The sequence below is a fragment of the Pseudoduganella sp. GW821-FHT11H04 genome (assembly GCF_058807935.1).
This window is the reverse complement of the sequence record NZ_JBXARE010000018.1, coordinates 56134-102070: the sequence shown is the minus strand read 5'-3', so window position 1 is coordinate 102070 and position 45937 is coordinate 56134. Positions and strand designations below refer to the sequence as shown.

Here is a 45937-nt window from a genome sequence, read left to right as displayed (position 1 = left end):
GACACGGGCTCATGCGCGTAGCGCATGAGCCCGTGTCCGTTTGCTCGACCTGACCCCGACTTTTATTGTGCGAGGAGGTTCAGGATGCCGTCGAGGCCGACGTAGTTGAGGGCTACGCTGGCTTGTTCGCGTACCACTGGCTTGGCGCGGAAGGCGACTGACAGGCCGGAGATGGACATCATCTTGAGGTCATTGGCGCCGTCACCCATGACGATGGCTTGCTCGGTGCGGATGCCCATCGAGGCGCAGACGTGTTCAACCGTCTTGCGCTTGACGTCGGCGTCGACGATTTCGCCGATGACCTTGCCGGTCAGCTTGCCGTCGACGATTTCGAGTTCGTTGGCGCGGGTGTAGTCCAGGCCAAGTCGCGGTTTCAGGCGGTCGGTGAAGAAGGTGAAGCCGCCGGAGACCAGCAGGGTTTTCAGGCCGGCAGCCTGCACGGCTTTCAGCATTTCTTCGGCGCCCATCGAAAGGCGCAGGCGTTCTTCGTAGACGCGTTCCAGTGCCGATGCTTCCAATCCTTCCAGCAGCGCTACGCGGCGCTTCAGGCTTTCCGAGAAATCGAGTTCGCCGCGCATGGCGGCCTCGGTGATTTCCGACACCTGCGGCTTGAGGCCCTGCATGTCGGCGATTTCGTCGATGCACTCGATGGTGATCAGGGTCGAATCCATATCCATCGCCACCAGCTTGAATTCGTCCAGGCGGCGCACGCCCATCATGTAGGTGGCGTCGAGCTGGGCGGCTTCGGCTGCGATCTCGATGGTCTGGCGCAGCGCCGGCGTGTAGCTGATGCCTTCGCAGCGCAGTGCGTTGTCGGAGATCGTCACTACGCGCTGCGGTGCGGTCAGGGCGGCGATGCGCTGCAGGCGGGCGGCGCATTCACCGACGCCTTGCAGCACAAGGTTCATGGTCATGTCGTTGTTCATGTCAGTTGTTTGATGGCGGTCTTGATCTGGTTCACGCGGGCCGCCAGGTCAGGCATATTCGCTGTGATCTTAAGCTTGTCCTGTCCATTCAGCTTGATGTGGCGCTGGTTCTGGATCAGGTTGATGATGCGCATCGGGTCGATCGGGGGCTGTGGCATGAATTGCAGGTTGGCCGCTTCCGAGTGGGCATCGATTTTCACGATGCCGACGGTCTTGGCGGCGATGCGCAAGCGGTGGGTTTCCACCAGGGCCTTGGCAGGGTCGGGCAGTTTGCCGAAGCGGTCGATCAGTTCCTCTTGCAGGTCGTCGATTGCGTTCTGGGTTTCGCAGTTGGCCAGGCGTTTGTAGATCGACAGGCGTTCGTGCACGTCGCCGCAGAAGTCCGCGGGTAGCAGGGCCGGCGTGTGCAGGTTGATTTCGGTGGTGGTGGACAGCGGTGCGGCCAGGTCGGGCTCTTTGCCTGCTTTCAGGGCGCGCACGGCTTCGTTCAGCATGTCCGTGTAGAGCTGGAAGCCCACTTCCAGCATTTCGCCGGACTGGTTTTCGCCCAGCACCTCGCCGGCGCCGCGGATTTCCAGGTCGTGCATCGCGAGGTAGAAGCCGGAGCCCAGTTCTTCCATCTGCTGGATCGCGTCGAGGCGGCGCTGCGCTTGTTTTGTCAGCCCCTGGACGTCGGTCACCAGCAGGTAGGCGTAGGCCTGGTGGTGGGAACGGCCGACGCGGCCGCGCAGCTGGTGCAGCTGGGCCAGGCCGAACTTGTCGGCGCGGTGCATGATGATGGTGTTCGCGGTCGGCACGTCGATACCGGTTTCGATAATCGTGGTGCACAGCAGGATGTTGTAGCGCTGCGCCACGAAGTCGCGCATGACTTTTTCCAGGTCGCGTTCGTGCATCTGGCCGTGGGCGACGGCGATGCGCGCTTCCGGCAGCATTTCGGTTAGCTTGGCCAGGCGGTTCTGGATGGTCTCGACTTCGTTATGCAGGAAGTAGACTTGGCCGCCGCGTTTCAGTTCACGCAGCACGGCTTCGCGGATGATGGAGTCGTTTTCGCTGCGCACGAAGGTCTTGATGGCCAGGCGCTTTTGCGGCGCTGTGGCGATCACGGAGAAGTCGCGCAGGCCTTCCAGCGCCATGCCGAGGGTACGCGGGATTGGCGTTGCGGTCAGGGTCAGCACGTCCACTTCGGCGCGCAGGGATTTCAGCGCTTCCTTCTGGCGTACGCCGAAACGGTGTTCTTCGTCGATGATGACCAGGCCGAGGCGGTCGAACTTGACGTCGTCCGACAGCAGCTTGTGGGTGCCGATCACGATGTCCAGCGTGCCGTCCTGCATGCCTTTCATGGCGCTGGCAATCTCTTTGCCGGTGCGGAAGCGCGACATTTCGGCGATGCGTACCGGCCAGTCGGCGAAGCGGTCGGCAAAAGTTTGCGCGTGCTGTTCGGCCAGTAGGGTAGTTGGGGCCAGGATGGCGACCTGCTTGCCGCCCATGACGGCGATGAAGGCGGCGCGCAGCGCGACTTCGGTCTTGCCGAAACCAACGTCGCCGCACACCAGGCGGTCCATCGGTTTGCCCGAGGTCATATCCTTGAGAACGTTGGAGATTGCCTCTGCCTGGTCGGGCGTTTCGTCGAAGCCGAAGCTGTCGGCGAAGCGTTCGTAATCATGCGAGGAGTATTCAAACGAGTGGCCCTGGCGTGCGGCACGGCGGGCGTACAGGTTGAGCAGCTCGGCGGCGGTGTCGCGTACCTGTTCGGCGGCCTTGCGCTTGGCTTTGTCCCATTGGCCGGAGCCGAGGGTGTGCAGCGGCGCGTCGTCCGGGGAGGCGCCGGAGTAGCGCGAGATTACGTGCAGCTGCGATACGGGCACATACAGCTTACTCTCCTTGGCGTATTCCAGGTGTAGGAATTCGGTTTCGCCTTCGCCCAGGTCCATGCTGACCAGGCCCATATAGCGGCCGATGCCGTGGTTGATGTGCACCACCGGGTCGCCGATCTTGAGCTCGGACAGGTCGCGCACCATCGATTCAACCTGGGTGACAGCTTCCTGTTTTTTTCGTCCGGCGCGGCGGCCGGTGCCGGCATACAGTTCGGTTTCAGTTATAAAGGCCAGGCCTTCGTCCAGTTCGAAGCCGGCGTGCAGCGGGGCTACGCCCAGCACCACCTTGGCGTCGCTGGCGAGGAAACCGTCGAAGCCTTCGATCAGGGCCGGCGATAAGTCGAATTCGGCGAAGTACTGTTGCAGGGTTTCGCGGCGGCCGTTGGTCTCGGCGCAGATCATCACGCGGCGGCCCGACTGCATCAGGTAGGCGCGCAGGTTGGTCAGCGGATCGTCGAGGTGGCGGTTGACTGCGATGTTCGGGATCGGCGCCGACAGCTCGGACGATGGCAGAGACATGTCGCGCGAGATGGCGATGCGCGGATGCGGCTTGGCCAGCACGAAGAATTGTTCGTCACCGAGGAAGATGTCCTGCGGCGGCAGGATAGGGCGCTCGCGGTCGGCCTTCAGGAATTTGTAGCGCGATTCGGTGTCGGCCCAGAAGCGCTTGATGGCGCCATCGATGTCGCCCACCATCGCAACGCTGGCTTCTGCCGGCAGGTAGTCGAAGAAGGTCGCGGTTTCGTCGAAGAACAGCGGCAGGTAGTACTCGATGCCGGCGGAGGCGATGCCGCTGCTGATGTCTTTGTAGACCACGGAGCGCGACGGGTCGCCTTCAAACGTTTCGCGCCAGCGGCTGCGGAAGGCGGTGCGCGAGACCTCGTCCATCGGGAATTCGCGGCCCGGCAGCAGGCGCACTTCCTTGACCGGATAGAGCGAGCGCTGGGTGTCGGCGTCGAAAGTGCGGATGGTTTCGATGGTGTCGCCGAACAGGTCCAGGCGGTAAGGCAGGGCGGAACCCATCGGGAACAGGTCGATCAGACCGCCGCGCACCGAATATTCGCCGGGCGACATGACCTGGGCCACATGTGTATATCCGGCCAGGGTCAGTTGCGACTTGAGCTTCGCTTCGTCCAGCAATTCACCCTGCTTGAAGAAGAAGGTGTAGGCGGCCAGGAAGGAGGGCGGCGCCATGCGCACCAGGGCAGTAGTGGCCGGGATGATCGCCACGTCGCATTGGCCGGTCTGGATTTCGTGCAGGGTGGCCAAACGCTCCGACACCAGGTCCTGGTGGGGAGAAAATGCGTCGTAAGGCAGGGTTTCCCAGTCCGGCAGCAGGTGGCAACGCAACCCTCCGTTGGCGAACCATGGGATTTCAGCGAGCAGGCGCTGACCATCGCTTGCCTGGGCCACGACCACGGCCAGCATCTGGCCGCGCGCCTTCAGTTCAAGTGCAGTTTGCGCCAGCGCGTAGGCGTCGCCGGAACCGAACAGGTTGGGCAGCGCGAAGCGGTTGCCGGGCTTGGGTAGGGCTTTTTTTAAGTCGAAAGGCATGCAAGGGTGACGCTTACGAAGGTGACTCTAATGTGCTGGCCCCACATTATAGTGCAAGCCCTTATTCGTAGGCGCCCAGCTGTTTTTGTTCCCCCGGTGTAAAGAGGCTGCCCCGCAATTGCTGGATGGCGGCTGGGTTGCCGGCCAAATTGGCGCTGGCGGCGTGGTAGGCGGCGACCCGGCGCAGCCATTCAGCCTGTTCCTGGTCGAGTTGCGCCAGGCGGCTGGCGGCTTGCGGGTCGGTGGCGCTGGCTCGAAGGCGGAAAATGTCGTCTTCGCTGGCTCCGGCAGCCCGGGCGTGGGCCACTTGCTCCTCCAGTTTCAGTACCCGCATGGGCGCTTCCCGTTCTTCGCGTAATTCGGGTGGGAGACGGCGGTCTGCCTCTGCTAAGACGTTTTCGCGCTGGGCCGGCGTCAGTGTCTTGTCTCCGGCCGCTTCCAGGCGGGTGATGGCGTCCTGGTCGCGGCCATCCGTGTCGCTGAACAGGCCTGCGCTTTCGGCAGGGGTGAAATAGCGCTGGCGCAGGGCCTGCATGGCGAGCAGGCGGCCGCGGGCTGCCGCTGCGAGGGAGGCGCCATGGGCGGCTACGGTCTGGCTGCCTTCCGCGTCGGCCAGGGCGCGCTTATAGGAGAGGTATTGCCCGAGGAGACGCCGAGCCGCGGCGGCGGCGGCGGGCTTCATGCGGCGCGAAAGCTCCTGTTCGACCCCGGCGCGAATCGCCGGCAGTTCGGCTTCGCCCAGCGCCGAAAGATAGTAATCGAACAAGTGCCGCAATTCGGCGTCTATGCGCAATTCGTCACCGACGGCCTGGAGCGGGCCGTCGGGCCGGGTGCCGGCCATGGACGGCACGAAGGGCGCCGGCGCCGGCGCCGCGGTCGGAATAGGTGCCGTGCGGCCGGCATCCGGGCGCTGCGGGGGCGGGCTCTCCGTGCCAATCGCCCACAGCGCAACTGCGGACGTTGCGGCCAGGAGTACTCCCCACAGCGCCCGCGCGCTCACAGGCCCATCCCCTGCAACCGGTTGGCGTGCTGGCGGAACAGCGTGACCGGACTGGTTTCGAACAGGTGTGTGATGCCGACCATCTGGTTGATTTCGTCGAGGTGGTTCATGCGGTAGTCGTCGCGGATCACACGCCCCAGATGGCTCGAGCAACTGGCGACCAGGCCGTCATTCTTTGCGCCGCCAAAGGCCAGGGATGTGACCGCGAGGAAGGGATCGGCAGGGTCGAAGAAATTGGTGTACGACTTTGCGCCGCTCCAGGAGAAGTAGTACACGCCATTGACCTGGTATGCACCTTCGCCGCAGGCGCTGGCTGGCAAGCCCTCGGGATGGGCGGCGTTGAAGGCTGCCGTACCGGCCGTGCTGAGCGAACGGGCTGCTGTATAGGCGTTTTGCGGGAGTGTCGGGCTGCCGTTGATCAGGTCCAGGAAGCCGCCTAGCGCATTGCCGACGCTGTACACCACATCTGGCGCCGCGCCAACGAGAACGTCGGCCACTTTCGAACCCTTATTGACGCCGCCGATGCTCGTCACCGATGCAATCAGGTCAGGCCGCACTGAAGCGACGTAGCGCGAGGTCGGGCCGCCGTGGCTATGGCCGATCAGGTGCACCTTTTCAGCCCCGGTGGCGGCAAGGATCTGGCGCACCTGGAACAGCAGCTGTTCACCCCTTACCTCGGTACTGTTGGCCGCAGATACCGATGTCACGTAGACCTGGGCGCCGCCGCTGCGCAGGGCGCCGGGTATGCCGTAGAAGTATTCGAGCGGGCCGAGGTGGTCAAAGCCGAACAGTCCGTGAACCAGGACGATGGGATAACGTGTTTGGGTGTAGCCGGTTGCGGAAGCGGAAAGCGAGGTGAATGTGATGAACAGGACCGATAGCAGCTGCCAGACAAGCTTCTTCATGGGGCCTCCGTGCTGATTGGTTGTTGGAGAGTCCAATTTAGCATTCGCTGCGCGGCGCGCGGCAAGATTGCCGAAATAGCACGGTGGCTTCCTTCAGTGTCAAAACGCTTTGTTGTTTTGAGGGCTTGCGGCGCGCTTATGCTGTTGACGCTGGGTAAAGAACATTCGATATTCGTCGCGTAAGGGCACAATCTCGCTAAATCTATCAAGATTGGCAAAGTTGTCTCAGAAGAAAGGGGTGACGCCATGTTCAAGAACCTCCTGATCAAGTGGAAGCTGGCCGTGCTGGTCACGGTGATGATGCTGGCGTTGGCGATCCTGGGCGTCTCGGGCTACCGCGGCATTGCCACCGTGGGCGAGTCGGTCAAAGAAATCGGCGTTGTGCGCCTGCCTTCCATCTACGGTTTGCTGGTGCTGAGCGAAGGCCAGACGGCGGTGGATAAAGCGACGCTGCAGGCGGCTATCTACGAAAACGACACGAAAGCGCAGGACAAATTCGCCCAGGTGGCAAAGTCGCGCGATGCCGCGTGGGCCAAAGCGCAGGCAGGCTGGAAAAAGTATGAGCCTTTGCCTCAGACGCCGGAGGAGGCGGTGCTGTGGAAGCAGTTTGTCGGCGAGTGGGATGCGTGGAAAGCGGCCGATGCCAAACTTGGTGGCACCGTGACTGCGCTGGCGGCAAATAGCGATGAGGCGAAGCAGAAAGAGTTGTTCGGCCAGTTTTACGAGCAATACCACGCGTCCGAGCCTTTGTTCGCCAAAGCGGAGCGGACGCTGAACCAAATAATTGACCTGAACGACCGCATTGCCACGGATTCGATCCAGTCCGGCACGGCGGCTGTGGTTTCGTCCGAGCGTGTGATGATGGCCACGGCGGCCATCTCAATGGCGCTGGCGATCATCGTCGCCTGGTATATCGCGATGGCGATCACGCGTCCTATCGAATCGGCCGTTAAGGTGGCGCAGACTGTGGCGGCGGGTGATCTGACCAGCAATATCATTGTAGAGACGCACGAGGAAACCGGACAGCTGCTGCAGGCGCTGAGGGATATGAACGATAGCCTGATCCGTGTGGTGGGCCAGGTGCGCAAGGGCACGGAAACCATGGCCAGCGCTACCCGGGAAATCGCGACCGGCAATATGGACCTGTCCAGCCGCACCGAGGAGCAGGCAAGCTCGCTGGAAGAAACCGCGTCATCGATGGAGGAGCTGACTTCCACCGTGCGGCATAACTCGGACAATGCCTTGCAGGCGAACCAGCTGGCCAAGACCGCGTCTTCTGTTGCGGCAAAGGGCGGCGAAGTCGTGGCCCGCGTGGTGGAAACCATGGATTCGATCAATGAGTCGTCCAGCAAGATCGTGGACATTATCAGTGTGATCGACGGGATCGCGTTCCAGACCAATATCCTGGCCCTGAATGCCGCGGTTGAAGCGGCGCGGGCGGGCGAGCAGGGGCGCGGGTTTGCGGTGGTGGCTTCCGAAGTGCGCAACCTGGCGCAGCGCTCTGCGGCGGCAGCCAAGGAGATCAAGCAGCTGATTGGGGATTCTGTCGAGAAGGTTGGGGCGGGCAGCAAGCTTGTGGGCGAGGCGGGTGCGACCATGGGCGAGGTAGTGAGCAGCGTGCAGCGCGTGACGGACATCATTGAGGAAATCAGCCTGGCGACCCAGGAGCAGAGTTCGGGGATTGACCAGATCAATATGGCGATCAGCCAGATGGATCATGTGACGCAGCAGAATGCGGCGCTGGTCGAAGAGGCTGCGGCTGCGTCCGCGGCGCTTGAGGAGCAGGCTGCGCGGCTCATGGAAGTGGTGAGCGTGTTCAAGCTGGATGCGGCATCGATGGCAGCGCTGGGTGTTGGTGAGGCGCCGGTGCGGCGCCCTGTGGCGCCATCACGGGCGCTGGCGGTGGCGCTGCCCGCGCGTGGTGCAGAACAGCGCGCGGCGCGGCGGGCGGCGACGCCAGCGGGCAAGCCTGACGACGATTGGGAAGAGTTTTAGCCTGGGCAGAGGAGCAGGACGGCCGTGATGTTATCGCGGCTGCCATCCTGCTTTGCCTGCTCGACCAGCGCAGCGCAGGTTGCCGGCAGGTTGTCCGGCGTGGCAGTGGAAAGCAGCGCGGCGAGCGCGTCGTGTTCGGTCGCGCCGTACAGGCCATCACTGCACAGCAAGTACAAGTCACCTGGCGCAATCGGCTGTGCAAATACATCCGGCCGCACATCTTCACCGGGCCCGATCGCCTGCAGCAGCAGGTTGCGTGGCGGGAGTGTGCCGGTCATGCCGGCTTCCAGCGCCTGCTGGTACAAAGTCTGGTCGTGGGTCAGCTGCGCCAATTGGCCTTGGCGGTAGCGGTAGATACGGCTGTCGCCAACGTGGAATACCAGGGCCGGTCCGCCGGCTTGCGCTTGCCACATGCCGGTCAGCGTCGTCCCCATACCGTAGCCATCGGCCAGACCGGCAGACGCATTGTTGCTGAATAGCGTGGAGTTGGCGAACAAAACCGCGTCATACAACTGGCGCAAGGCCTCTGCATCGCTTTGCGGTGCAGCTTGTGCGCGCAGGTGCTTCCAGGCCAGCAGCAAGGCTTCCGTGCTGGCGATATCGCCGCCGATATGGCCGCCCATGCCGTCGGCGACCGCGACGAAATTCAACTCCGGCAGCAACAGCAGGTTATCCTGGTTGCTGGGGCGTACCGTACCTACGTCAGTCAGCCCATAGGCCAGGCCCATGGACATTTGCTGCAATACTGGCGGCGACAGCGGGATCATTGGTGTTGTTCCGCAAAAAAGGACTGGAACCGATGGTACATGATTTCAGGCGCCCGCCGGCGGTGCTGCCGGAGGGAATTGCTGCATCGCCGGCTGCCCCGGAGCGGCTGGCGTAGCTGGCGCCTGCGGTGGCGGTGCTGTGCCGTCGGTCGGCGCTGCCTGCTCTTCATCGGCCGGAATCGCTTCCAGGTCGATGGCGCGCACAGTCGGATCGCTGGCATATTCTTCCAGGGACCAGTCGCCGTTCGACTGCACCACGCCTTCCGGCACCGCACGTTCAATCGGCGGATGTTTAGGCAGGGCGGCGCGCATGTAGTCCATCCAGATCGGCAGCGAGAGGGTGGCGCCGAATTCGCGGCCGCCGAGCGACTTGGGCTCGTCGTAACCCATCCAGGCTACAGCAACGATGCCGCCGCCATAGCCGGCAAACCAGCCGTCCATCGAGTCGCTGGTGGTGCCAGTCTTGCCTGCCAGGTCTGGGCGGCCCAGGCGGCCGGCAGCAGCGCCGGTACCGCTGCGGGCAACGTCGCGCATCATGCTGTCCATGATGAATAGGTTGCGTTCTTCGAGCACGCGCTCGCCGGCATTTGCAGGCTGCGGAAGCTTGATGTCCATGATGGCCGCGCCCTTCGCATCGACGACGCGGGAAATCAGGTAGGGAGTAACCTTGTAGCCGCCGTTGGCAAAGACAGCATACGCGCCGGCCATCTGCAATGGCGTGACAGCGCCGGTGCCCAGCGCCATTGTGTAGTTCTTCGGATGGCGCGGCAGGTCGAAGCCGAAACGGGCCAGGTAGGCGTGCGTGTCATCCAGGCCGGCCGCGCGCAGCAGGCGCACCGATGGCACGTTCTTCGACGCCGCCAGCGATCGGCGCATGGTGACCTGGCCATCGAACTTGCCATCGTCGTTCTGCGGGCGCCATGGCTCGCCATTGGCTCCGCCCGGCATTTCCAGCGGTTCGTCGGCGATCAGGGTAGCCGGGCCAAAGCCTTTGGCCACGGCGGCGGAGTAGATGAATGGCTTGATCGAGGAACCTGGCTGGCGCCAGGCCTGGGTCACGTGGTTGAATTTTTGGAGGCCGTAATCGAAGCCGCCTACCATGGCCTGGTAGGCGCCGGTGTTGGCGTCAATCGACACGAAGGCCGCAGCGACTTTCGGCACCTGGGTAATGGCCCAGTTTTTACCGGACTGCATGACGCGGATCACGGCGCCCGGACGGATGGCGAAGTTCGGCTTGGCTTTTTCCGACAACGCGGAGACAACCAGTTTCAGGCCATCGCCGCTGATCGAGAGCACGTCGCCGTCGGACGTTTCGGCCTTGACCAGGGTGGGGCTGGCTTGCACCACGACGGCTGGAATCAGGCCATCGCTGACCACGCGCTTGCCCAGCGCTTCGTCGATGGCGTCGCCGCGATCTTCTTCATCGGCGGGCAGTTCGATATAGGCTTCCGGCCCGCGGTAGCCGTGGCGCTGGTCGTAGGCGACGACATTGCTGCGCACGGAGGCGTAGGCTGCATCCTGGTCCTTGGACAGGATGGTGGTGTAGACGTTGATACCGCGCGTGTACGTCTCCTCCTTGAATTGGGCGAAGACGGCCTGGCGCGCCAGTTCGGCCACATATTCGGCGTGGGTGTCGAATTCCTGGCCGCGGTGGTTGACGTGCAGCTGTTCCTTCTTGGCCTTCTCGTATTGCGCTTCGGTGATGTAATCGAGCTCGAACATCCGGCGCAGCACCACCTGCTGGCGTTGGCGCGCTTTCTTCGGATTGACAGCCGGATTATTGCGCGAAGGGTTCTGCGGCAGGCCTGCCAGCATCGCCATTTCTGCAATGGAGAGTTCCTTGAGCGACTTGCCGAAGTAAGCCTGCGCCGCGCTGGAGAAGCCGTAGGAGCGCTGGCCCAGGTAGATGTTGTTCATGTACAGCTCGAGGATCTTGTCCTTGTCGAGCGCCGCTTCAATGCGGTAGGCCAGCATGACCTCCGCAAGCTTGCGGGAGATGAATTTGTCCTTGCTAAGGTAGAAATCGCGGGCCACCTGCATGGTGATGGTGGAACCGCCCTGGCGGAAGCTGCCGCGCAGGTTGGCGCGCGCTGCGCCCAATGCGCGGATCCAGTCGATGCCGCCGTGCTCGTAGAAGCGCGAATCTTCAATAGCGAGGATGGACTTCTTCATCAGGTCCGGCACTTCGGCGATCGGCGTGAAGTCGCGGTGTTCTTCACCGAATTCGCCGATCAGCACTTTGTCTGCGGTGTAAATGCGCAGCGGGATCTTCGGGTGGTAATCGGTGACGGCTTCCAGCGTCGGCAGGCTAGGGCGGATAACGAAGGCTGCGTAGCAGGCCAGTGCGATGCCGCCGGCGAGGGCGGCGCCGCCAGCGACAAGGCTGGCGCGAATGACATTACGGCGGTTCAGCCAGGAAGGACGATTGCTCAAATCAACTCTCTCGGTTACCAAGTCGGGCAATTATAGACTATGCATGAGTTGTTCTATATGCCATAGTCTTGGGGTTTCAGTCTAAAAGGATTTACGTGTTCCGTCCCTATATCCCCGACGAGGCGCGGCTGCCGGAAATGACATTCCGCGCCCTGTTCCTCGGTACTTTGCTGGGCATGGTGTTTGGCGCTTCCTCGCTGTACCTGGTGCTGAAGGTTGGCCTGACTGTCAGCGCATCGATTCCGGTGGCGGTCATCGCCATCACTTTCTTTGGCCTCGCGAAGAAGCTGGGCGGCAAGGACGCGAGCATCCTGGAAAACAGCATCGCGCAAACTGCCGGTTCGGCCGGCGAGTCGATTGCATTCGGTCTCGGCGTGACCATGCCGGCCATCCTGATTCTCGGCTTTGACCTGGAAATCTGGCGCGTGATGCTGGTGGGTGTCCTGGGCGGCACGCTCGGCATCCTGATGATGATTCCGATGCGCCGCACCATGATCGTGGACCAGCATAAGGAATTGAAGTTCCCGGAGGGGACAGCTTGCGCCCAGGTGCTGCAAGCTGCGGCCAGCGATTCTTCGCGCCTGGCGGCGGGTGAGCCGCTGCAGGGCGAATCGGAAGCGGCGCGCGATGCCCGGCGCCGTGCCCGTGTGATTTTCGGCGGCTTTGCAATGGGCCTGCTGTACAAGGCGCTCAATGTGTCGCTCAAGCTTTGGAAGGACACGCCGGAAACCGTGCTGGGAGCGCCGCTGAAGGGCGGCTCGGTCGGCGCCGAGGTGTCGCCTGAATTGCTGGGCGTCGGCTACATCATTGGTCCGCGCATTGCGCTGACCATGACGGCGGGCGGCGTGCTGTCTTACCTGTTGCTGATCCCGATGATCAAGTTCTTTGGCGACCCGCTGACCACCGTGCTGGCGCCCGGTACCAAGCTGATTTCGGACATGGGGCCGGATGAGGTACGCGGCGCCTACATCCTTTACATTGGCGCTGGTGCGGTGGCGGCGGGCGGCCTGATTTCGCTGCTGCGTGCGATGCCAATGATCTGGCGCAGCCTGGCGGCCGGCCTGTCGGGCATGGGTAAAGGCAGCAAGGCCGATACCATGCGCCGCACCGAGCAGGATATTCCGATGAAGTGGGTGGTGATCGGCTGCCTGGCGCTGATCGCCGTCATCACTGCTGCGGCGCCGCTGCATATGAATCTGCTCGGTGCCTTGCTGATCCTGGTGTTCGGCTTCCTCTTCTCCACGGTGTCGTCGCGGCTGACCGGCGAGATCGGCTCTTCATCCAATCCCACTTCCGGCATGGCGGTGGCGACGCTGCTCTTCACCTGCCTGATTTTCCTGATGGTCGGCTGGACCGGCGGCCAATACTACGTCACGGCGCTTTCGGTAGGCGCCATCGTCTGCATCGCCTCGGCCAACGCAGGCACGGTGTCGCAGGACTTGAAAACCGGCTTCCTGGTCGGTTCCACGCCGCGCTTGCAGCAGTATGCGATGCTGGTTGGCTCGCTGGCTTCGGCCCTGCTGCTTGGCCCGATCCTCCTGCAGCTGAATAACGCCAGCACGGTCTATGTGCCGGCCGCCCAGGTGGCGCCGGGCCTGGCCACCGATGCGGCGCGCTTGATGGTGACGGCGAAGCTGGATGGCCCGCAAGCGGCCGGCGACAGCGCCACCTACAAGGTCTGGCAAAAACCCGATGCGCAAGGCGGCCCGGAAGGCAAATACCTGGTTGGAGAAGATGGGCGCGCGGTCTGGTACGTCGATCCGGGTATCAACGGCACCCACAACAAGCGTCCGGACGGCACCGAAGTACGCAAGTACGATGCACCGAAGGCCGTGCTGGTGTCATACATCATCAAAGGCATCCTGGACCAGCAACTGCCGTGGACCCTGGTGATGCTGGGCGTGATGATCGCCCTGGTGCTGGAAATGTCGGGCGTGCAGTCGCTATCTTTTGCGGTGGGCGTCTATTTGCCGCTATCGGCCACGCTGCCGATCGCTGTCGGCGGCGTGCTGCGCTGGCTGGCCGACCGCCGCAACAACAAGCTGCCGCAATACGCAGGCCTCGACGAGGAGGGCCGCCAGGCGGCGGGCGACCGCAGCGAAGGCGTGCTGCTCGCTTCGGGCTATATCGCGGGCGGCGCATTGGCAGGCATCGTAATCGCCATCACCGCCGGTGTGATGACCAATTTCGATGCGGCGGTCACCGCCTGGGCAGAAAGCAGCAACCCGTTCTTCAACGGCCCTGGCGCGGATTTGCTGTCGCTGCTGCCTTATGCTGTAATCATGGGGCTGCTGCTGTGGGTGGCGCGGGAAAAATCAACTAGTTAAAGGGAGGCTGGGTGATGATGAAACTGGGTGCAGCGAGCCTGCTGCTGGCAATCGGGACGGCTAACGCAACGACTGTTAACTGCGGTCGCCTGCTGGACGTGAAAAGCGGCGCATGGCGCGAAAAAGTCACCGTCGTCATTGAGAACGGCAGTGTGAAATCGATCGAGCCCACCCAGGGCAAGGCCGACGTGGACCTGGGCGGAATGTCCTGCATGCCCGGTTTCATCGACATGCACGTGCACCTGACCCACCAGACCCAACCCCAAGTGGAGGCTTTGCGTGGCCAGCTCACGCTGGACCCCATCGACCGCGCCTACGATTCCGTCGCCTTTGCCGAGCGCACGCTGAAGGCCGGCTTCACCACGGTACGCGACCTGGGTGCTGGCGAGGGCCTGAACATCGCCATGAAACGCGCGATCAATTCCGGGGCAATTGTTGGACCGCGCATGTTCACCGCCGGCAAAGCCATCGCCACCACGGGCGGCCACGGCGATCCAAGCAACGGCCAGTCGCGCGAGCTACGCCACCTGCATGGCACGCCCGGCCCGCAAGAGGGTGTCATCAACAGTCCCGATGAGGCACGCCAGGCCGTGCGCGCCCGCTACCAGGAAGGCGCGGACGTCATCAAGATTACCGCCACCGGCGGCGTATTGAGCCAGGCCAGCAGCGGCATGAATTCGCAGTTCGACGACGCCGAGCTGAAGGCACTGATTGCAGCAGCCAAGGACTACGGCTTCAAGGTCGCCGCCCATGCGCACGGTGCAGACGGCATGAAACGCGCCTTACGCGCGGGCGTAGACTCGATCGAACATGGCACTTTTATGGACGATGAGGCAATCGCCCTGTTCAAGAAAACCGGCGGCTGGTACGTGCCGACCATCAGCGCCGGCCGCTTCGTGGCCGATAAGGCCAAAGAACCGAATTACTATTCGCCGCTGGTGCGGCCCAAGGCCGCCGCCATCGGCCCGCAAATCCAGGGTACTTTCGCCCGCGCCTACAAGGCTGGCGTGAAGATCGCCTTCGGCACAGATGCCGGCGTCTTCCCGCACGGCGAAAACGCCAGGGAATTCGCCTATATGGTGGAAGCGGGCATGCCGCCCCTGGACGCGATCCGCTCGGCTACGGTTAGTGCGGCCACTCTACTTGGGCAGGCGAATCGCCTCGGATCGCTGGAGCCGGGTTATGCTGCCGATATCGTGGCCGTTTCCGGCGATCCGCTGCAAGACATCACCCTGCTGCAGAAAGTAGGATTTGTGATGAAGGAAGGCGTCATTTATAAACAGTAATCGGGGAGCGCATGTCCGAAGTTGATTGCGATGTACTGGTAGTTGGTGGCGGTATCAATGGGGCGGGCATCGCGCGCGATGCCGCAGGCCGAGGCCTGTGCGTTGTACTGTGCGAAAAGGACGACCTGGCGTCGCACACTTCGTCGGCTTCCACTAAATTGATCCACGGTGGCCTGCGCTACCTTGAGTACTACGAGTTCCGACTGGTGCGCAAGGCGCTGGCCGAACGCGAGGTGCTGCTGCGCAGCGCCCCGCACATCATGTGGCCGCTGCGTTTTGTCATGCCGCATGACGAAGGCCAGCGTCCCGCACTGATGATCCGCGCCGGCCTGTTCCTCTACGATATGTTGGCCAAGCGCGAACTGCTTCCTGGTTCTCGCGGGATCGACCTGCGCTGCCATCCCGCGGGCCGTCCGCTCAAACCTTCATTCCGACGCGGCTTCGAGTATTCCGACGGTTGGGTCGACGATGCGCGTCTGGTGGTCTTGAACGCAATCGATGCCTGCGCCAAGGGCGCCTGCATCCTGACCCGCACCACTTGTGTGGGCATTGAGCGCCATGCCGGGCACTGGGTCGCCACTCTGCGCAAAGCCAATGGCACCGAAAAGCGCATCACTGCACGCACCGTGGTTAATGCCGCTGGACCGTGGGCCCAATCTTTCCTGCACGCTGCGGGCGCCAAACAGGAGTCGCGCCACTTGCGCCTGGTGAAGGGCAGCCACATTGTGGTACGCCGTATCTTCGAGCACGACGAAGCCTACATCTTCCAGAACAAGGATGGCCGCATTGTGTTCGCGATTCCCTATGAACGCGACTTCACGCTGATCGGCACCACCGACCTTGAATACAAAGGCGACCCGCAGCGCGTGACGATCGAGGAAAGCGAAATCCGCTACCTGTGCGAACTGGCCAGCAACTACTTCCGCGAACCGGTTCGTCCGGCGGACGTGGTGTGGACGTATGCCGGCGTTCGCCCGCTGCTGGAAGACGCCGCAGCTGACGCCAAAGCAGTTACGCGCGACTATTTCCTGGAACTGGACAAGAACGGTGCGCCGCTGCTGAACGTCTTCGGCGGCAAGATCACGACCTTCCGCAAGCTGGCGGAAGACGCAGTCGATATGCTGTGCAAATCGCTCGGCAAACCGGCGCAAGGCTGGACGGAAAAAGCCTGCCTGCCAGGTGGCGACCTGTTTGGTTCCATGCCGCAGAACCGCTCGGTGCAGGAGTTCTGCCAATGGGCCGCGGCGGTGCAGGTGAAGTACTCATGGCTGCCGCAAGAGCTGGTGAAGCGCTACGCGCGAGCTTACGGTACGCGCGTGCACACGATGCTCGATGGCTGCTCCTCGCTGGCCGACATGGGCGAAGAAATCCTGCCCGGCCTGTACGAGGCTGAAGTGAACTACCTGCGCCGCAAGGAATGGGCCGTCACCGCGGCCGACATCCTCTGGCGCCGCTCCAAGCTCGGCCTGCACCTCCCCGCTGGCGCCGAAGCCCGCCTCGACGCCTGGCTTGCGGCGCACGCTTAGGGCGTTGACCTGAGGCAGCTGTCGGCGACAGTGGAGGCGATGATGATGTGGCCGGCGTCGTTGGGGTGCAGGTGGTCGCCGCTGTCCAGCCCGGGCTGCATGCGTAAGGGATTTTCGCTGTCGCGGATTGCCAGGTCCAGGTCGGCCACGGCGTCGAAGGCGCCGCCGGTGCGGATCCAGGCGTTGACTGCCTGGCGTTTGGCTTCGCCGCTTGCGCTGTAAATGAAGGGCCGTTCTACGCCGGAATAGGGCATCAGTGTGGCGCCACATACTTTGACGCCGGCGTCGTGTGCGCGTTGCACCAGGGTCCGCATGCCGTTGATGATCTGGTCGGCGGTGGCGTTTTGCTCCGGTGCGGAGATCATGTCGGAGGCGGTGATGTCATTGATGCCTTCCGCCAGCACGATCCATTGCACACCGGGCTTGCCGAGGGCGTCGCGCTGGAGGCGGGACAGGGCGCTCGGACCGACAAACAGTTTGGCGCCGTCCTTCAGCACGCGGTTGCCGGCTACGCCAACGTTTGCTACGGCCTTTTTTTGCAGCGTGGACCAGCCTTGCAGGCGCTCTGCCAGTACGTCTGGCCAGCGTGCATTGGCGTCGAAAGTGGCGCCTACGCCGTCCACGATTGAATCGCCGATGACGACGACTGTTTTCGCGTCAGGTCCAGCTGTCACTTCCACGTCGGTGAGGAAGTAGCGGCTGTAATCGGCAGTCCAGGCGGGGAAGGTGCTTGCCGCAGCGCCGTCTACGCCAGTCGCGATAAAAGTTGTCTGCATTGCCGCTCCATGCACCGTGGCGTGCCCCGAGCCGGATGGCAGGTAGATGCTGACGGCCAGTTCCTGCAGCGCCGATACGTCCATGGTGACCGGGTCGCTCAACATGCTTTCGCCTTTGGCGATGCTTACGTTTGGCGAGCCGCCGAAAGTCAGGGTGCGGTCGGTGCCTGGCACGGTGTCGGGGCCAGCTGCCCGTTCGGCTACGTGGACGGAGCCGACGTCCAGCTGTTTCGACCCATACTCATTCGAGATCTTGACGCGGATGCTGTTGCCGCCTGCGCTGGTGCGTATCATCTGGCGGATTGTCTGATGCTGCAGCGGCTTGCCGGTAGTGTCAGCGGCGGCGGTCCACGTGCTCACCCAATCCGGCGTTTCGGCGGAGAGTGCCGGGGCACTCCAGAAAAGCGGCAGGGCGGCAAGGATGGCGGTACAGGCAGGCAGTCGTTTCATTGGGCGGTCTCCCTTGTCAGAAAGGCCCCCAGTCTAGGAAAATGCCGGCGTCAGGGCAACGCCCGTCGCCGCATACTAGCTATGCGCGGCGTGCATGGTGTATTGCGTTACGCCGTGGTCGAATCGGTGCAATACTTCGAACACCTGCTGGCGGAACCACTGGTGTGCGGGATCGTGGTGGTTGCGGGTGTGCCAGAGCAGCCAGTAGCGGTAGGTCGGCGCCGGGAAAGGAAGCGGCTGCCATGCGAGAGGCATTTGCGCTGCGAGCTTGATGGCCATGTGCTCGGGGACGGTCCACAGAATGTCGTCGCTGGCGATCGCTTTCAGCGCTGAGGAAAAGAAAGGCACTGTCAGGCTGATATGGCGCGCCACGCCGTGCGCTGCGAGGTGCTGGTCGACGAAGGCGTCCTTGTCGCTGCCACCTGTTACGCGCATATGGGGCCATTTCAGGTAGTCGTCCATCGTCAGCGGCTGGCCTGCGAGCGGGTGGCCAAGGCGCATGGCGCATACCGGTTTGTCATGGCCCATTTCGCGGCCATGCAGGTTTTCGGGCAGTACGTCGGCGATCGTAGCCACCAGGTCCACGCCTTCGTCGCTAAGCAGACGGTAATACCCCGGCTCCCACATGCGGAAAGCGACGCTTGATTGCGGCGCTTGGACGCGGATGGTCGCAGCCAGGGGCGGCAGCATGTGCTCGGCCAGGTAATCGGAACCGGCCAGCTGGAATTTTCGTGTGCAGGTTGCGGGGGCGAAATCAGGTCCGGCGAGGACCGTCTCCACTGAACGCAGGACTGCCTTCAATGGGCCGCGCAGTGCTTGTGCGCGTTGGGTAAGGAGGAAGCGTTGGCCTTCGCGGACCAGCAATGGGTCTTTCAACTGCTTGCGAAGCTGGACTAGCTGGCGGCTAAGCGCCGGCTGGGTGATTCCGAGGATGGCTGCGGCCGACGTCAGGTTGGCGGTATCCAGCAGCGCATCCAGGGAGCGGAGCAGGTTAAGGTTAAGCTGCTCCATGTGGCGAGATGATTACTTCACGCCGTGCATCAGTTTCTGGATGAATGGCGCCAGGATGAACAGCAGCACGCCGCCGATCATCAGGATCCAGAAGCCCTGGGTGTAGCCTTCCAGCGCGGATTGCACCGACAGGCCTTTTTCACCGGACATCATCGCTGCCACGATACCGGACAGGTTGTTGCCGATACCGGTGGAGAGGAACCAGCCGCCCATGCCCATGCCGACCAGGCGGGTTGGGGCCAGCTTGGTCACCATCGACAGGCCGATCGGGGACAGGCACAGCTCACCGACGGACTGGATCACGTAGACCATGAACAGGGTCCAGAACGGGATCTTGCCGTTGCCGTCGACCAGGTGGGTCAGCGCGTACATCAGCAGCAGGAAGGCGAAGCCGTTACCCAGGATGCCCAGGCCGAACTTGCGCGGGATCGATGGGTTCTTGTTGCGGCGGCCCAGCCACACCCAGATCGCAGCGATGATCGGTGCGCAAGTGATCACGGCGATGGAGTTCACCGACTGGAACCATGCGGTTGGGAAGATCCAGCCGCTAAAGTCACGGTTGACGATGTTCTCGGCCAGGAAGGTGAAGGAGCTGCCTGCCTGTTCGAAGAAGCACCAGAACATGATGTTGAAGGCGAAGATGATCATCATGGCGATCACCTTGTCGCGGGCCACTGGGCCGTTGCGTACGCCTTCCACGATCAGCATCACTGCCAGGATCAGGAACAATACGGTCAGCACGCCTTGCAGGGCGGCCGCGCCAACAACCAGCAGCGCGTACATGACTGGAATCACGCACAGGGCGCCCAGTACAACGTAGATGATTCGCTTAGGATCTTTGTTCTCTTCGGTCGGTGCGCCGATGCCTTTCAGGGCAGCGCGGCCGATGTAGAACCAGACCAGGGAAATCAGCATGCCTACGCCGGCGGCGATGAACACCACTTTGTAAGCAGGCATGTCGCCGGTGTTGAAGAATTTCTGGGCCAGGGTCTGGGTGATCAGCGGCGCGAAGAAGGCGCCGATGTTGATGCCCATGTAGAAAATGGTGAAGCCGGAATCGCGGCGGGTGTCAGCCACCGAATACAGCTTGCCGACCATGGTCGAAATATTCGGCTTGAACAGGCCATTACCTGCAATAACGGTTGCGAGACCGAGCTTGAAGATGTTCGGGTCCGGCACGGCGATCATGAACAGGCCGGCCGCCATGAAGGCAGCGCCAACCAGGATGGAGCGCTGGTAGCCCAGCACGCGGTCTGCAACGTAGCCGCCAAACAGCGCGCCTGCGTACACCAGTGCCAGGTAGGAGCCGTAGATCAGGTTCGCCTGGGATTCGCCGGCGGAGTCACCGTTGTAGAACTGGGCTACGACGTACAGGGTCAGTGCCCAGCGAATACCGTAGAACGCGAAGCGCTCCCAGAACTCGCTCATAAACAGCATCCACAGGGGCGCTGGGTGGCCCATGATCTGTTTGAATTCAGGTGGCTGAATCTCAGTGGTTGGATTGCTTACACCGCTCATGCGGTTTCTCCCGGTCGAAAAAGAGCGCATTTTAATCTACCCCGCACGGATCAAGGGCAATTTCGCGTGCTGCAAAGCAGCATTGTGGTATGTTTGCCAAGCTTGTGTCTGTGAATCAGCACAGCTTGGGCGTATATTGGAAGTGCAGTCCCCGAAAAGTTAAATAAAAGGATTTATGTATCATGGACAGCAACGTTGTCGATACTCTCATCGCTCCGGAGGGCAGGCTGGAAGTCTTGTCCAAGGCGGAGGTGGTCCAATTGCTGGACTCCGGCAAAGGCGGCCTCTATAACATCTTTCGCAATTGCGCCCTGGCGGTGCTGAATTGCGGCAGCACGATCGACGATGGAAAGGAATTGCTGGATCGATTCAAGTCGTTTGATATCAACATCCTGCAGCGTGAACGCGGGATCAAGCTGGAAATCAAAGGTGCACCGGCCATCGCTTTCGTCGACGGCAAAATGATCAAGGGGATCCATGAGCACCTGTTCGCGGTGCTGCGCGATATTGTGTTTGTCAATAACGAAGTAAGCGGAAATCCAAAGTTCGACCTGGCCAGCAGCGAGGGCATTACCGACGCGGTCTTCCATATCCTGCGCAATGCGAACGTGCTGAAGCCGCAGCTGAACCCGAATATGGTGGTGTGCTGGGGCGGCCATTCGATCAACCGCGCTGAATATAACTACTCCAAGGAAGTGGGCTACCAGCTTGGCCTGCGCGGCTTGGATATCTGCACCGGCTGCGGCCCTGGTGCGATGAAGGGCCCGATGAAGGGCGCCACCATTGGCCACGCGAAGCAGCGCTTTACCGGCGGGCGTTACCTGGGCATCACGGAGCCAGGCATCATTGCGGCGGAATCGCCGAACCCGATCGTGAACGACCTGGTGATCATGCCGGATATCGAGAAGCGCCTGGAAGCCTTTGTGCGCGTGGGCCACGGCATTTGCGTGTTCCCCGGAGGCGCGGGCACGGCGGAGGAAATCCTGTACATCCTCGGCATCCTGCTGCATCCGGATAATGCGGATATCCCGTTCCCGCTGATCTTTACCGGTCCGGAGACTGCGCGCGAATACTTCGTGCAGATTAATGAGTTCATCGGCCTGACGCTGGGCGCGGAGGCGCAGAAGCGCTACAAGATCATTGTCGATGATCCGGAGCTGGTGGCGCAGGAAATGCAGGAAGGGATGAAGCAAGTGCGCGAATACCGCAAGTCGCGCTCGGACGCCTATTACTTTAACTGGGCGCTCAAGATCGACGATGAATTCCAGCGGCCGTTCGCGCCTACGCACGAAAACATGCGCAACCTTAGCCTGCACAAGAACCAGCCGGTGCACGTGCTGGCGGCCAACCTGCGCCGCGCTTTCTCGGGCGTAGTGGCGGGCAATGTGAAGGAAGAGGGCATCCGCACCATCGAGAAATACGGCCACTTCGAAATCCATGGCGACAAGGAAATCATGGGTCCGATGGACGCGCTGCTGGCGTCCTTCGTGGCGCAAAGCCGCATGAAGCTGGCGGGCAAAGCCTACACCCCCTGCTACCGGGTCATCCAGTAATTACGGCCGAGCCCGTGTCAACCTTGGGGTCAGGCCCTTAGGTTGCCACAGGCTCGGCCGTATACCTGCTGTGACCGTGTCAACCAAAGAGCCTGACCCCAAGGTTGACACGAGCTGGACTGTTAGTCTTCTTTGCGCAGGTGCGGGAAGAGCAGGACGTCGCGGATGTTCGGCGAGTCGGTCAGCAGCATCATCAGGCGGTCGATGCCGATGCCGCAGCCGCCGGCTGGCGGCATGCCGTATTCCAGGGCGCGGATGAAGTCTGCGTCGTAGTACATTGCTTCGTCGTCGCCGGCTTCTTTGGCTTTCATCTGGGCCAGGAAACGGGCCGACTGGTCTTCGGCGTCATTCAGCTCGGAGAAGCCGTTGGCGATTTCGCGGCCAACCATGAACAGTTCGAAGCGCTCGGTGATGCCTTCGCGGGTGTCGGAAGCGCGGGCCAGCGGGGACACTTCGATCGGGTAGTCGATGATGAAGGTCGGTTCCCACAGCTGCGCTTCGGCGGTTTCCTCGAACAGGGCCAGTTGCAGGGCGCCCAGGCCGGAGGTGGCGAATGGCTTCACGCCGAATTTCAGCAGTTCGGCTTTCAGGAAGTCCATGTCGTTCAGCTGCGCTTCGGTGTAGCCTGGCGCGTACTTGTTGATGGCGCCGCAGATGGTCAGGCGCTGGAACGGCTTGGACAGGTCCAGTTCTTTGCCGCCGTAGGTCAGCACGGCGCTGCCCTTGGCGTCGACTGCCGCCTGGCGGATCACTTTTTCGGTGAAGTCCATGATCCATTCGTAGTCGGTGTAGGCCGCGTAGAACTCCATCATGGTGAATTCAGGGTTGTGACGGACCGACACGCCTTCGTTACGGAAGTTGCGGTTGATCTCGAACACTCGGTCAAAGCCGCCAACCACCAGGCGCTTCAGGTACAGCTCGGGAGCGATACGCATGAACATCTGCATGTCCAGCGCGTTGTGGTGGGTGATGAAAGGCTTGGCCGACGCGCCGCCCGGAATCGGGTGCAGCATCGGGGTCTCGACTTCCATGAATTCGTTCGCTTCCATGAAGCGGCGGATCGAGGAGATCGCAGCGGTACGCGCCTTGAAGGTGCGGCGGGTTTCTTCGCTGGTGATCAGGTCGACGTAGCGCTGGCGGTATTTGGTTTCCTGGTCGGCCAGGCCGTGGAATTTGTCCGGCAGCGGGCGCAGGGCCTTGGTGATCAGCTTGATCTCGGAAACTTTGATGGTCAGTTCGTCGGTCTTGGTCTTGAACAGGGTACCGGTCACGCCCAGGATGTCGCCCAGGTCCCAGCCGCGGAAGGCTTCCATCGCCTCTTCACCTGTGGTGTCCACGGTGACGTAGATCTGGATACGGCCGTCGGCTTTCTGGCCGGAGGAGTCTTGCAGGGTGGCGAAAGCGGCTTTCTTGCCGGCTTCGCGGCGCAGCATCATGCGGCCAGCCAGGACCACGGACACCGGTTCGGCTTCCAGCTCTTCGCGGGTCTTGGCGCCGTACTGGATGTGCAGGTCGGCCGCTTTGTTCTGCGGACGGAAGTCGTTAGGGAAGGCGACGCTCTGTTTCTCGCGGATGGCGGCCAGCTTGGCGCGGCGCTCGGCGATGATCTTGTTGTCGTCCTGGCCTGGCGCCTGGTCTTGCACTTGGTTTTCCGTAGTCATGGTTGGTTTAGTTTGTCAGTTTATTGATGTCGATTTCGCTGAAGTCGCGTGCAATGCAGATCACATTGTCGAAAGCACTGAACGCTTCAGCAGGCAAAGTGGTTGTCAGGACGACGCAGCGCATGCCGGCTCGGCGCGCTGCCTCAACGCCCAGGGGCGCGTCCTCGAACACGATGCAGTTCGCCGGATCGGCGCCGCAGCGTTCGGCGGCCAGCAGGAACACGTCGGGTTCCGGCTTGCCGCGTTTGACGTCGGCGGCGCCGACGATGGTGTCGAACAGTTCGCGCACGCCCAGGCCGTCCAGCGTGAAGTCCACGTTGCTTTGCGGGGCGGCGGTGCCGACTGCCAGGCGGATGCCGGCAGCTTGCGCTGCGCTTACCAGGGCGCCGAAGCCTTCAACGGCGCGCAGGTGCGGTGCGTAGATCTCGCGGTACAGCACTTCCTTTTCGTCGATCAGGGCCGGAATGTCATCGTGCGCCAGGTCCTCGCCGAGGAATTGACGCATGATTTCGTGCCCTGTGCGGCCGGCGGTGGCGGCAAAGAATGCCGTTTCGTCGACAGCATGGCCGCGGCGGCCGAAGAATTCCAGCCACGAGCGGGTGTGGAATCCCATGTTGTCGACGATGGTGCCGTCCATGTCGAAGATGAAGGCGTGCTGCTGCGTCATCGCTTAGATGCCTTGCTTCAGGGACGCGGAGATGAAGTCGTCCAGGTCGCCGTCCAGCACCTTGCCGGTATTGCCGGTTTCGAAGCCGGTGCGCAGGTCCTTGATGCGGGACTGGTCCAGCACGTAGGAACGGATCTGGTGGCCCCAGCCCACGTCGGTCTTGGAGTCTTCCAGCGACTGCTGCTCGCTCATGCGCTTGCGCAGTTCCAGTTCGTACAGCTTGGCCTTCAGCATGTCCATCGCTTCGGCCTTGTTGCGGTGCTGGGAACGGTCGTTCTGGCACTGCACCACAATACCGGACGGGCCGTGGGTGATACGCACCGCGGAGTCGGTCTTGTTAATGTGCTGGCCACCGGCGCCGGACGCGCGGTAGGTGTCGATACGCAGGTCGGCCGGGTTGATCTCGATCTCGATCGAGTCATCGACTTCCGGGTACACGAACAGCGACACGAAGGAGGTGTGGCGGCCGCCAGCCGAGTCGAATGGCGACTTGCGGACCAGGCGGTGAACGCCGGTTTCGGTGCGCAGGTGGCCGTAGGCGTATTCGCCCTCGATCTTCAGGGTAGCGGTCTTGATGCCCGCAACCTCGCCCTCGGATTCTTCCAGCACTTCGGCCTTGAAGCCTTTGCGGTCGCAATAGCGCAGGTACTGGCGCAGCAGCATGGAGGCCCAGTCCTGGGCTTCGGTACCGCCGGCGCCGGCCTGGATGTCGACGAAGCAGTTGTTCGGGTCCATCGGGTTGCTGAACATACGGCGGAATTCCATGGTCTCGATGACCTGCTGGATTTCGGCGGTATCGGCGATCACGGCTTCCAGCGTGTCGTCGTCATTCTCTTCCTTGCCCATGTCGAACAGTTCGCCCATGTCGCGCAGGTCCGATTCGGCCTTCTGCAGGGTCAGGACGACGCCTTCAAGGGATTTCTTTTCGCGGCCCATGTCCTGGGCTTTTTTCGGGTCATTCCAAACGGCCGGATCTTCGAGTTCGGCGTTCAGTTGTTCCAGTTTCTCCGACTTCTTATCGAAGTCAAAGATACCTCCGAAGTTCGGCTTCGCGGGTGGTCAGGTCCGCGAGCAGTTTGGCGAGGGAATTGATGCGTTCAGCTTCCATGATCTTCTGCTTTTCTAAATGTGAAATCAAACCGTGAATTATACCTCGGAATGCCCCGCGCCGGGGCGGCGGAGGGTATTATCCGCCCCATGAGAAATTATCCCCTTGCCATTGCGGCGGCGCTGCTCGCGGCGTGCAGCCATTTGCCGCCTCCGGAAAGCCGCGCCACCCTTGCCGTCCTGGAAACAAGCGACCTGCATGCCAATGTGCGTAGTTATGATTATTACAAGCTAGCGCCGGATGCTTCGCTCGGCCTTGAGCGAACTGCGACGCTGATCCGCCAGGCGCGGCGTGAATTCCCCAATTCCCTACTGCTCGACAATGGCGACACCATCCAGGGCACGGCCCTGGGCGACTACCAGGCGCTGGTGGCTCCGGTCGGCTGCGGCCAGCCGCTGGCTGTCTACAAGGCTATGAATGCACTGGGTTACGAAGGCGGCACGGTCGGCAACCACGAATTCAACTGGGGGCTGGACTTTCTAGGCCAGGTCACTGCCAGCCGCTTTGGCGAGCTAGGGGCGTCATCGCGCGCCCAGCCCTGTGCGGGACCGGCTTTCCCCATCGTGCTGGCAAATGTGGTCGACGCGCGGACCGGGGAACCGCTGTTCGAGCCTTACCGCATCCTCGACAAGCGTGTCTCGGCGAGCGGACCGGATGGCAAGCCGTTCGAGACGACCGTCAAAGTGGGGATCATCGGTTTCACGACGCCTGCCATCATGGGCTGGGACAAGCGTTGGCTGGAAGGCCGCGTGCGTGCCGAGGGCTGGCGTGAGGCGGCGCAGCGCTATATCCCCGAAATGCGTGCAAAAGGCGCGGAAGTGATCGTGGCGATCTCGCATGGTGGACTGGACGGCAAGGCCTATGCACCGGCCATGGAAAACGGCAGCTGGCATCTCGCCCAGGTGGCCGGCATCGATGCGCTATTGCTTGGCCACTCGCACGAGGTATTCCCGAATGCATCCAGCAAGGTGGCCGACTTCAACCTGCCGCAGGTCGACAAGGCGCGGGGCAGGGTGAATGGGGTGCCGGCGGTAATGCCGGGCTTGTGGGGTAAGTACCTGGGCGTGATCGAGCTTTCGCTGCACCATGATGGCAAGCGCTGGATTGCCAACGCCGACGCAGCGCGCGTGGAGACCCGCAGCATCCAGCGCGCCGACCGCAGCTTCGTGGAGCCGGATGCGCAGATCGCGGCGCTGGTGAAGGCGGAGCACGAAGCCGCCATCGCCTATGTCAAGACGCCGATCGGCGAGACGGACTTTCGCATGTCGGCCTATTTTGCAGACGTGGGCGATGTATCTGCGATCCAGGTGGTGAACCAGGCTCAGGCCGACTACGTGCTGCGCTATGTGCAGGCCAGCCTGCCGCAATACGCGCAATTGCCGGTGCTATCGGTCTCGGCCCCGTTCAAGACCGGTGCGGCGGGCGTGGCGGATTACACCGATGTAGCGCCGGGCACCATGGCATTGAATAACGCCGCCGACCTGTATCTTTACCCGAACGACCTGCATGCCGTGAAGGTGGACGGCGCTAGCCTTAAGGCGTGGCTGGAGCGGGCTGCGGGTCGCTTCAACCAGATCGACCCATCGCGCAGCGAGCCGCAGGAGTTGGTGAATATCGGCTTCCCGGGCTTCAACTTCGACGTGCTGACCGATCCCGATGTGCGCTACCAGATCGACGTGACGCAGCCGCTTGGCCAGCGCATCAAAGGCCTGTCCTGGCGAGGCCAGCCGGTACGCGCGGAGCAGGAATTCATCGTCGCGACCAACAACTTCCGCGCCAGCGGGGGCGGCGGATTCCCTGGACTGGATGGCAGCAAGACCATTTTCTCGTCACCGGACAACAACCGCACAGTGCTGATCGACTACCTGAAGAAAGTGCGGCGAGTGACCCGCGCGGCCAACGGCTCCGCGCGCAGCTGGAGCTTTGCGCCGGTCAAAACGCGCGGCCCGGTGATATTCCGCTCAGCCCCCGGCAAGCTGGCGCTGGCGCGCGAAGCTGGCCTGGGATTTGTGCGGGAGCTGTCAGCCGACGGGCAGTACGAGATTTTGCTGGAAGGGCGTTAGCTGGCTTTGAGGGACTTGAGACGCTCTGCAGCGTTAAGGTTCTTTGGATTCAGCTCGAGCGAGCGCTGGTAATTGCGAACGGCATCTTCACGCAATCCAGCTGCGGCTTGCGCTTCACCCAGGCTATCGAACAGGTTCGCGTCTTCCGGGATCAACTGCGTGCCAAACTGGAAAATAGCGATGGATTCTTTCTGCTTGCCCATGCGTAGCAGAGCGTAGCCCCAATCGTTGATTGAGTCTGCGTCGAGGGTGAAGGTGGCGCCTTTGCCCTGGAACTCTTTATAAATCGCATGCGCCTGGTCGAAGCCGCGCGTTGCCAGTTGTGCCGCAAACGCTTCGCGGTTCAGCGGGGCTGATTTGGCGCGGCGCAGGTCCATGGACATCATGTGAGGAGGCACGCCGTTGGCGCCTGGTTTCTTTTCCAGGAAGGCTGCGGCGCTGGCATCCTGCTTCAAGTAGGCGTCGAGGAAGCGCAGTACATAACGCGATACCCAGCCATAGGCGGTTGACACCTCGTCACGCGTGTATTCGCCCAATGCCGGCTCGGGAAGGAAGCGCAGGTTGTCGGATGCGAAATGGCCGTGCGTCATGGGATGCATGGTGGCGATCATGACATCGCTATACACCATTTTGTTCAGCAGGTTATACGAGGTGTTGGCGCTCTTGCGATTCAGGGTTTCCAGCGTGGCTGGTTGCTGGGCGAAGAAAATCAGGGGAACCGTCAGGCGCGCTGGGTTCACGTATTGGATGGCGTCTTTTCCGCCGTCCACCATTTGCGGGAAGTAGCGCACCGACCCATCCAGTGCGACCAGGGCCTTGATGCGGTTATCGCGCGCGGCAGCGACGACATTCGCCAGTCCGCCCCAGCTGAAGCCGGCGACGGCGATCTGGTTCATGTCAGCTTGCTTCATTGTCGCGGCATGGGAGATCAGGTAGCCGATGTCGCTGGCCTGCGTCTCCACGCCTTCGATATCGGTTGTCATTGAACGCGACTGGCTACCCTGGGATGCGCTTGCGACGACGATGTAGCCATGGCTGGCCAGGTATTCGCACAGGTCGGCGTTCTCGCTGGCAGCGGCGCTATAGCTCGGCGCATAGATCACCACCGGGAATTTGCCGCTCTTTTCGGCTGCGTCGCGCATTGCCAGCATTGGCTGCGCCAGCACTTTCGCGGTTAGTGGAAACTGCGCCTGGTTGTCGGCGATGCGATGCGCCGTAGCGCGCTTCACTGCTGCTGCATCCAGCGTGAAATCGTCTTCGGTGGCGCGGGTCGTCAGGTAGTCCTCGAAGGTGACGTGCTTGGCACTGGAAGCAGCGGCCGGATACCAGACCAGCATCTGCATCGGGCGCGCACGCTCGCCGTAACTCGGCTGCCCGGTGACCGTTGAGACGCGAGACTTAAATACGCGCGACTTGTCGTATTGCTGGATGACCTTCAGCCCTACAGCGTGGGGACCGGGTTCGTTCTTGAATTCGAAAGTCTCGGCTGCATGGGCAATGCCAGCGGCCAGGAGGAGCAGGGCAAGCAGGGGACGGAACATGTTCGGCGGGATTAGTTGGGGAGCGCCGAGTATATCTGCGGGGGCGCTCCCCGAATCTCACCTATTGTCACTTCACCATCAATGCGGCTGACGTTTTTCCTGCTGCACGAGGATGAAGGGGCTGACCACGCTGGCCCACAGGTTGGCGTCGCTGGCGATCCATTCCTGGCATTGCTCGTCGGAGACCTTGGCAACCTGGCCGGCATTCATCCAGGCCGAGATGCTGGCCTTGTCGTCATGGGCGATACGTACGGCGACGTCCACCAGGTCCAGTTCATCGGCCACCCACACCACATTGCCCTGGGCGAAGTGCTTGAGCAGTTCGCTCCATGGGATGCGGGCGGTTTCGCGGTTTACTTTGGCGCGGAGTTCCGCGTCTTTTTCGGGGTTCAGCTGCATTTTTTACTCTTAAATCGGGGGAATCTGCTCGACGATGGCCGCCGGCGAACCCCGCCATGTTAACCGATACGCCGGGCCTTTGCGAACATTGCCTACCAGGGCAGGGCGGAAGCAGGCGAGGTTGGTGCCGCCCGCGCGCCGTACGCTTGGGTAGATAATGCCGGTCGAACCTTCGGCCAGCAGCCCGCGCGCCAGGCGCTGCGACGCGACGTAGCTGTCCGGGTCCAGGCAATCGGCGTACTGCGGCTGCCCGCAGATGTCGTGGAACTGGGCGCTGAAGTCCGACAGCAAGGCCTGGTAGCTCACGCTGTCGTCAAAGCGGTCGATTTCAGCGTATTCCACGGTTTTATGGAAGATCACTTCCGCCAGCGCCGTTTCATGCTCGAAGGCGCAATACCATGCCCCGCGCTGGCCGTCGTTGAAGCGGCTTCCCTGCGGGCGTGCGTAAGTGAAGGCGGCGTTGATGCTGCGGTAATTGGGTACGTAATAAACCAGTTCTTCGATGCCGATGCCGAGCGCGCCGCCGTGTTCGGCGCGCAGCCGGGCATTGGTGGCGTTATCGAGTTCAAAAAGCTGCTGCAGCTCGGCGTCGTTATCGGCGAGGGCGGACAGCACGGAATCTTCTTTATCGACGAAGCGCGACGGGATCAGGCGCACGGTGTCGAATTGGCGCAACAGGCGGAATGGCGGCAATTACAGGCCTCCGCGTCGAGCGTCGAGCAACTGGCGCACCGTTTGCATGGCGAGCAGGCCGCCGGCTTCCATGTAGTCCAGCGGCGTGCGGCCGCCGAAAATGCTGTTGCGGTTGGCCAGGCTGACCCATTCATCGGCCAGCTTGTCGCCGTAAATGATGTGCAGCGACTTGTAGATGCCCAGCAGGTAGGAAATGCGCGTGATGCGGTCGACTTCCAGTACCCGGTCGGGGTGCTTTTTCCATTCGTAGAAGGCGCTGCTGGACAGGCCGCCCAGCAGTTCGCGGGCGTCGTCGTCGCGCAGTTTCCAGGCGGCGGCCAGCTTGAAAAAGCCCTTGAGGGCCGCTTGCGACAGGCGCTCGCGTTCTTCCTTGCGGCTCAGGTCGACTGGTGTCGGGATGGCGTATTCGCTGTTGGGGTAGGCAAAGGCGGGATTCATATGTCCTCCGTTTATGGATTATTTATACTCCATTTCCGTGTTGTTTGCAAGCTTTGTGCGGTGTCAAAGGGTTGGAGGCTGCCTGCTGGCAATATTGCACGATGGAGAAAATTCTTCCCGTACTGGAGGGGCAGCTGAGACGATTCCGGCGCAATGCCGCATGGCTTGGGGCGGCGCATCCTCTTCTGGCTCGGCAATTGGGGACGCAGGCGGCGGCGCCGGATGCCGATGTCGACCGCTTGGTCCAGGGAGTTGCTTTGCTTCATGCCCGCACGGAGCTTGCCTTGCAACGCGCCCGCTGGCGGCAGGATGAGGGCTTGCTTGAGTTGCAATTTCCGGATCAGTTGCGGCCATTTCCGGCGTGCCAGGTCGCGCCAGCCCCGGACGAGGCACAACTGGCGATCGCTGACGCACGGTATTGCGCTGGCCGCGATGCGATGATTGAGCTGGATATCGACGCCGGTCCCCTCGGCGCGCCTGTCGCAAGCAATATCTACATCGACGGCGATGCGGGATTTAGTGCTGCGTTAAGGAGCGCTCTGCTGGGCGAAGGGGCATTGGCGGGTCACCCGGCAATTCTCCGGCTCCGGTGCGGCGCTGAGCTTGCGCTGCCATCCTGGCCTTTCGAGCCGACCGGCCTCGACCCGGATCAAGCGCTGCTTCCGCGTCCGCCCGGTGCGCATGCGGGACTGGCGCTGCTGCGGGAGTACTTCACCTTTCCCGCGCGCTTTAACGTGCTGAGGCTTGAGTTGCCGGAGTTCGACAGCCCAGGGCGCTATACCTTGCGGCTGCCGGCGCCCGGCCATCAAGCACCCGCCGCACGACTGCTCGAAACGCTGCGCGCCGAGCATTTGCGTGCTGGTTTGCGCGCGCAGGCCGACCTTCGGCGGATTGCGGCATCGCCGGTCCTCCTGGATGGAAGCCAAAGCGAATACCTGCTGTCGGTTCCACCGGAATTGGAAATCTTCTGCGTCGACAGGGTCCGTGTCGACGGTGCGGCATGCAGCGGATGGACCGTACGCCGCGTGGACGGTGCGCCGCCAGGTTACGAATGGCGCGTTGCCTTCGAAGGCGCGACCGCCCGGCGGGATGGCGCTGTCGGATCGATTGACGTCACCTGCTGCGAGCGTGCCTCCGTGCTGGGGCGGGCGACACGCGGGGCCGGTTGCCGCTGGCGCTTGAACTCCCTGCTGGCGTTGGAGCAGGTGTCGCTCGAAGCCAGCGCCATACGCGAACTTATGGCGACCCAGGCCATCAACAATTCAGCGCCCGCGCAGGCGATCATCGCTGCGGTACTTGCACTCGACGTTCGACCGGCGTTGCTGCCCATCGGGCGCGCGGCGCCATTGCAGGGGACGGAGCTGCGCCTGAGCGTCGACGAAACGGCATTTGCTGGCTGCGGCTTGCTGCTGTTCGCGCAGGTCATGGACCGCTTTTTCGCCGAATGCACCCACATCAACACATTTACCCGGCTGGTGCTGGCTTCCGCGAAAACCGGGGAGGAGCTGATTCGATGCAAAGCGAGGAATGCCAGCCTTGTGCTGGAGTGAGCGCGGAAAACGCCCACCGCTACAATTTCTTCCATCTGGCAGGACAGCTAGGCGCGGCGGAATGGCGCAACGGGCTGTCGCTGGCCTTTCCGCCCAGCGAAGTCGCCGCGCTCGATGGCAACGCAGTCACGTCCGCCTGCTTTGGCTTGCTCGGCATGGCAGGGGCCCTTCCTTACCATTACTCGGAAGCGATTGCCCGTAACGGCGGCACAGCTGCGCGAGATTTCATGGACCTGTTGTCCGCGCCGGCCATCGACGCCTTCTGCGCTGCCTGGCGCGAGGGGCGGCCGGAGTACACGCCTTTGCCGGTTTTGCACGCACATCGTGGCCCGCTGCGGGCACGCGCGCTGGGGGAGAAGCTATCTCAAGTACTTGGCGTTCCGGTGCGCGTGGAACAATTCGCCGGGCAGTGGGACAGCTTGCCGGCCGGACAGCGAAGTGCCCTCGGCAGCGGCAACGCCTGCTGCGGCGAGGGAGCGCTGCTTGGCGAGCGTCTGTGGCGGCTCGATAGCGCAGTGAGAATCCATGTCGGCCCGCTTGGCAGCCTGGCCGCCAAGGCATTCCTGCCCGGTGCGCGCTGCGCCCTGGCCCTGGCGCAGCTTTGGCGCAGTGCAGATGGCGATGGCAGCCTGCAGGCTGAAGCCCGCATCCACTTGCAGGCCGGTGCAGGTGGCGGTGTCATGCTGGGCGCTGGGGCGCGATTGGGACATGACGCGCTGCTCACGATGGCGGCAACCGGCGAGAGGGATGACTTGCGTTACCGTCTTTGCTAGGATGGGTCACCCAAGCAATCGAGGAGGCAAGATGAAAAAGATGGTCCTGCTGGCGCTGGCCGCGTCAATTGCCTGTGGCGGTGCTTTTGCGGCGTCCGGCAACGCTGAATTGAAGCAGCAAGTGGCTGACACCGAGCGCGCCTTCGCAGCCACGATGGCAAAGCGCGACCACCAGGCCTTTGTGTCTTTCCTCTCGGATGAGGCGATTTTCTACAACGGCCCGAATGTCCTGCGCGGTAAGGAAGCCGTCGCCGCAGATTGGAAGAAGCGCTATGAGAAGCCCGAAGCGCCATTCAGTTGGGAGCCCGACCAAGTCGAGGTGCTGGACTCCGGTACGCTCGCCCATTCTTCCGGCCCGGTGCGCGACCCGCAAGGGAAAATCATCAGCCGCTTTAACTCTGTGTGGCGCCTTGAGGCGCCCGGCAAATGGCGAATCGTGTTCGACAAGGGCGAGCGCGTTTGCGACTGCGCCAAGCCCTGATCAAGCTGATTCTGCGTGCTCCACCAGAAGCTGGACGCGGGTAACGCCGTTGTATTCGTTGGCATCCAGGCGGAACGCAACGCGCGCACGCTCGCCCAGGGCGTCGGTATGGCCGAACCAGATCGCGTCGTAACGCACGCCGTTCTTCTCCAGCATCAGCTTGAGGTGGCGGTCTTTCAGGATACGCTGGCTTAACACCCGGAATTCATCGCAGAACACGGGCGGTGCAAAGCCCTGGCCCCATACCTGGCCATCCAGCAGTTCGATGAACTGGGTGGTGTAGCAGTTCGCTTCCAGCGGGCCGTCGGTCTCGACCACGCGCTCCAGCTGCGATTCGCTGAGCCAGGATTTGCCGATCGCCTCGAAAGCGGCGCAAAAATGCTCGAAGGCCTCGGCGCGCAGGCTCAGGCCCGCTGCCATGGAGTGGCCGCCGAATTTATCGATCAGCCCTGGCGCACGCTTGGAGACCAGGTCTAGCGCATCGCGCAGGTGGAATCCGGGAATCGAGCGCCCGGAGCCTTTGATCATGCCGTCGCCAGCCGGGGCAAAAGTGATGGTCGGGCGATAGAAGCGTTCTTTCAGGCGCGAGGCCACAATGCCGATCACGCCCTGGTGCCAGCTATCGTCGTACACGCAGATCGTGCTGCTGTCGGCCGGCTGGAAGTCGTCCAGGTGGAGCAAGGCCGTGTCCTGCATCTCGGCCTCGATCTCGCGCCGTTTCAGGTTGATGTCGTTCAGTTGCTGCGCCAATTCCCAGGCGCGCGTTTCATCGTCCGTAATCAGGCACTCGATTCCCAGCGACATATCTTCCAGGCGGCCGGCGGCGTTCAGGCGCGGGCCAAGCGAGAAGCCAAGGTCGATAGGCGAGGCAGTGCGCGAAGAACGGCCGGCAACGCGGAACAGGGCCGCTACGCCGGCGTGCATGTCGCCGCGGCGCATGCGCTTCAGGCCTTGCGCCACCAGGATGCGGTTGTTTGGGTCGAGCTTGACCACGTCGGCCACGGTGCCCAGGGCTACCAGGTCGAGCAGGCGGTCGAGCTTGGGCTGGGTCTGGGCGTCGAAAACGCCGCGGCGTCGGAGTTCGGCGCGCAGCGCCAGCAGCACATAGAACACCACGCCTACACCGGCCAGGTTCTTGGAAGGGAAACCGCAGGCTGGCTGGTTGGGGTTCACGATCACACGGGCGTCCGGCAGGGTGTCGCCCGGCAGGTGGTGGTCGGTCACCACCACGTCGATGCCGCGCCGTTTGGCTTCTTCCACGCCTTCGATGCTGGCGATGCCGTTATCGACGGTGATGATGATGTCGGGCTTTTTCTCGCGAGCGGTCAGTTCGACAATTTCCGGTGTCAGCCCGTAGCCATATTCAAATCGGTTCGGCACGATGAAGTCGACATTGGCGCCCATGGAGCGAAGGCCGCGAAGTGCGGTCGCACAGGCGGTGGCGCCGTCGCAGTCATAGTCGGCCACGATCACCATGCGTTTGCCGGCGGCGATTGAGTCGGCCAGGAATTCGGCGGCGCGGTCGATGTGCAGCAGGCCGGCTGGCAGGATCAGTGCTGCCAGTTCGCTGGACAGGTCTGTCGGATTGCTCAAGCCGCGTGCGGCGAACAGGCGGGCCAGGACAGGGTGTATTCCGCCCTCGCGCAGCTTTTCGGCTTCTTGCGGCGGGCAGGGACGGATGGCGATACGGGTCATTGCGAGAGATTCTTCAGGTTCTGTGCGCGCCAGAATTTGCGCAGGGCGGATTTGCTGGTGCGGATCTCGGTCCAGCCATCGCGGCCGGTCAAAATCAGGGTCAATTCTTCGGTACGGCCATCGCGCATGGCGGCAAGCAGGGGGGCGAACCAGTCGTTCTCCAGCTGCTGCACAGCGCCCAGCCAGGCGCCCCAGTCGTTACCCGTGCCCATTGGGATCAAATGAGGCAGGACGATGGTGCCGGTTTGGCCCGGCGCCGCTGGTTTGCCGGGCGTGGCAAGGGCAGCCAGCCAGGAAGGCGGTTTGCCTGCCGGGCCGGCGGCGGGCCAGTTGGCTACTGCGATGTCGCGCGCGGACGCGGTCGCCGGAGCGCTTGCGCCGCCCCACATCCAGAACGAATTCACTGGCGCCAGGCCGCGCAGCTGGCGGGCCTCGTTGACGGGATGCTCGTGCCACAGCATCTGGATTTCGTTTTGCAGCTTTTTGAACGCCAGGGCGGTCGGCCCGGCCGGCATCCAGTCCGCCAGGTTGCTGCCCATGGCCGCATCGGGGGAGGCCGCTTCCAGGCCCTGCCAGCCGTCTGCACGCATGAACCAGGTTTCAGCATCGCCCCAAACCAGTTCGTCGAAGTACGGTTTCGCCAGGTCGAACAGAACTCGGGAATCCGCTTCATCCAGCCGCAGGCGGCGCGAATCGGCCAGCACCAGGTGATTGCGGGCGAGCTGGATATGGACGGGATGGACGATAAACCAGTGGCCTCCCGCAGGGGCCATGCCAAAGCCGCGCATTACCGCAGCCGCAAGGGCGCCGCACTCGCGGGCGAGCCATGCCTCATGGGGCAATACCCGGCTATCCTCGTCCGCAGCGTGCTTTTTTAGCAAGTTATTGCGCGACAGGAGAGCGGCAAGGGCAGGGGCCTGCAAGTTGCGGGAGAGTTCCGGAGCCAGTTCGGCTGGCGGCAATGCAAAGGGAAGGACGACGGTTGTGGAAGCCATGCGGCATTGTAGTGGAATCTCTTTATATGGCAAACTGCGGGCTTTACTGTGTCAATTTAATAAAAATGCCGTTTGAATGGCTGGTTGGCTTGCGCTACACGCGCGCAGGCAAGCGCAATGGGCGCAATAGCTTCATCTCCTTCATTTCCGCGATTTCGATGGCAGGCATCGGGCTAGGCGTCACCGCCCTGATTGTCGTGCTGTCGGTCTATAACGGTTTCCAGACGGTGGTGACCGACCGCATGGTCTCGGTGCTGGGGCACGTGGAAGTCTATGAAGTAAGTGGTCTTGGCCTGGGCGACTGGCACGCCGTCGCCGCCGATGCCGCCCGCAATCCGCAGGTGAAGGGCGTTTCGCCGTTCATCGAGATGCAGGGGATGCTGGTGCATGGCGGCGATCATTTGCGCCCATCGATCGTGCGCGGCATCCTGCCGGGCGAAGAGCCTAAAGTGTCCGAGATCGGGAAGCAGATGAAAGCGGGGAGCCTGGACGTGCTGCAGCCGGGCGCTTTCAACATCATCCTGGGCGCCGAGCTGGCGAAGGAACTGGAAGCCAAGCTGGGCGACCGCATAGCCCTGGCCATGTCGCAAGGGAATTCAGTGCAGAATATGACCCCGGTCATGCGTTCCTTCACCGTGGCCGGTACTTTCGAGGTGGGCCATAATGAATTCGACTCCGGGCTGGCCCTGGTTCACCTTGACGATGCGCAGCAAATCATCAATGCCGAGGGCCCGTTCGGCCTGCGCCTGCGCCTGCAGGATATGCAGAAGGCGCCAGAGGTGGCGGCCGAACTGCGCTCTTCGCTGCAGGGCCGCCTGGTGGTGCGCGACTGGACCAAGCTCAATTCGCTCTGGTCCGCTGCGGTGAAGTCGCAGAAGAACATGATGTTCATTATCCTGACCCTGATCATCGCGGTGGCCGCGTTCAACCTGGTTGCGACCCTGGTGATGACGGTGACGGACAAGCAGGCCGATATCGCCATCCTCCGCACCTTGGGCGCCTCGCCATTTTCGATCATGAAGATCTTTGTCGTGCAGGGAGCGCTGGTTGGCGTGATGGGCACGGCCATTGGCGTGGCTTGCGGCGTGCTGCTGGCATTGAACGTCGGCCCTATCGTGAGCGGGATTGAAAGCCTGTTCGGTGTGCACTTCCTGTCCAAGGAAATCTATTTCATCAGCGCCGTGCCTTCGGATCTGCGCTGGGGCGACGTGGGGACGATCGGGGCAACGTCCTTGCTGCTGGCATTTATTTCGACCCTGTATCCAAGCTGGCGGGCAGCCCGCATCAAACCTGCGGAGGCCCTGCGCTATGAGTAAGAACCTGCCATTCGAATGGATCGTTGGCCTGCGCTATACCCGCGCGGGCAAGCGTAGCGGGCGAAATAGCTTTATTTCCTTCATTTCGCTCATCTCAGTCAGCGGCATTGCGCTCGGCGTTGCGGCCATGATCATCATCCTGTCGGTAATGAACGGCTTCCGCAAGGACGTGACGGGCCGCATGTTGTCGGTGCTGGCCCACGTGGAAGTGTTCGAGCGTGGCTCCAGCTTGCCGGACTGGCAAGACCTGGCGAAGAAGCTGCAAACCAATCCCGAAGTGAAAGGCACGGCGCCGTTCGTTCAGATTGAAGCCATGCTGTCGCACGGCGGAGAAGCGCTGCGTCCGTCCGTAGTGCGCGGCGTATTGCCGGAGCAGGAGCCAAACGTTTCGGACCTGGTGCGGACCACGCGTTATGGCAGCTTTAACGACTTGAAACCGGGTGAATTCCGTATTGTGCTGGGTATCGACCTGGCGCGCGCACTGCAGGTGAACCTGGGTGACAAGGTGACCATGGTGCTGCCGCAGGGGACCGTGACTCCCGCCGGCATCCTGCCGCGCATGCGTACTTTTACCGTGGCTGGCGTGTTCATGGCGGGGCACCCGAAATTCGACGATAGCCTGGCATTCATCCACATTGAAGATGCACAAAGGCTGATGCGCCTGGAAGGACCTGCCGGCCTGCGGCTGCGCCTGGCCGATATGCATCGCGCGCCGGAAGTGGCTGGCGAGCTGCAAAAGCTGGTTCCGAAGGAAATTACTGTACGGGATTGGTCAAAACTCAATGCGACCTGGTTCGCAGCGGTGCAAACTGAAAAACGCATGATGTTCGTGGTGCTGGCGCTGATCGTTGCGGTGGCGGCTTTCAACCTGGTGTCCACCTTGGTTATGACTGTGACGGACAAGCAGGCCGATATCGCCATCCTGCGCACCATTGGCGCTTCGCCTAGTTCGATCCGGAAGATCTTCGTGATCCAGGGCGCGCTGGTCGGCCTGCTCGGCGCGGCGCTCGGCGTAGCAGGCGGTGTGCTGGTGTCGGTGAACATCGACGTCATTGTTCCATTTATTGAAAACCTCTTGGGAGTGCAATTCTTGCCGAAGGATATTTACACAATTAGCTCGGTGCCATCTGATATGCATTGGTCCGATGTCGGGATCATTGGTGTGGTGGCTGTGCTGCTGGCCTTCGTGGCAACCCTCTATCCAAGCAGCGCGGCTGCCAACGTTAAACCTGCGGAGGCCCTGCGCTATGAATGATGTACTGAGCTGCCGCAATCTCGGCAAGACCTTCACCCAGGGAAATTACGTGGTGAAGGTGCTGGAAAATATCAACCTGTCGGTGCAACGCGGCGAGCGAGTGGCGATTGTCGGCGCTTCCGGCTCCGGCAAGTCGACGCTGCTGCATCTGCTGGGCGGGCTGGATACCCCAAGCACCGGCAATGTGGTGCTGAAAGGCGAGGACTTCGCCAAGCTCAGCGAAGCCGGCCGCGGCGACTTGCGCAACCTCGAATTGGGCTTCGTTTACCAGTTCCACCATCTGCTGCCGGAGTTTTCGGCGCTGGATAACGTCGCGATGCCGCTGCTGATCCGCCGGGTCAAGCGCGCCGATGCCGAGCGCCAGGCGCAGGAAATGCTGGCCCGCGTGGGACTGGCCAAGCGCGTGACCCACGTGCCGGGCGAGCTGTCCGGCGGCGAACGTCAGCGCGTGGCGCTGGCGCGAGCGCTAGTGACGCAACCGGCCTGCGTACTGGCCGACGAACCGACCGGTAACCTGGATCATGGGACGGCGGAGCAGGTGTTCGACCTGATGCTGGAGCTGTCGCGTACCTTGGGCACTGCTTTCATCATCGTGACCCACGATTCAGGCTTGGCCGAGCGCTGCGACCGCATGCTGCGCCTGACCGATGAAGGCCTGAACCCTGGATAAGAGGCGCGCCATGTGGATCGACACCCATTGCCATCTTGATGCCCATGAATTCGGTGACCGTTCGCTGGCGCTGGCTGCAGATGCGCAGGCTCGCGGCGTGGGCATGGTGGTGATTCCGGCGGTCGACCGTGCCAACTTTTCGGTTGTGCGCGAGCTGGCGCACCAGGCGCCGAATGCCAGCTATGCATTGGGCATTCACCCGATTTATGTGCCGCACGCGATGGAGGAAGATCTGGCCGCGTTGCGCGCAGCCGTTGCGGAAGCGATGACCGATCCGCACTTTGTGGCGATTGGCGAGATCGGACTCGATTTCTTTATTCCCATGCTGTGCGAGCCGGAGATGCGCGAGAAGCAGGTGTACTTCCTGCGCGAGCAGCTCAAGATCGCACGCGATTTTGAGTTGCCGGTGCTGTGCCATGTACGCAAGTCGCAGGATCAGGTGCTGAAGCATGTGCGCCAGGTTGGCCCGGCGGGCGGCATTGCTCACGCCTTCAACGGCAGCTTCCAGCAGGCGCAGGCTTATATCGATGCCGGGTTCAAGCTTGGCTTTGGCGGCAACCTGACCTTTACCCGTGCGCTCCAGATCCGCCGCCTGGCGACGGAACTGCCGCTTTCTTCTATCGTCGTTGAGACCGATGCGCCGGATATAGCTCCTTCTTGGGTGCATCCGGGCGTGAACACCCCAGCTGAAGTGGCGGGGATTGGCGAGGCGCTTGCCAGCCTGCGGGGGAATGCTCCCGATATCGTCGCCAGGGCGACTACCCAGAATGCTTTAGACGTCATGCCGCGCTTGCGGGCCTTGTTGGCCGCCTGACAGGCAAGGCCGCCGGGGAGGGGAGATGCGGTGCGCAATCCTCGGTTTGATCTGCGGCGTGGCGTGGCTTCAGACGCAGGCCGCACTGCCTGGCGCGGGAGCGCAGACTGCATGCGTGTGCATCGCGCTACTTGCGGCGATACTGGCGGGGATCACGATGCGGCCGCCGATGCGCGCTGTGCTGGCTGCCACGGCGGGCGCGCTGGCTGGTTTTGCGTGGGCGGCATTCGTCGCCACCGGCGCCTTCTCGACTGAGTTGGCCAAGGCCGACGAAGGCCGCGATTTCGAGGTGGTCGGCACGATCGACAGCCTGCCGGGCCGCCTGGATAACGGCATCCGTTTCAATTTCGCTGTCGAATCTCCATCTTCGGTTCCACCGATGATCGTGCTGTCGTGGTACTCGGGAGCCCGTGCTGGTCGCGGCGCGCCGCCCCCGCAGGAGCTTTTGCCCGGCGAACGCTGGCATCTGCGCGTCAGGCTGCAACGGCCGCATGGCAATGCCAATCCATATGGTTTTGATTACGAAGCATTGCTGCTCGAGCAGGGCGTACGGGCTACGGGCTATGTGCGCGCCGAGGGCCGCAATGAGCGGCTGGCCGGCTTCGTGCCGACTGCCCACAATGCGGTTGAACGCACCCGTTATGCGATTCGAGAGCGCATCGCCGCTGCGCTGCCGGAAGCCCGCTACGGCGCTGTGATTGCGGCCTTGGTGGTGGGCGACCAGCGCGGCATCTCCCAGCTCGATTGGCAGGTATTCAGCCGGACGGGGATCTCGCACCTGGTCTCGATTTCGGGCCTGCACATCACCATGATCGCCGGGCTCGCCGCGTGGTTCGCGGGGGGGCTATGGCGGAAGTCCTTCTTCGTGCCGGAGTGGCAGTTGCCATTGCTGCTGCCGGCTGCCCGTATCGCTGCGATTGCCGGCATGCTGGCCGCCTGGGGCTATGTCGCGCTGGCAGGCTTCGGTGTGCCAGCGCAGCGTACCTTGTACATGCTGGCTGTCGTTGCCATCGCGATATGGCTGGACCGTTTGTCGGCTATCTCCCACGTTCTGGCGCTTGCCGCGGGTGTGGTGGTGATCCTCGATCCCTGGGCAGTCATGTGGCCGGGATTCTGGTTGTCGTTCGGCTGCGTTGCTGCGATCCTATACGCGACATCAGGCCGGACGACGCGTTTGCACCCTGAGCTGGATTCCGGCACGGCAGCCGCCCCATCCGTCCCGCAGTGGGGTGGCCGCTGGGCGGAGCGGACTGCTGGTTTGCGGGAGACCTTGCGGCAAGCCGCCGTCACCCAAATGGCAGTGACGGTCGGACTGGTGCCGTTGACCATGCTGATGTTCTCACAGGTTTCGCTGGTCAGCCCCCTGGCGAACGCCGTCGCGATTCCGGTTGTCAGCTTGCTGGTGGCGCCGCTAGCCCTCGTGGGAAGTGTGTTGCCTGCGCCATTGGCGGCGCCGGTCCTGCAGGCTGCGCATTGGCTGCTTGCCGTCTTGCTGGACTGGTTGCAATGGCTCTCCGCCCAGCCGATCGCTGTCTGGTCCGCGCCGGCCCCAAGCTGGCCATTGTTCGTTTTCGCGCTGGCAGGAACCGCATGGGCGCTCGCCCCGCGCGGATGGCCCTTGCGCTGGCTCGGCCTGGCCTGTTGGCTGCCCCTTCTGGCGGCACAGCCGGATCGTCCTCCGCCCGGCGTGCTCAGGGCAATCGCTTTCGACGTGGGCCAGGGCATGGCAGTGCTGCTGGAAACGCACAATCACCGCCTGCTGTACGACACCGGCCCCGCCTATAGTCCCGAAACCAATGGCGGCAACCGCGTTATCCTGCCTTACTTGCGCGCGCGCGGCATCAATTCATTGGACGGGATCATCGTGACCCATAGCGACACCGATCACTCCGGTGGCGCGCTGGCAATCCTGCGTGAGATCCGCACCGGGTGGATGCTGTCGTCGCTGCCTGACGGCCACCCGATTTCGAAGGCCGCGCCGAAGCACATGCATTGCGTGGCTGGGCAAGCCTGGGATTGGGACGGCGTCCGATTCGAGATGCTGCAGCCGACGGCAGCCAGTTACGACGACCCGGCCCTGAAACCGAACGCGCGCGGGTGCACACTGAAGATCACCACAAAATCCGCAGGCATCCTGCTCGCGGCCGACATTGAAGCGCCGCAGGAAGCGGCACTGGTGGCGGCGGTGCCTGAAAAGCTGCGCGCCTCGATTCTCCTTGTCCCGCACCACGGCAGCGGCACCTCGTCCACCCCGGCCTTCCTGGCCGCCGTCGAACCGCGCCACGCGGTTTTCCAGCTGGGCTACCGCAACCGCTACCACCATCCGCGAGCCGATGTTCTTGGGCGTTACGTTGATATGGGCGCCGGTATCTGGCGGACAGATGACGCCGGAGCCGTCACGATGGAGATCGGCGCCGAACCCGTATTAGGCGCCTTTCGCCAGCAGCATGCCCGCTATTGGTACGGCCGCTGAGCACACCAAAAAGGGACACTTGCAACAGCGCTGTTGTTCCATTACGGAGCACCGGTGGCATTCAAGGCATGGCATGGAGTTTGCGATGTAAAGGGTGAATGTCCTTCGGACTTTCGCCAACAAACTTACATCAAGGAGACTGTCATGCAATGGAGTAACCCAGAGTTCATCGATTTCCGCTTCGGCTTTGAAATCACGCTGTACATCTTCAACCGTTAAACGGAAATGGCCGCCGCAGCTTGCGGTGGCCAACCTGCATCATGAAAATCATCGTACTCGGCTCGGCAGCAGGCGGCGGCTACCCACAGTGGAATTGCAACTGCCGCAACTGCGACGGTTTTCGTCATGGGCTGGTGCGTAGCCGCCCGCGGACACAGTCCTCCATCGCGATCTCGGCAAACGGCACCGATTGGCTTCTGGTGAACGCCTCGCCCGACATCCTGGCCCAGGTTCGCGCCACGCCTGCGCTGCAGCCGGCGCGCTCCGTGCGGGATACCGGAATCGCGGCCGTGCTCTTGATGGACGCCCAGGTCGATCACGTCACCGGATTGATGATGCTGCGCGAGGGGCCGGCGATCCCGCTGTATTGCAGCGCGCCTGTCTGGGAGGACTTGCAGGCCGGTTTTCCCCTGGCACGTGTGCTGGGGCATTACTGCGGCGTCGAATGGCATGAGTTGCCGGTGCAGCACGGGGATCGCACCGCCTTCACGGTCCCGAAACTGGAGGGCTTGCGCTTCACGGCCATCCCGCTCGACAGCAAGGCGCCTCCCTATTCGCCGCATCGCGAAGCGCCGGTCCCGGGAGACAATATAGGGCTGCTTGTGGAGGACTTTGCCAGCGGCGGAAAGCTCTTCTACGCACCCGGCCTCGGCGCCATCGCCCCAATGACAGCGGCCGCCATGCGCGAAGCCGACTGCCTGCTGGTCGATGGTACTTTCTGGACCGAGGATGAAATGATTACGCTCGGCTTTTCCAACAAGCCAGCTGCCGCCATGGGGCACCTGCCACAGCATGGTCCCGGTGGCATGATCGAGGTCCTGGACGGCATGCCGGCCAGCCGCAAAATCCTCATCCACATCAACAACACCAATCCTGTTCTCGATGAAGACTCCGCCCAGCACGCAACGCTGCTAAGGCATGGCATCGAGCTGGCCCATGACGGCATGGAGGTCCAATTATGAATATGTTGTCACGACAGGAGGTCGGCTTCCAGCCACGCTGGGACAAGGCCACCTTCATCGACCAATTGATGGCGAACGAGAAGTACTACCATATCCACCATCCCTTCAATATGCGGATGCAGGAAGGCAGTCTCACGCCGGACCAGATCCGGGGCTGGGTTGCCAACCGTTTCTACTACCAGATTTCGATCCCGCAGAAAGATGCAGCGATCCTGGCCAATTGCCCGGACCGTGAAACGCGCCGCCGCTGGCTGCTGCGCATCCAGGACCACGACGGCTGCGACGGCAACGCCGGCGGCATCGAAGCCTGGACGCGCCTTGGTGAAGCCGTGGGTATCCTGCGCGAGGACCTCTGGTCGCTGAAGCACGTGCTGCCCGGCGTGCGGTTTGCCGTGGACGCCTATGTGAACTTCGCGCGCAAAGCTCCGTGGCAGGAAGGCGTCTGTTCATCGCTCACGGAATTGTTTGCGCCGAAGATCCATCGGGACAGGCTGGCGAGCTGGCCCAGGAACTATCCGTGGATCGAACCGGATGGATTGCACTATTTTCGCAGCCGCATTCCGCTCGCACAGCGCGACGTGGAGCATGGCCTGCAGGTGACCCTGGCTTATTTCCAGGGGCGTGAGCAGCAGGAAAGGGCGCTCGAGATTTTGCGCTTCAAGCTGAATGTCCTGTGGTCCATGATGGACGCGATTGACCTTGCTTATGGAGGCGGCAATGAGTGATCAACCCAGGCTGTCACGCATGTTCCGCCTGCAGTGGGAAGAAGCACAGGGCGCCTATGTGCTGTTGTACCCGGAGGGCATGGTCAAGCTGAACACCAGCGCAGCAGAGATCCTCAAGCTTTGCGACGGCCGCAATGCGCTTGGCGAGATCGTGGCGATGCTGGAACGGGCCTTCAATACGACCGGATTGACGGCGTCGGTGAAGGATTTTGTCGACACCGCACAGCAGCGAGGCTGGCTTGTCTAGCGCCGCCACTGAGCAGGCAGCAGCCGTGGCGCCGCCCAAATGGCTGCTGGCCGAGCTCACCTATCGCTGCCCGCTGCACTGCGTGTTCTGCTACAACCCGGTGGACTACGCGTCGCGGCCCAATGAGCTGGATACCGCGCAGTGGATCGATGTGCTGCGCCAGGGACGCAAGCTGGGCGCGGTGCAGCTGGGTTTTTCCGGCGGCGAACCATTGCTGCGCGATGACCTGGAAGACCTGGTGGCCGAGGGGCGCCGGTTGGGCTACTACACCAACCTGATCACTTCCGGCATCGGCCTGACGGAACAGCGCCTGCGTCGCTTGACTGAAGCGGGCCTCGACCATATCCAGCTCTCGTTCCAGGATTCGAGCAGGGAGATGAACGACTTCCTGAGCAGCACCCGTACATTCGAGCTGAAATCACGCGTGGCGGCGTTGATCAAACAATTCCATTACCCGATGGTGCTGAACGTGGTCCTGCACCGCTATAACCTGGACCATGTCGCACGCATTATCGAGATGGCACTGGCCATGGGCGTGGAATACCTGGAATTGGCCAACACCCAGTATTACGGTTGGGGACTGGTGAATCGCGCCCAGCTCATGCCGACGCAGGAACAGCTGCGCAAGGCCGAGGAGGTCGTCAATGAATACCGTGAACGAATCGGCAACCGGCTGCGGATCCTGTTCGTGGTGCCCGACTATTTCGAGTCGCGGCCCAAGGCTTGCATGAATGGCTGGGGATCGGTATTCCTGGGTGTAGCGGCAGATGGCGCGGCCTTGCCTTGCCATGCGGCGCGCAGCATTCGCGGCCTGTCTTTCCCCGATGTCCGCGAAACGAGCCTGCACGATATCTGGTACGGGAGCGAGGCATTCAACAAATTCCGCGGCGATGCCTGGATGAAGGAAACTTGTCGGACTTGCAATGAAAAGGAAAAGGATTTCGGCGGCTGCCGCTGCCAGGCCCTGGCGATGACCGGGGATGCGGCCAATCCCGACCCGGTATGCTCAAAATCGGCCGCGCACGGGGAATTGAAGCAAGTGGTGATGCACGCGCATCGTGCACAGGCGGCAGGGGAATTGAAGCCGCTGGTGTTCCGAAGTGATGCCAATTCGCGCTTATTAAGCTGAACAGGGGGCGAAAACTGGCATGGCCGGGCATCATGAGCGATAATTAGAAGCTTTGCACCAAACTCTTGTTGCCATAGCTTTTAGAATAAGTTGATGACGAAACCGAAAGTCCATTTCGCCCACGCGAACAGCTACCCGGCGGGCACCTACCGCCAGTTCTTC

Annotated in this window: 38 protein-coding genes (1 of these 38 cut by a window edge); 20 read left to right on the top strand and 18 right to left on the bottom strand. The window is 62.4% G+C overall.

All coding sequences use genetic code 11. From position 1 onward, the window contains the following. Positions 1-62: 62 nt before the first annotated feature. The 4 genes from serB to AC1RTP_RS25900 all read right to left on the bottom strand — a co-directional run bounded on the left by serB (position 63) and on the right by AC1RTP_RS25900 (position 6259). Positions 63-908, bottom strand: a complete 846-nt coding sequence (gene serB / locus AC1RTP_RS25915) for a phosphoserine phosphatase SerB (RefSeq protein ID WP_498611527.1) — start codon at positions 906-908, stop codon at positions 63-65. Positions 909-922: 14 nt separating this feature from the next. Then, positions 923-4354 (bottom strand): transcription-repair coupling factor, encoded by a 3432-nt coding sequence (mfd, locus tag AC1RTP_RS25910; protein ID WP_498611524.1) that lies wholly within the window; start codon positions 4352-4354, stop codon positions 923-925. A 61-nt stretch (positions 4355-4415) separates the two neighbouring features. Beyond that, positions 4416-5354 carry a lipase secretion chaperone gene (locus AC1RTP_RS25905; protein ID WP_498611523.1) on the bottom strand — a complete coding sequence of 313 codons (939 nt, stop codon included), beginning with the start codon at positions 5352-5354 and terminating at the stop codon, positions 4416-4418. Beyond that, on the bottom strand, positions 5351-6259 hold the full coding sequence (locus AC1RTP_RS25900; RefSeq protein ID WP_498611522.1) for a lipase family alpha/beta hydrolase: 909 nt from the start codon (positions 6257-6259) through the stop codon (positions 5351-5353). The genes AC1RTP_RS25905 and AC1RTP_RS25900 overlap by 4 nt, the downstream gene beginning before the upstream one ends. 246 nt (positions 6260-6505) lie before the next feature. Between AC1RTP_RS25900 and AC1RTP_RS25895 the strand changes: the two genes are divergently transcribed. Continuing rightward, entirely contained in the window at positions 6506-8254 is a 1749-nt protein-coding gene (locus tag AC1RTP_RS25895; RefSeq protein WP_498611521.1) for a methyl-accepting chemotaxis protein, read from the top strand. Here the strand turns inward: AC1RTP_RS25895 and AC1RTP_RS25890 are convergent. Then, on the bottom strand, positions 8251-9021 hold the full coding sequence (locus AC1RTP_RS25890) for a PP2C family protein-serine/threonine phosphatase (protein ID WP_498611520.1): 771 nt from the start codon (positions 9019-9021) through the stop codon (positions 8251-8253). The two genes, AC1RTP_RS25895 and AC1RTP_RS25890, sit on opposite strands and share 4 nt — an antisense overlap. Positions 9022-9066: 45 nt before the next feature. Then, on the bottom strand, positions 9067-11454 hold the full coding sequence (locus AC1RTP_RS25885) for a penicillin-binding protein 1A (protein ID WP_498611519.1): 2388 nt from the start codon (positions 11452-11454) through the stop codon (positions 9067-9069). A 95-nt stretch (positions 11455-11549) separates the two neighbouring features. Here AC1RTP_RS25885 and AC1RTP_RS25880 point away from each other — a divergent pair, with 95 nt between their 5' ends. From AC1RTP_RS25880 to glpD, 3 genes are read left to right on the top strand one after another with little or no spacing between them, the layout of a single operon-like run. Continuing rightward, entirely contained in the window at positions 11550-13781 is a 2232-nt protein-coding gene (locus AC1RTP_RS25880; RefSeq protein WP_498611518.1) for an OPT family oligopeptide transporter, read from the top strand. 14 nt (positions 13782-13795) lie between these two features. After that, entirely contained in the window at positions 13796-15067 is a 1272-nt protein-coding gene (locus AC1RTP_RS25875) for a metal-dependent hydrolase family protein (protein ID WP_498611517.1), read from the top strand. 11 nt (positions 15068-15078) lie between these two features. Beyond that, positions 15079-16593 carry a glycerol-3-phosphate dehydrogenase gene (gene glpD, locus AC1RTP_RS25870; protein WP_498611516.1) on the top strand — a complete coding sequence of 505 codons (1515 nt, stop codon included), beginning with the start codon at positions 15079-15081 and terminating at the stop codon, positions 16591-16593. Here the strand turns inward: glpD and AC1RTP_RS25865 are convergent. From AC1RTP_RS25865 to AC1RTP_RS25855, 3 genes are all read right to left on the bottom strand, one after another. Continuing rightward, entirely contained in the window at positions 16590-17819 is a 1230-nt protein-coding gene (locus AC1RTP_RS25865; protein WP_498611515.1) for an SGNH/GDSL hydrolase family protein, read from the bottom strand. The genes glpD and AC1RTP_RS25865 overlap by 4 nt on opposite strands. Before the next feature lie 75 nt (positions 17820-17894). Further along, positions 17895-18830 carry a LysR family transcriptional regulator gene (locus tag AC1RTP_RS25860; RefSeq protein WP_498611514.1) on the bottom strand — a complete coding sequence of 312 codons (936 nt, stop codon included), beginning with the start codon at positions 18828-18830 and terminating at the stop codon, positions 17895-17897. Positions 18831-18842: 12 nt separating this feature from the next. Next, complete coding sequence (locus tag AC1RTP_RS25855; RefSeq protein WP_498611513.1) at positions 18843-20348, bottom strand: peptide MFS transporter; 1506 nt, start codon at positions 20346-20348, stop codon at positions 18843-18845. A gap of 182 nt (positions 20349-20530) precedes the next feature. Between AC1RTP_RS25855 and ppnN the strand changes: the two genes are divergently transcribed. After that, positions 20531-21901, top strand: a complete 1371-nt coding sequence (gene ppnN, locus AC1RTP_RS25850; RefSeq protein WP_498611512.1) for a nucleotide 5'-monophosphate nucleosidase PpnN — start codon at positions 20531-20533, stop codon at positions 21899-21901. A 122-nt stretch (positions 21902-22023) separates the two neighbouring features. On the opposite strand, the gene lysS is transcribed toward ppnN, so the two are convergent. The 3 genes from lysS to prfB all read right to left on the bottom strand — a co-directional run bounded on the left by lysS (position 22024) and on the right by prfB (position 25337). After that, positions 22024-23562, bottom strand: coding sequence for a lysine--tRNA ligase (gene lysS / locus AC1RTP_RS25845; protein WP_498611511.1), 1539 nt, complete (start codon positions 23560-23562; stop codon positions 22024-22026). 7 nt (positions 23563-23569) lie between these two features. After that, a complete protein-coding gene (locus AC1RTP_RS25840) occupies positions 23570-24229 on the bottom strand; it encodes an HAD family hydrolase (RefSeq protein ID WP_498611510.1) in 660 nt (219 codons plus the stop codon). A 3-nt stretch (positions 24230-24232) separates the two neighbouring features. Next, positions 24233-25337 (bottom strand): peptide chain release factor 2 gene (gene prfB / locus AC1RTP_RS25835; RefSeq protein ID WP_498611509.1). Its coding sequence is split into 2 segments (ribosomal slippage): positions 24233-25255 and positions 25257-25337, totalling 1104 coding nucleotides; the frame shifts between segments, so codons are not numbered across the junction. Between the two features lie 89 nt (positions 25338-25426). Here prfB and AC1RTP_RS25830 point away from each other — a divergent pair. Next, complete coding sequence (locus AC1RTP_RS25830; RefSeq protein ID WP_498611508.1) at positions 25427-27400, top strand: bifunctional 2',3'-cyclic-nucleotide 2'-phosphodiesterase/3'-nucleotidase; 1974 nt, start codon at positions 25427-25429, stop codon at positions 27398-27400. Here AC1RTP_RS25830 and AC1RTP_RS25825 read toward each other — a convergent pair. From AC1RTP_RS25825 to AC1RTP_RS25810, 4 genes are all read right to left on the bottom strand, one after another. Further along, positions 27397-28941 (bottom strand): CocE/NonD family hydrolase, encoded by a 1545-nt coding sequence (locus AC1RTP_RS25825; RefSeq protein WP_498611507.1) that lies wholly within the window; start codon positions 28939-28941, stop codon positions 27397-27399. The two genes, AC1RTP_RS25830 and AC1RTP_RS25825, sit on opposite strands and share 4 nt — an antisense overlap. A gap of 78 nt (positions 28942-29019) precedes the next feature. Then, complete coding sequence (locus AC1RTP_RS25820) at positions 29020-29340, bottom strand: DUF2288 domain-containing protein (RefSeq protein WP_498611506.1); 321 nt, start codon at positions 29338-29340, stop codon at positions 29020-29022. Positions 29341-29349: 9 nt separating this feature from the next. After that, positions 29350-30033: an RES family NAD+ phosphorylase gene (locus tag AC1RTP_RS25815; RefSeq protein ID WP_498611505.1), complete on the bottom strand. Its 684-nt coding sequence runs from the start codon at positions 30031-30033 to the stop codon at positions 29350-29352. After that, on the bottom strand, positions 30034-30471 hold the full coding sequence (locus AC1RTP_RS25810) for an MbcA/ParS/Xre antitoxin family protein (RefSeq protein ID WP_498611504.1): 438 nt from the start codon (positions 30469-30471) through the stop codon (positions 30034-30036). A 101-nt stretch (positions 30472-30572) separates the two neighbouring features. Here AC1RTP_RS25810 and AC1RTP_RS25805 point away from each other — a divergent pair, with 101 nt between their 5' ends. The 3 genes from AC1RTP_RS25805 to AC1RTP_RS25795 are packed head-to-tail and all read left to right on the top strand — an operon-like array spanning position 30573 to position 33275. After that, a complete protein-coding gene (locus tag AC1RTP_RS25805) occupies positions 30573-32021 on the top strand; it encodes a type VI secretion system baseplate subunit TssF (protein ID WP_498611503.1) in 1449 nt (482 codons plus the stop codon). Next, entirely contained in the window at positions 31985-32794 is an 810-nt protein-coding gene (locus AC1RTP_RS25800; RefSeq protein ID WP_498611502.1) for a type VI secretion system baseplate subunit TssG, read from the top strand. Before AC1RTP_RS25805 ends, AC1RTP_RS25800 begins: the two co-directional genes overlap by 37 nt. A gap of 31 nt (positions 32795-32825) precedes the next feature. Then, positions 32826-33275 carry a YybH family protein gene (locus tag AC1RTP_RS25795; protein ID WP_498611501.1) on the top strand — a complete coding sequence of 150 codons (450 nt, stop codon included), beginning with the start codon at positions 32826-32828 and terminating at the stop codon, positions 33273-33275. On the opposite strand, the gene recJ is transcribed toward AC1RTP_RS25795, so the two are convergent. Next, complete coding sequence (gene recJ / locus AC1RTP_RS25790; protein ID WP_498611500.1) at positions 33276-34970, bottom strand: single-stranded-DNA-specific exonuclease RecJ; 1695 nt, start codon at positions 34968-34970, stop codon at positions 33276-33278. Beyond that, entirely contained in the window at positions 34967-35965 is a 999-nt protein-coding gene (locus tag AC1RTP_RS25785; protein WP_498611499.1) for a hypothetical protein, read from the bottom strand. The genes recJ and AC1RTP_RS25785 overlap by 4 nt, the downstream gene beginning before the upstream one ends. Positions 35966-36030: 65 nt before the next feature. On the opposite strand from AC1RTP_RS25785, the gene AC1RTP_RS25780 reads away from it, so the two are divergent. The 11 genes from AC1RTP_RS25780 to AC1RTP_RS25730 form a co-directional block, all read left to right on the top strand. Further along, entirely contained in the window at positions 36031-37281 is a 1251-nt protein-coding gene (locus AC1RTP_RS25780; RefSeq protein ID WP_498611498.1) for a lipoprotein-releasing ABC transporter permease subunit, read from the top strand. Beyond that, positions 37274-38536: a lipoprotein-releasing ABC transporter permease subunit gene (locus AC1RTP_RS25775; RefSeq protein WP_498611497.1), complete on the top strand. Its 1263-nt coding sequence runs from the start codon at positions 37274-37276 to the stop codon at positions 38534-38536. The genes AC1RTP_RS25780 and AC1RTP_RS25775 overlap by 8 nt, the downstream gene beginning before the upstream one ends. Then, positions 38529-39206 carry a lipoprotein-releasing ABC transporter ATP-binding protein LolD gene (gene lolD / locus AC1RTP_RS25770; RefSeq protein WP_498611496.1) on the top strand — a complete coding sequence of 226 codons (678 nt, stop codon included), beginning with the start codon at positions 38529-38531 and terminating at the stop codon, positions 39204-39206. Before AC1RTP_RS25775 ends, lolD begins: the two co-directional genes overlap by 8 nt. A gap of 10 nt (positions 39207-39216) precedes the next feature. Continuing rightward, positions 39217-40020: a TatD family hydrolase gene (locus tag AC1RTP_RS25765; protein WP_498611495.1), complete on the top strand. Its 804-nt coding sequence runs from the start codon at positions 39217-39219 to the stop codon at positions 40018-40020. A gap of 25 nt (positions 40021-40045) precedes the next feature. Next, positions 40046-42493 (top strand): DNA internalization-related competence protein ComEC/Rec2, encoded by a 2448-nt coding sequence (locus AC1RTP_RS25760; RefSeq protein WP_498611494.1) that lies wholly within the window; start codon positions 40046-40048, stop codon positions 42491-42493. A 144-nt stretch (positions 42494-42637) separates the two neighbouring features. Continuing rightward, positions 42638-42712: a pyrroloquinoline quinone precursor peptide PqqA gene (gene pqqA / locus AC1RTP_RS25755; protein ID WP_155456970.1), complete on the top strand. Its 75-nt coding sequence runs from the start codon at positions 42638-42640 to the stop codon at positions 42710-42712. A 38-nt stretch (positions 42713-42750) separates the two neighbouring features. Further along, entirely contained in the window at positions 42751-43674 is a 924-nt protein-coding gene (gene pqqB, locus AC1RTP_RS25750) for a pyrroloquinoline quinone biosynthesis protein PqqB (protein ID WP_498611526.1), read from the top strand. A gap of 68 nt (positions 43675-43742) precedes the next feature. Next, a complete protein-coding gene (gene pqqC, locus AC1RTP_RS25745; protein ID WP_498611525.1) occupies positions 43743-44399 on the top strand; it encodes a pyrroloquinoline-quinone synthase PqqC in 657 nt (218 codons plus the stop codon). Next, a complete protein-coding gene (gene pqqD, locus AC1RTP_RS25740) occupies positions 44392-44646 on the top strand; it encodes a pyrroloquinoline quinone biosynthesis peptide chaperone PqqD (protein ID WP_498611493.1) in 255 nt (84 codons plus the stop codon). The genes pqqC and pqqD overlap by 8 nt, the downstream gene beginning before the upstream one ends. Beyond that, positions 44639-45775, top strand: coding sequence for a pyrroloquinoline quinone biosynthesis protein PqqE (gene pqqE / locus AC1RTP_RS25735; RefSeq protein WP_498611492.1), 1137 nt, complete (start codon positions 44639-44641; stop codon positions 45773-45775). The genes pqqD and pqqE overlap by 8 nt, the downstream gene beginning before the upstream one ends. Positions 45776-45868: 93 nt before the next feature. Beyond that, on the top strand, positions 45869-45937 hold the 5' portion of the coding sequence (locus AC1RTP_RS25730) for an alpha/beta fold hydrolase (RefSeq protein WP_498611491.1). The gene runs 771 nt beyond the window's last position; the window shows 69 of its 840 coding nt (coding positions 1-69); the start codon lies at positions 45869-45871; its stop codon lies off the right edge, out of view.

Excerpts from the sequence above, each read along its gene's own strand:
- serB (WP_498611527.1), bottom strand. The coding sequence starts at position 908 with ATGAACCTTGTGCTGCAAGGCGTCGGTGAATGCGCCGCCCGCCTGCAG.
- mfd (WP_498611524.1), bottom strand. The coding sequence starts at position 4,354 with ATGCCTTTCGACTTAAAAAAAGCCCTACCCAAGCCCGGCAACCGCTTC.
- AC1RTP_RS25900 (WP_498611522.1), bottom strand. The coding sequence starts at position 6,259 with ATGAAGAAGCTTGTCTGGCAGCTGCTATCGGTCCTGTTCATCACATTC.
- AC1RTP_RS25895 (WP_498611521.1), top strand. The coding sequence starts at position 6,506 with ATGTTCAAGAACCTCCTGATCAAGTGGAAGCTGGCCGTGCTGGTCACG.
- AC1RTP_RS25890 (WP_498611520.1), bottom strand. The coding sequence starts at position 9,021 with ATGATCCCGCTGTCGCCGCCAGTATTGCAGCAAATGTCCATGGGCCTG.
- AC1RTP_RS25875 (WP_498611517.1), top strand. The coding sequence starts at position 13,796 with ATGATGAAACTGGGTGCAGCGAGCCTGCTGCTGGCAATCGGGACGGCT.
- glpD (WP_498611516.1), top strand. The coding sequence starts at position 15,079 with ATGTCCGAAGTTGATTGCGATGTACTGGTAGTTGGTGGCGGTATCAAT.
- AC1RTP_RS25865 (WP_498611515.1), bottom strand. The coding sequence starts at position 17,819 with ATGAAACGACTGCCTGCCTGTACCGCCATCCTTGCCGCCCTGCCGCTT.
- AC1RTP_RS25860 (WP_498611514.1), bottom strand. The coding sequence starts at position 18,830 with ATGGAGCAGCTTAACCTTAACCTGCTCCGCTCCCTGGATGCGCTGCTG.
- AC1RTP_RS25855 (WP_498611513.1), bottom strand. The coding sequence starts at position 20,348 with ATGAGCGGTGTAAGCAATCCAACCACTGAGATTCAGCCACCTGAATTC.
- ppnN (WP_498611512.1), top strand. The coding sequence starts at position 20,531 with ATGGACAGCAACGTTGTCGATACTCTCATCGCTCCGGAGGGCAGGCTG.
- lysS (WP_498611511.1), bottom strand. The coding sequence starts at position 23,562 with ATGACTACGGAAAACCAAGTGCAAGACCAGGCGCCAGGCCAGGACGAC.
- AC1RTP_RS25840 (WP_498611510.1), bottom strand. The coding sequence starts at position 24,229 with ATGACGCAGCAGCACGCCTTCATCTTCGACATGGACGGCACCATCGTC.
- AC1RTP_RS25830 (WP_498611508.1), top strand. The coding sequence starts at position 25,427 with ATGAGAAATTATCCCCTTGCCATTGCGGCGGCGCTGCTCGCGGCGTGC.
- AC1RTP_RS25825 (WP_498611507.1), bottom strand. The coding sequence starts at position 28,941 with ATGTTCCGTCCCCTGCTTGCCCTGCTCCTCCTGGCCGCTGGCATTGCC.
- AC1RTP_RS25820 (WP_498611506.1), bottom strand. The coding sequence starts at position 29,340 with ATGCAGCTGAACCCCGAAAAAGACGCGGAACTCCGCGCCAAAGTAAAC.
- AC1RTP_RS25810 (WP_498611504.1), bottom strand. The coding sequence starts at position 30,471 with ATGAATCCCGCCTTTGCCTACCCCAACAGCGAATACGCCATCCCGACA.
- AC1RTP_RS25805 (WP_498611503.1), top strand. The coding sequence starts at position 30,573 with ATGGAGAAAATTCTTCCCGTACTGGAGGGGCAGCTGAGACGATTCCGG.
- AC1RTP_RS25800 (WP_498611502.1), top strand. The coding sequence starts at position 31,985 with ATGCAAAGCGAGGAATGCCAGCCTTGTGCTGGAGTGAGCGCGGAAAAC.
- AC1RTP_RS25795 (WP_498611501.1), top strand. The coding sequence starts at position 32,826 with ATGAAAAAGATGGTCCTGCTGGCGCTGGCCGCGTCAATTGCCTGTGGC.
- recJ (WP_498611500.1), bottom strand. The coding sequence starts at position 34,970 with ATGACCCGTATCGCCATCCGTCCCTGCCCGCCGCAAGAAGCCGAAAAG.
- AC1RTP_RS25785 (WP_498611499.1), bottom strand. The coding sequence starts at position 35,965 with ATGGCTTCCACAACCGTCGTCCTTCCCTTTGCATTGCCGCCAGCCGAA.
- AC1RTP_RS25780 (WP_498611498.1), top strand. The coding sequence starts at position 36,031 with ATGCCGTTTGAATGGCTGGTTGGCTTGCGCTACACGCGCGCAGGCAAG.
- AC1RTP_RS25775 (WP_498611497.1), top strand. The coding sequence starts at position 37,274 with ATGAGTAAGAACCTGCCATTCGAATGGATCGTTGGCCTGCGCTATACC.
- lolD (WP_498611496.1), top strand. The coding sequence starts at position 38,529 with ATGAATGATGTACTGAGCTGCCGCAATCTCGGCAAGACCTTCACCCAG.
- AC1RTP_RS25765 (WP_498611495.1), top strand. The coding sequence starts at position 39,217 with ATGTGGATCGACACCCATTGCCATCTTGATGCCCATGAATTCGGTGAC.
- AC1RTP_RS25760 (WP_498611494.1), top strand. The coding sequence starts at position 40,046 with ATGCGGTGCGCAATCCTCGGTTTGATCTGCGGCGTGGCGTGGCTTCAG.
- pqqC (WP_498611525.1), top strand. The coding sequence starts at position 43,743 with ATGGCGAACGAGAAGTACTACCATATCCACCATCCCTTCAATATGCGG.
- pqqD (WP_498611493.1), top strand. The coding sequence starts at position 44,392 with ATGAGTGATCAACCCAGGCTGTCACGCATGTTCCGCCTGCAGTGGGAA.